This is a genomic window from Pseudomonas sp. lyk4-R2A-8, assembly GCF_030209095.1.
GTDB lineage: Bacteria > Pseudomonadota > Gammaproteobacteria > Pseudomonadales > Pseudomonadaceae > Aquipseudomonas > Aquipseudomonas quebecensis.
Map to the genome: position 1 here is coordinate 57,672 of NZ_JARVSS010000009.1, position 57,671 is coordinate 115,342.

49 protein-coding genes and 2 riboswitches (2 of these 51 cut by a window edge) are annotated in these 57,671 nt (G+C 62.0%); of the genes, 21 read left to right on the forward strand and 28 right to left on the reverse strand.

What is annotated here, in order from left to right; translation table 11 throughout:
• Positions 1-721: the 5' portion of a sigma-54 dependent transcriptional regulator gene (locus QRN10_RS09905; RefSeq protein ID WP_285428312.1), read on the reverse strand. The gene continues 602 nt to the left of window position 1, outside the view; the window shows 721 of its 1,323 coding nt (coding positions 1-721); its start codon is at positions 719-721; its stop codon lies beyond the left edge, outside the window.
• A 343-nt stretch (positions 722-1,064) separates the two neighbouring features.
• Here QRN10_RS09905 and QRN10_RS09910 point away from each other — a divergent pair, with 343 nt between their 5' ends.
• Positions 1,065-1,325 (forward strand): hypothetical protein, encoded by a 261-nt coding sequence (locus tag QRN10_RS09910; protein ID WP_253506986.1) that lies wholly within the window; start codon positions 1,065-1,067, stop codon positions 1,323-1,325.
• Between the two features lie 57 nt (positions 1,326-1,382).
• Here the strand turns inward: QRN10_RS09910 and QRN10_RS09915 are convergent, their stop codons facing one another.
• From QRN10_RS09915 to gnd, 3 genes are read right to left on the reverse strand one after another with little or no spacing between them, the layout of a single operon-like run.
• On the reverse strand, positions 1,383-2,216 hold the full coding sequence (locus QRN10_RS09915) for an HAD family hydrolase (protein ID WP_181077246.1): 834 nt from the start codon (positions 2,214-2,216) through the stop codon (positions 1,383-1,385).
• Positions 2,213-3,736, reverse strand: coding sequence for a glucose-6-phosphate dehydrogenase (zwf, locus tag QRN10_RS09920; protein ID WP_285428313.1), 1,524 nt, complete (start codon positions 3,734-3,736; stop codon positions 2,213-2,215). Before zwf ends, QRN10_RS09915 begins: the two co-directional genes overlap by 4 nt.
• Complete coding sequence (gene gnd / locus QRN10_RS09925; RefSeq protein WP_181077242.1) at positions 3,733-4,716, reverse strand: phosphogluconate dehydrogenase (NAD(+)-dependent, decarboxylating); 984 nt, start codon at positions 4,714-4,716, stop codon at positions 3,733-3,735. The genes zwf and gnd overlap by 4 nt, the downstream gene beginning before the upstream one ends.
• A 271-nt stretch (positions 4,717-4,987) precedes the next feature.
• On the opposite strand from gnd, the gene QRN10_RS09930 reads away from it, so the two are divergent.
• From QRN10_RS09930 to QRN10_RS09945, 4 genes are all read left to right on the forward strand, one after another.
• Positions 4,988-5,167: a DUF6026 family protein gene (locus QRN10_RS09930; protein ID WP_258197640.1), complete on the forward strand. Its 180-nt coding sequence runs from the start codon at positions 4,988-4,990 to the stop codon at positions 5,165-5,167.
• Positions 5,168-5,331: 164 nt separating this feature from the next.
• Positions 5,332-7,089: a phosphoethanolamine transferase CptA gene (locus QRN10_RS09935; RefSeq protein ID WP_285428315.1), complete on the forward strand. Its 1,758-nt coding sequence runs from the start codon at positions 5,332-5,334 to the stop codon at positions 7,087-7,089.
• 114 nt (positions 7,090-7,203) lie between these two features.
• Positions 7,204-9,432: a TonB-dependent siderophore receptor gene (locus tag QRN10_RS09940; RefSeq protein WP_266249022.1), complete on the forward strand. Its 2,229-nt coding sequence runs from the start codon at positions 7,204-7,206 to the stop codon at positions 9,430-9,432.
• A 141-nt stretch (positions 9,433-9,573) separates the two neighbouring features.
• The gene (locus QRN10_RS09945) at positions 9,574-9,795 is read left to right on the forward strand and encodes a hypothetical protein (protein ID WP_181077237.1); all 222 of its coding nucleotides are present in this window, start codon (positions 9,574-9,576) and stop codon (positions 9,793-9,795) included.
• 98 nt (positions 9,796-9,893) lie between these two features.
• Here the strand turns inward: QRN10_RS09945 and QRN10_RS09950 are convergent, their stop codons facing one another.
• From QRN10_RS09950 to QRN10_RS09995, 10 genes are all read right to left on the reverse strand, one after another.
• Entirely contained in the window at positions 9,894-10,388 is a 495-nt protein-coding gene (locus tag QRN10_RS09950; protein WP_266249020.1) for a GNAT family N-acetyltransferase, read from the reverse strand.
• Between the two features lie 173 nt (positions 10,389-10,561).
• Positions 10,562-11,665 (reverse strand): cell division protein ZapE, encoded by a 1,104-nt coding sequence (gene zapE / locus QRN10_RS09955; protein ID WP_285428316.1) that lies wholly within the window; start codon positions 11,663-11,665, stop codon positions 10,562-10,564.
• A gap of 15 nt (positions 11,666-11,680) precedes the next feature.
• A complete protein-coding gene (locus QRN10_RS09960; protein WP_285428317.1) occupies positions 11,681-12,016 on the reverse strand; it encodes a nuclear transport factor 2 family protein in 336 nt (111 codons plus the stop codon).
• 51 nt (positions 12,017-12,067) lie between these two features.
• Complete coding sequence (locus QRN10_RS09965) at positions 12,068-12,784, reverse strand: helix-turn-helix transcriptional regulator (RefSeq protein ID WP_181077233.1); 717 nt, start codon at positions 12,782-12,784, stop codon at positions 12,068-12,070.
• A gap of 152 nt (positions 12,785-12,936) precedes the next feature.
• On the reverse strand, positions 12,937-15,591 hold the full coding sequence (gene pepN / locus QRN10_RS09970) for an aminopeptidase N (protein ID WP_285428318.1): 2,655 nt from the start codon (positions 15,589-15,591) through the stop codon (positions 12,937-12,939).
• Positions 15,592-15,604: 13 nt separating this feature from the next.
• Positions 15,605-16,435, reverse strand: a complete 831-nt coding sequence (locus tag QRN10_RS09975) for a DUF2797 domain-containing protein (RefSeq protein ID WP_181077353.1) — start codon at positions 16,433-16,435, stop codon at positions 15,605-15,607.
• On the reverse strand, positions 16,432-16,692 hold the full coding sequence (locus tag QRN10_RS09980) for a YeaC family protein (protein WP_034097057.1): 261 nt from the start codon (positions 16,690-16,692) through the stop codon (positions 16,432-16,434). Before QRN10_RS09980 ends, QRN10_RS09975 begins: the two co-directional genes overlap by 4 nt.
• Before the next feature lie 13 nt (positions 16,693-16,705).
• A complete protein-coding gene (locus QRN10_RS09985; RefSeq protein WP_285428319.1) occupies positions 16,706-17,578 on the reverse strand; it encodes a rhomboid family intramembrane serine protease in 873 nt (290 codons plus the stop codon).
• Entirely contained in the window at positions 17,575-18,549 is a 975-nt protein-coding gene (locus QRN10_RS09990) for a metallophosphoesterase (RefSeq protein ID WP_409567511.1), read from the reverse strand. The genes QRN10_RS09985 and QRN10_RS09990 overlap by 4 nt, the downstream gene beginning before the upstream one ends.
• Positions 18,546-19,436 (reverse strand): NAD(+) kinase, encoded by an 891-nt coding sequence (locus tag QRN10_RS09995; RefSeq protein WP_003217892.1) that lies wholly within the window; start codon positions 19,434-19,436, stop codon positions 18,546-18,548. The genes QRN10_RS09990 and QRN10_RS09995 overlap by 4 nt, the downstream gene beginning before the upstream one ends.
• 146 nt (positions 19,437-19,582) lie before the next feature.
• Between QRN10_RS09995 and QRN10_RS10000 the strand changes: the two genes are divergently transcribed.
• On the forward strand, positions 19,583-20,530 hold the full coding sequence (locus tag QRN10_RS10000; RefSeq protein WP_266249015.1) for a DUF1853 family protein: 948 nt from the start codon (positions 19,583-19,585) through the stop codon (positions 20,528-20,530).
• Between the two features lie 126 nt (positions 20,531-20,656).
• On the opposite strand, the gene QRN10_RS10005 is transcribed toward QRN10_RS10000, so the two are convergent.
• From QRN10_RS10005 to cobW, 4 genes are read right to left on the reverse strand one after another with little or no spacing between them, the layout of a single operon-like run.
• Entirely contained in the window at positions 20,657-21,259 is a 603-nt protein-coding gene (locus QRN10_RS10005) for a vWA domain-containing protein (protein ID WP_253511829.1), read from the reverse strand.
• A 53-nt stretch (positions 21,260-21,312) separates the two neighbouring features.
• Positions 21,313-22,311, reverse strand: a complete 999-nt coding sequence (locus QRN10_RS10010) for a magnesium chelatase ATPase subunit I (protein WP_285428321.1) — start codon at positions 22,309-22,311, stop codon at positions 21,313-21,315.
• Positions 22,308-26,072 carry a cobaltochelatase subunit CobN gene (cobN, locus tag QRN10_RS10015; protein ID WP_285428322.1) on the reverse strand — a complete coding sequence of 1,255 codons (3,765 nt, stop codon included), beginning with the start codon at positions 26,070-26,072 and terminating at the stop codon, positions 22,308-22,310. The genes QRN10_RS10010 and cobN overlap by 4 nt, the downstream gene beginning before the upstream one ends.
• 3 nt (positions 26,073-26,075) lie before the next feature.
• Positions 26,076-27,137 carry a cobalamin biosynthesis protein CobW gene (gene cobW, locus QRN10_RS10020; protein ID WP_277526665.1) on the reverse strand — a complete coding sequence of 354 codons (1,062 nt, stop codon included), beginning with the start codon at positions 27,135-27,137 and terminating at the stop codon, positions 26,076-26,078.
• Positions 27,138-27,228: 91 nt separating this feature from the next.
• Positions 27,229-27,427, reverse strand: a riboswitch (cobalamin riboswitch).
• 42 nt (positions 27,428-27,469) lie between these two features.
• Positions 27,470-27,686: riboswitch (cobalamin riboswitch) on the forward strand.
• A gap of 98 nt (positions 27,687-27,784) precedes the next feature.
• Between cobW and QRN10_RS10025 the strand changes: the two genes are divergently transcribed.
• From QRN10_RS10025 to cobM, 4 genes are all read left to right on the forward strand, one after another.
• On the forward strand, positions 27,785-27,973 hold the full coding sequence (locus QRN10_RS10025) for a CbtB domain-containing protein (protein ID WP_181077224.1): 189 nt from the start codon (positions 27,785-27,787) through the stop codon (positions 27,971-27,973).
• Positions 27,974-27,984: 11 nt separating this feature from the next.
• Positions 27,985-28,677, forward strand: coding sequence for a CbtA family protein (locus tag QRN10_RS10030; RefSeq protein WP_285428323.1), 693 nt, complete (start codon positions 27,985-27,987; stop codon positions 28,675-28,677).
• Positions 28,674-29,066, forward strand: coding sequence for a cobalamin biosynthesis protein (locus QRN10_RS10035; RefSeq protein ID WP_253506950.1), 393 nt, complete (start codon positions 28,674-28,676; stop codon positions 29,064-29,066). Before QRN10_RS10030 ends, QRN10_RS10035 begins: the two co-directional genes overlap by 4 nt.
• Positions 29,067-29,136: 70 nt before the next feature.
• A complete protein-coding gene (gene cobM, locus QRN10_RS10040) occupies positions 29,137-29,883 on the forward strand; it encodes a precorrin-4 C(11)-methyltransferase (protein WP_181077218.1) in 747 nt (248 codons plus the stop codon).
• A 343-nt stretch (positions 29,884-30,226) separates the two neighbouring features.
• Here the strand turns inward: cobM and nfuA are convergent, their stop codons facing one another.
• Entirely contained in the window at positions 30,227-30,811 is a 585-nt protein-coding gene (gene nfuA / locus QRN10_RS10045) for a Fe-S biogenesis protein NfuA (RefSeq protein ID WP_034097045.1), read from the reverse strand.
• Between the two features lie 94 nt (positions 30,812-30,905).
• Entirely contained in the window at positions 30,906-33,200 is a 2,295-nt protein-coding gene (locus QRN10_RS10050) for a fatty acid cis/trans isomerase (protein WP_285428325.1), read from the reverse strand.
• A gap of 164 nt (positions 33,201-33,364) precedes the next feature.
• Here QRN10_RS10050 and metH point away from each other — a divergent pair, with 164 nt between their 5' ends.
• The 4 genes from metH (at position 33,365) to QRN10_RS10070 (ending at position 39,887) form a co-directional block, all read left to right on the forward strand.
• Complete coding sequence (metH, locus tag QRN10_RS10055) at positions 33,365-37,075, forward strand: methionine synthase (protein ID WP_285428326.1); 3,711 nt, start codon at positions 33,365-33,367, stop codon at positions 37,073-37,075.
• A gap of 71 nt (positions 37,076-37,146) precedes the next feature.
• On the forward strand, positions 37,147-37,356 hold the full coding sequence (locus QRN10_RS10060; protein ID WP_219855180.1) for a DUF2970 domain-containing protein: 210 nt from the start codon (positions 37,147-37,149) through the stop codon (positions 37,354-37,356).
• A gap of 394 nt (positions 37,357-37,750) precedes the next feature.
• Positions 37,751-39,409 carry a nitrite/sulfite reductase gene (locus tag QRN10_RS10065; protein ID WP_181077210.1) on the forward strand — a complete coding sequence of 553 codons (1,659 nt, stop codon included), beginning with the start codon at positions 37,751-37,753 and terminating at the stop codon, positions 39,407-39,409.
• Positions 39,393-39,887 (forward strand): DUF934 domain-containing protein, encoded by a 495-nt coding sequence (locus QRN10_RS10070; RefSeq protein ID WP_103734335.1) that lies wholly within the window; start codon positions 39,393-39,395, stop codon positions 39,885-39,887. Before QRN10_RS10065 ends, QRN10_RS10070 begins: the two co-directional genes overlap by 17 nt.
• Before the next feature lie 40 nt (positions 39,888-39,927).
• Here the strand turns inward: QRN10_RS10070 and QRN10_RS10075 are convergent, their stop codons facing one another.
• A complete protein-coding gene (locus tag QRN10_RS10075) occupies positions 39,928-40,332 on the reverse strand; it encodes a MerR family transcriptional regulator (protein ID WP_181077208.1) in 405 nt (134 codons plus the stop codon).
• 71 nt (positions 40,333-40,403) lie between these two features.
• Between QRN10_RS10075 and QRN10_RS10080 the strand changes: the two genes are divergently transcribed.
• Together QRN10_RS10080 and poxB are read left to right on the forward strand one after the other, a co-directional pair.
• Positions 40,404-41,636: an NADH:flavin oxidoreductase/NADH oxidase family protein gene (locus tag QRN10_RS10080; protein ID WP_181077206.1), complete on the forward strand. Its 1,233-nt coding sequence runs from the start codon at positions 40,404-40,406 to the stop codon at positions 41,634-41,636.
• A 77-nt stretch (positions 41,637-41,713) separates the two neighbouring features.
• Positions 41,714-43,438: a ubiquinone-dependent pyruvate dehydrogenase gene (gene poxB / locus QRN10_RS10085; RefSeq protein WP_285428327.1), complete on the forward strand. Its 1,725-nt coding sequence runs from the start codon at positions 41,714-41,716 to the stop codon at positions 43,436-43,438.
• Between the two features lie 54 nt (positions 43,439-43,492).
• Here poxB and QRN10_RS10090 read toward each other — a convergent pair whose 3' ends face one another.
• Positions 43,493-44,050, reverse strand: coding sequence for an NADPH-dependent FMN reductase (locus QRN10_RS10090; protein WP_181077202.1), 558 nt, complete (start codon positions 44,048-44,050; stop codon positions 43,493-43,495).
• Positions 44,051-44,276: 226 nt separating this feature from the next.
• Here QRN10_RS10090 and QRN10_RS10095 point away from each other — a divergent pair, with 226 nt between their 5' ends.
• Entirely contained in the window at positions 44,277-44,513 is a 237-nt protein-coding gene (locus QRN10_RS10095) for a hypothetical protein (protein WP_181077200.1), read from the forward strand.
• Between the two features lie 61 nt (positions 44,514-44,574).
• Here the strand turns inward: QRN10_RS10095 and QRN10_RS10100 are convergent, their stop codons facing one another.
• Complete coding sequence (locus QRN10_RS10100) at positions 44,575-44,919, reverse strand: hypothetical protein (protein WP_285428328.1); 345 nt, start codon at positions 44,917-44,919, stop codon at positions 44,575-44,577.
• Positions 44,920-45,099: 180 nt separating this feature from the next.
• On the opposite strand from QRN10_RS10100, the gene QRN10_RS10105 reads away from it, so the two are divergent.
• Both QRN10_RS10105 and QRN10_RS10110 read left to right on the forward strand, forming a co-directional pair.
• A complete protein-coding gene (locus QRN10_RS10105; protein ID WP_181077196.1) occupies positions 45,100-46,005 on the forward strand; it encodes a LysR substrate-binding domain-containing protein in 906 nt (301 codons plus the stop codon).
• A 138-nt stretch (positions 46,006-46,143) separates the two neighbouring features.
• A complete protein-coding gene (locus tag QRN10_RS10110) occupies positions 46,144-50,325 on the forward strand; it encodes a glycosyltransferase (RefSeq protein WP_285428329.1) in 4,182 nt (1,393 codons plus the stop codon).
• Positions 50,326-50,355: 30 nt separating this feature from the next.
• Here QRN10_RS10110 and QRN10_RS10115 read toward each other — a convergent pair whose 3' ends face one another.
• The 5 genes from QRN10_RS10115 to QRN10_RS10135 form a co-directional block, all read right to left on the reverse strand.
• Positions 50,356-50,925, reverse strand: coding sequence for a GNAT family N-acetyltransferase (locus tag QRN10_RS10115; RefSeq protein ID WP_181077351.1), 570 nt, complete (start codon positions 50,923-50,925; stop codon positions 50,356-50,358).
• A gap of 20 nt (positions 50,926-50,945) precedes the next feature.
• On the reverse strand, positions 50,946-53,201 hold the full coding sequence (locus tag QRN10_RS10120) for an Orn/Lys/Arg family decarboxylase (RefSeq protein ID WP_285428330.1): 2,256 nt from the start codon (positions 53,199-53,201) through the stop codon (positions 50,946-50,948).
• A 118-nt stretch (positions 53,202-53,319) separates the two neighbouring features.
• On the reverse strand, positions 53,320-54,060 hold the full coding sequence (gene dnaQ, locus QRN10_RS10125) for a DNA polymerase III subunit epsilon (protein ID WP_253511825.1): 741 nt from the start codon (positions 54,058-54,060) through the stop codon (positions 53,320-53,322).
• Between the two features lie 70 nt (positions 54,061-54,130).
• Positions 54,131-54,583: a ribonuclease HI gene (gene rnhA / locus QRN10_RS10130; RefSeq protein ID WP_034097030.1), complete on the reverse strand. Its 453-nt coding sequence runs from the start codon at positions 54,581-54,583 to the stop codon at positions 54,131-54,133.
• Positions 54,584-54,613: 30 nt separating this feature from the next.
• On the reverse strand, positions 54,614-55,372 hold the full coding sequence (locus tag QRN10_RS10135; protein WP_181077190.1) for a class I SAM-dependent methyltransferase: 759 nt from the start codon (positions 55,370-55,372) through the stop codon (positions 54,614-54,616).
• Positions 55,373-55,437: 65 nt separating this feature from the next.
• On the opposite strand from QRN10_RS10135, the gene gloB reads away from it, so the two are divergent.
• Both gloB and QRN10_RS10145 read left to right on the forward strand, forming a co-directional pair.
• Positions 55,438-56,205 carry a hydroxyacylglutathione hydrolase gene (gene gloB / locus QRN10_RS10140; RefSeq protein WP_285428331.1) on the forward strand — a complete coding sequence of 256 codons (768 nt, stop codon included), beginning with the start codon at positions 55,438-55,440 and terminating at the stop codon, positions 56,203-56,205.
• Between the two features lie 98 nt (positions 56,206-56,303).
• A protein-coding gene (locus QRN10_RS10145; protein WP_285428332.1) for a transglycosylase SLT domain-containing protein crosses the window boundary here: on the forward strand, positions 56,304-57,671 show its 5' portion. It continues 45 nt past the right edge of the window; 1,368 of the gene's 1,413 nt are visible here — the first part of the coding sequence; the start codon lies at positions 56,304-56,306; the stop codon falls past the right edge of the window.

Genomic DNA, 57,671 nt, shown 5'->3' on the forward strand with positions numbered 1-57,671 from the left:
AGTCGCCGATTTCATCGAGGAACAATGTGCCGCCGTTGGCCGCCTCGATACGCCCGATCTTGCGCTGGTGGGCGCCGGTGAACGCGCCTTTTTCGTGGCCGAACAGTTCGGATTGAATCAGGTGTTCCGCAATCGCACCGCAGTTGATCGCCACGAACGGCCTGGCATGACGCTGAGACTGGCGATGCAGGGTCTTGGCCACTAACTCTTTGCCGGTGCCGCTGTCGCCACGTATCAATACGGGCGACTCGGTGGGCGCGAGTTTGGATAACAGTTTGCGCAGCTCACGAATGGGTCGGCTGTCTCCGAGCAGTTCATGCCCCTCATCCACCGGCATATGACCTTTACCGCGCAGGCGCGCCATACCGAACGCGCGCCCCAGGGTGACCTGTACGCGGGAGACGTCGAAGGGCAAGGTATGGAAGTCGAAAAACCACTCGCAGACAAAATCGCCGACGTTCTGCAAACGCAGTACATCCTGGCTGAGCACGGCAATCCATTCAGTGCCGCTGCGGCCGATCAGCTCCTTGACCGCTTCAGGACGCTTCAGGTGTTCAGGCTGCAAGCGCAGCAAGCCGACATCGCAGGAGCGATCACCTACCCCTTCCAGCGCACAGCTGTCCACCTCCCACCCCTCCGTGCGCAAACCAGGCAGCAGCCCATGACAGTCATCGCACGGGTCGACCACGAGCAAACGGCGTTGAACGGCAGGCACACCCATGACTGATCCTTGGCGTCAAAAATCGTTAAAGTTATTTAGAAACAACAGTTTGTAACGACTGCTGCTAACCCTAGCAAGATCTTGACGCGAGCCTTGTATCGTTTTGCTATAAGTCGGGGCAAAAAGCCATCTTTTGGCTTCGACAAACAAAAAGTTGAAACCGGCGCACACAATCAATGCGCTTTTAAAACAGCCGCTTACATGACCTCAATCACAGAAAGTTGAAAATTGTTGCTCTAGCATGTGACCCGCACCCCGCCATCGTGCATCAGTACAAGTAACTCGCCGCCTGGCTCGCCCAACCGACGGCACTACCTGATCGGGCATTTAGAGAGAGACCCCAATGAACGCCCCGCTCCGCATCAACGAAGCTCTTTTGATCGCAGACCGTGCCTTCCAGCCCTTTCAGTGCGTGGCCTGGCACGATGGCAACGGCGCCCTCAGCCTAAGCGTCGTCGACCGCACTAATACCCACATCGGCCGCAAGCAACTTTCGTCGAGTGCCTATACCGATCCTGCACAATTGGAAAACCTGCTGTTGCAGGCTCGTGCCGAGTTGGATAAAAACGGCTACCGCTTGCAATCCTGGGCAATGCCAAAGTAATAACAGACACCCACTTGCGAGCATTGCAAACAATGCTCGCAAGTTGCGCCGTTGAAACTAAGGCCGTGGGTGCGTTTGCAGGATAAATCGCTCGAATGCTTCTGCGGCGCCCTCTTGGCTATTGCTGCCGGTTACCACATTGGCCTGGCGCTTGACGGTTTCTTCCGCCTGCCCCATGGCAATCGACAAACCGGCGACGTGAAACATCGCCGGGTCATTCCCGCCGTCGCCAATTGCCGCCGTCTGCTCCAGCGGCACACCCAGGTGTTCGGCCAAGGTTTTCAAGGCCTCGCCCTTGTTCGCCAGCATGGCCGTCACGTCCAGATACACCGGCTGTGAGCGCGATACCTGGGCCAGCCCCTCGACCTTGGGATGCAATCGCGCTTCCAGCTCCACCAATAACTGCGTATTGAGGCTGGCGGCAACGATCTTGTCGACACGGTCCAGGTACGGCTCAAAGCTTTCCACGACCTGCGGGCCATAGCCCAGCCCAGCGGTTTCGCGCGGTTCCATCGGGCCCGGCTCGCCACGGCGCAGCCAATCGCCATCGGCAAACATCCACACTTCCACGTCCGGCTCGGCCGAAAACAACGCCAGGGCGATCAGCGCCGCCTCCGCCGGCAAATGGTGAGCCACCAGGATGCTGCCGTCCGGGTGCACCAAGGTGCCGCCATTGAAACCCGCCACCGGAACGTCGATACCGAACGTCTCGATCAGGTGCCGCATGGCTTTTGGCGGGCGCCCGCTGGCCAGGCTGAACAGTACGCCGGCCTCGCGCAGCGCACGCACCGCATCGACTGTACGCTGGCTGAGACGATGGTCGGGATGCAGCAACGTGCCATCCACGTCGCTGAGGATAAAACGGATGGGATGGATCGCGGCATCACTCATCCGAGTGTGTGCCAGGTGCGGCCATCACGGGCCAGCAGCGTGTCGGCCGCCGCCGGGCCATCTTCGCCGGCCTTGTAGGTCTGGATACCATCGTCTTCCTTCCATGCGTCGAGGAACGGCTGCACCGCGCGCCAGCCGTTCTCGATATTGTCGGCACGCTGGAACAAGGTCTGATCGCCCGTCATGCAGTCGTAGATCAGGGTTTCGTACCCGGTCGACGGCTGCATTTCGAAGAAGTCCTTGTAGGCAAAGCCCAGCTGAATATTGGCCATGTCCAGGGTCGGCCCGGGCTTTTTCGCCAACAGGTCGAACCACATGCCTTCATTGGGCTGGATCTGGATTTTCAGGTAGGTGGGCTTGACTTCGTCCACCTCGGTGTCGCGAAACTGTGCGTAGGGCGCCGGCTTGAAGCAGATCACGATTTCGGTATCGCGCACGCTCATGCGCTTGCCGGTGCGCAGGTAGAACGGCACGCCGACCCAGCGCCAGTTGTCGATCATGACCTTGAGCGCCACGAACGTCTCGGTGCTGCTGTCTGGTGCGACATTGGCCTCTTCGCGATACCCCGGCAATGCCTTGCCGCCGATTTCGCCGGCGGTGTACTGCCCGCGTACGGAGTTGGCGCGCGCGTCTTCCAGCGACCAGGGGCGCACGGCACCGATAACTTTGGCCTTTTCCCCGCGCACCGCGTCGGCACCGAACGCCGCCGGCGGTTCCATCGCCACCATCGCCAACAGCTGGAACAGGTGGTTGGGCACCATGTCGCGCAAGGTGCCGGTTTTTTCGAAGAAGTTGCCCCGTGTCTCCACGCCGACGGTTTCGGCGGCGGTGATTTGCACGTGATCGATGTAGTGGTTGTTCCAGAACGCCTCGAACAGCACGTTGGAGAAACGGCTGATCAGAATGTTCTGCACCGTCTCCTTGCCCAGGTAATGATCGATGCGATAAATCTGCTTCTCGCTCATGACCTTGAGCAGGCTGGCGTTCAACGCTTCTGCGGTGGCGAGGTCGGACCCGAAGGGTTTTTCGATCACCACGCGCCGGAAACTGTCGTCGGTTTCACTCAACAGCCCGGCGCTGCCCAGACGCTGCACCACTTCACTGAAGAAACGCGGCGCGGTAGCCAGGTAGAACACCGCGTTGCCGGTACCGCTCTCGGCGATTTTCCTGCCGATATCGGCGTAGGTACTGTCGTCGAGAAAGTCGCCCTCAACGTAGCTGATACCCTTGGCCAACTGCGCCCACAGCTGCGGGTCGAGGGCATTGTCGACATTGCCCTTGACCTTGCTCGCCGCCTCGGTGCGGATGAAGTCTTCGAGTTTCTTGGCGAAGTCCACATCGCTGATGGCGTTGTGATCAACGCCGACGATGCGCAAGCCGTCACCCAGCAGGCCATCGCGACTGAGGTTGTACAGCGCCGGCATGAGCAGACGCTTGACCAGGTCGCCATGGGCGCCAAACAGAAACAAGGTGGTGGGTGGAGCGGGTTCGGCCTTCAGTTTTTTGCCGTTAGCCGTCATTTTTTGGAAGTCTCCACGTGACCACCGAAGCCGAAGCGCATCGCCGACAGCATCTTGTCACCGTAGGTGCTCTGCTGGCGCGAGCGGAAACGGGCGAACAGCGAGGTGGACAGCACCGGCACCGGCACCGCCTGTTCCATGGCGGCCTCGATGGTCCAGCGGCCTTCGCCACTGTCGGCCACGGAGCCGGAATAACCGTCGAGTTTCGGGTCGGTGGCCAGTGCATCGGCGGTCAGGTCCAGCAGCCACGAAGACACCACGCTGCCACGGCGCCAGACTTCGGCGATATCGGCAACATTCAGGTCGAAGCGCTGGTCCTGCGGCAGGTTTTCCGAGTTCTTGGTCTTGAGAATGTCGAAGCCCTCGGCGAACGCCTGCATCATCCCGTATTCGATACCGTTATGGATCATCTTGACGAAATGCCCGGAGCCGGCCGGGCCTGCATGGATGTAGCCGTGCTCGGCACGCGGATCAGCGGCGGCGGAACGGTCCCTGGTGCGCGGGATATTGCCCAGGCCCGGCGCCAGGCTGGCGAAAATCGGGTCGAGGCGCTGCACGGTTTCGGTGTCGCCACCGATCATCATGCAATAACCGCGTTCCAGGCCCCAGACACCGCCGGACGTGCCCACGTCAACATAGTGCAGGCCTTTTTCCGACAGCGCCTTGGCGCGACGTACGTCATCCTTATAGTTGGTGTTGCCGCCGTCGATGATCACGTCACCGTCTTCCAGCAGCTCACTGAGTTCATTGATGGTGTTTTCGGTGGGGTCGCCTGCCGGCAACATCACCCAGACAGCACGCGGTTTCTGCAACCCGGCCACCAGGGCCTTCAGGTCGGCAACGCCGGTGGCGCCCTCTTCGCTCAAGCCTTTGACAAAGGCTTCGTTACGGTCGTAAACAACGGTGGTATGCCCATTGAGCATCAGGCGCCGTGCAATATTCCCGCCCATGCGGCCTAGTCCGATAATCCCCAGTTGCATGTGCTGATGCTCCTAACTGCTAAAAAATGTGTGACATAGTTTATAGCGCAATGAGGCTAATGAGGGTTAGTCCAGAGCGGATCCCTGTAGTTTCATGCTAAAAAAGATGCCATCGTTTCACCATCACCCCGGTAAAAGTCACACGACCACCAAAAATAAAAAAGTTCCATTGATGTGAAAAAGAATTCAGAATTGCTTCCGACTGATGCCGAGAACCTCGACTCAAGCGTTCTGGCACACCGCGACACACCGGCTATTTGCGAGGTAAGCAATGAGCACTGTACAGATGACCCGTCCTCCACAGACCCTCTACGTCACTATTCGTCGCGATGAATTGCGCCAGTTGCAGGACGAGCGCGAGCAGTTGCAGCAGGAAGTCATGCGCCTGCGCTCCCACATCATTCAAGCCCAACTGGATCAGCAAGCCGGCGCACAGCCCGCACTCTGCTGAGACCGGTCATTGCTTTGTAAGATAAAGGCTACAAAAATCTCACAAAGTTTTCACACGTCGTTCCCGATACTCCCGCCCCCAAAGGCCACCGGATACCGAAAGTGGCCTGCGTTGTGCGTGCAGCCCTGTGCGTCGACTGGAAAATTCTTGGGTTGGAGCGCCGGATGGCAATGTTCAAACGCAGCACAAAGTCTGCGAAAGGTTTCGATTGGGCCGGTCTTGGCTGGCTGTTTGTGTTTTTCTGGTACTTCTCGGGTATTACCCAACTGCTGATACAACTCAGCGGCACCTCCGGTTTCAGCGGTTTTCGTCAAGCCTTCTTCATGAGTGCACTGTGGCTCGCGCCCGTGCTGGTGTTTCCACGCCAGACCCGGGTAATGGCCGCCGTGATCGGCGTGGTGCTGTGGGCCTGCTCCATGGCCAGCCTGGGATATTTCTTTGTCTACCAGCAGGAATTTTCCCAGAGCGTCATCTTCATCATGTTCGAGTCGAACATCTCCGAAGCCGGTGAATACCTGACCCAATACTTCGCCTGGTGGATCGTGCTGGCCTTTATCGCCCACACCGCCGTGGCGATCTTCCTCTGGAGCCGGATTCGCCCGGTCTACCTGCCCCGTGCCCAGGCGCTGGTGGCGGCGACCGCGATCCTGGTGGCCGTTATCGGCTACCCGCTGGTCAAGCAGATCGCTCGCAGCGAGACGCTGGCAGAGGGCATCGACCGCTTCGAGACCCGTATCGAGCCCGCCGTGCCCTGGCAGATGATCGTCGCCTACCGCCGCTACACCGAGCAGTTGGACAACATGCAGGGCATGCTCCACAGCGCCAGCCAGATCCCGCCCCTGACCAACCTCAAGGATGCCGGCGCCGGCCAGCCTTCGACCCTGGTACTGGTGATCGGCGAATCGACCAACCGCCAGCGCATGAGCCTTTACGGCTACCCGCGCGCTACTACGCCGGAACTGGACAAACTGCGCGACCAATTGGCCGTATTCGACAACGTCATCACCCCCCGCCCCTACACCATTGAGGCGCTGCAGCAGGTGCTGACCTTCGCCGACGAAGAGAACCCCGACCTGTACCTCAAGACCCCGTCGATCGTCAGCGTGATGAAACAGGCGGGTTACAAGACCTATTGGATCACCAACCAGCAGACCATGACCAAGCGCAACACCATGCTGACGACCTTTTCCGAACAGGCCGACGAGCAGGTGTACCTCAACAACAATCGCAACCAGAACGCCCGCCAGTATGACGGTGACGTCCTGGCGCCGTTTTCCAAGGCGCTGGCCGATCCGGCCGAACGCAAGTTCATTGTGGTGCACCTCCTGGGCACGCACATGAGCTACCAGTACCGCTACCCGCCGAGCTTCGACAAGTTCACCGACCGCCAAGGCGTGCCCGCCGGCGTCAGCGATGACCAGTTGCCGACCTACAACAGCTACGACAATGCGGTGCTTTACAACGACTTCGTGGTGTCCAGCCTGATCAAGGACTACGCCAAGACCGACCCCAATGGCTTCCTGCTGTACCTGTCGGACCACGGCGAAGACGTGTTCGACTCGGCGGGCCACAGCACGTTGGGCCGTAACGAGGGCAAGCCCACCGCGCCGATGTACACCATTCCATTCATGGCCTACGCGTCGCCGAAATGGCGCGAAAGCCATATCTGGGATTTTGCCGGCGACCTGCAGCGGCCCTATAGCAGCTCACAGCTGATCCACACCTGGGCCGACCTGGCCGGGTTGAGCGCCAACGAACTGGACCGCAGCAAGAGCCTGGTGAGCGACAGCTTCACCCCGCGCCCACTGCTGATTGGCGACCCGTATCAGCGCCAGCAGAAGCCGTTGATCGACTTCAGCCTGATCAAGCCGAAAAAGCCGGTGGCCACGGATGTAGTGCTGCAGGAAAAGACAGCACCGTAACAAAAAGATAACAATCATTCTCGTTTAGACCTAAAGTTCGACAGCTCCTTTCGTCTTTGAGCAATGACCTTTTCCTACCGAAGAGGCCGCAAAGACGACAAGGAGACTGCCGCGATGATCGCGCCCCTCACCCGTTCCATGTCCCTCACGCTCGGCCTCTTCAGCGTAACGCTGAGCCCCGGGTCGTTCGCCGAAACCGATGACAGCCACGCGCCACTGCAGCTGACCGCCACCCGCATCAGCGCCGACGGCCTGGGCGCCACCACCGAGCACACCGGGGCGTACACCACGGGCTCCATGAGCACCGCCACGCGCTTGAACCTGTCCGTCAAGGAAACCCCACAGTCGATCTCGGTGATCACCCGCCAGCAGATGGACGACTTCAACCTCAATACCCTGACCGATGTGCTGCGCCAGACCACCGGGATCAACGTGCAGCACAACGACTCCGATCGCGTGTCGTATTCTTCCCGTGGCTACGGCATCAACAATTTCCAGATCGACGGGATGCTCAATACGTTCGGCTTCATGAAGTCCGACGCCGACACCATCATCTACGACCGTATCGAAGTGGTGCGCGGTGCGACGGGCCTGACCACCGGAGCCGGCGATCCTTCGGCCACCGTGAACATGGTGCGCAAGCGCCCTACAGCCGATTGGCAGGCGAAAACCGGCGTCAGCGGTGCCAGTCATGACAATTACTACAGTTACCTGGACGTCGGCGGCCCGCTGGCATTCGACGGCCGGCTGCGCGGGCGCACGGTGCTGGCCTACCGCGACAGTCAGTCGTTCCGGGACAATTATGCGCTGCAGCGCTCGGTCGGCTACGGCGTTCTGGAGGGTGACCTGTCGGACGATACCGTATTGGCCGTGGGGTTTGATTACCAGGACAAACAGGTGCAAGGCACCTCCTGGGGCACCGTGCCCTACTGGAACAGCCGGGGCGACAAGGCCAGGCTGCCGCGCTCGACCAACATGGCGGCGCATTGGAGCTCCTGGCCACTGACCGACAAAACCACTTTCGCGACCCTGGATCATCGCCTGGCGGGTGACTGGCACCTGAAGGCTGCCTACACCCACCGACAAAGCGACACGGATGGCAAGGTCTACTACGGCGGCGCCGGTTTTCCCAACGACGACCGCAGCGGCATGACCGCCTGGGCCAGCCATATGCGCGGCACCTCGAGAATGGAAGCCGTTGACCTCAATCTGGCCGGCAGTTATGCGCTGCTGGGGCGCGAACATGCGCTGATGATGGGCTACGGCGAGGCGGCGCAACGGGACGTTTCGCCATTTATGCGCAGCAGCCTGGACGCGAGTTACTACACCATCGACGATTGGAAATACATGGGTGGCATTCCCAAGTTCAGCGACACCGTCACCGACCTCAAGGGCGAACACAGCAGCAAGAAGCAAAAAGCCGGCTACCTGGCCACACGCCTGAGCCTCACCGACCGCCTGCACGCTGTGCTGGGCAGCCGCTACGGCAGTTGGGAGCTGGAAAGCGCGTTGCCGACCTACGATGCCAACGATCAGCTGACGGCCAACGACAAGACACGCCAGACCCACAACGATATGTGGACGCCCTACGCCGGGCTGCTCTATGACCTCACGCCGCAGTACACGGTGTACGCGAGCTACACCGATATCTTCAAGCCCCAGAGCCTGCGCGATGCCAACAAGAAGTACCTGGAACCGGTGGTGGGCAGTAACTATGAAGTCGGCCTCAAGGGCAGCCTGCTCAACGAGCGCGTGAACCTGGCGGCTGCGTATTTCTGGAGCACCCAGGATAACGTTGCCGAACGCGACTATTCGGTGGCACCGAACCCGGTCACCGGCGAGGAGTACTACACGTCCGGCGGCAAGGGCAACAAAGTCAACGGCTTCGAACTGGAGGTGGCCGGTGAAATCATGCCGGACTGGAACCTTACAGCCGGGTACACCTACACCCACTCGGTGAACGGCGCGAGCAAACGCAACAATACCGGGCAGCCGCTGAACCTGCTGAAGCTCTCCAGCGCCTACCGGTTACCCGGCGCGTGGCGTCAACTCACCGTCGGTGGAGCAGTGAATTGGCAAAGCGATTTCTATGATTTCGGCAACCGGCCAACGGGCGAACGCGATGCCGACGGAAAGCTGATCACCACCCGCGCCAAAATGACCCAGCAGGCTTACACAGTGGTCAACCTGATGTCGCGCTACCAGGTCGACGACCATCTTTCGGCTTCGCTGAATATCAACAATCTATTTGATAAAAAATATTACGAGCGTGTCGGCTTCTATAACGGTGTTTATTGGGGAGATCCGCGCGCGGTCACGCTGGCATTGGATTGGACGCTTTAAACCAGGAAGCCTAAGTTAAGGGAAGATTAACTTCCGGCCCGCTCTACGTTAATTCCCACTTAATAAGTTACCGGCATAGTCGCCCCATGAATCTGATCATGACATGACCGGATACCGATTACTGTTAATGGGAAAACCACGATGAAATGCTCCACCCTGATATTTGCCGGCCTGATGACGCTGACCTCCGCCGCCGCCTTCGCAGAAGGCGGCTCCGAGCGTTCCAAGGCGTTCTATGACAACTTCACCTTCATTCAGCAGCAGGCTCACGGCGCTACCCAACAAACCGCGTCCGCCGATGGCAAAGACTTCAAAAAAGCAACGGTGGAACAATCCACCACCGAGCAACAACCCAAGAGTTGATTTAATCCTTAGTTAATCCGCAACACGCTCTGCCATTACGCTCCTTTGGCAACAGTGAACTTTGGCGCCATGCATTGGCGCCTTTTTTTTGCCGGAATTTAATTAAGCGATTTATTCCAGAACAGCATGCGGCCATGGGCCGGGTCGAACATGCCTGCCTCAAAGCCGAACTTGCGGTAAGCCGATTGCGCCACGTCGTTACCTTCAAGAACTTCCAGGGTGATTTTGCAGCACCCGCGCTGCCTGGCGATTTCCTCGACCTTCTGCAGCATTTTCTGACTCAATCCCAGCCCTCGAAAACCCTCCATCACCACCACGTCATGGACATTGACCAACGGCCGGCATGCGAAGGTGGAAAAACCTTCAAAACAATTGACCAGCCCCGCAGGCTCACCGCCGACAAACGCCAGCACACTGAACGCATGCGGCCGTTTGGCCAGCTCCGCCGGCAGCTGCTCCAACAGATCGCGTGGCAGGCTGTGCCCGCCACCCATGGGGCCTTCGGCGTAATGGTTAAGTACCAGGGCAATCGCCTCGGCATGCACGGCGTTGGTATAGCTGGCTTGCAGCACCAGGATGTCAGGGGTGTCCATTTCCGTCCTCGATAGCAACAACTAGGGAATCAGCTCCCTTTGAGGGCACGATTGTAAGCATGGAGTCGGCGGGAGATGAAGGAGATTAACTACAAATACCTGCGTGAAAGCGCGAAGGCTTCATGGGCACAAAGCCGTCGATGGCGGGTCGTTACGGACGGGGCCTACGGATATCAGCCGAAACGCCGCAGCTGCATTTCCTGTAAACGGCTCAGGGTGCGACGGAAGGGAAACTCCAGGTAGCCCTCGGTATACAGGCGCTCCAGCGGTACTCGGGCCTCGAGGTACAACGGCACCTTGCGGTCATAACACTCGTCCACCAAGGCGATAAAGCGGCGCACGCTGTCGTCGTGCATCGACAAAGCAGGCAGTTCGCGGTCACCGGCCAGAACGCGCTGGGCCGCGTCCTCGGTACCACGGGCAATCCGTCCCGGCCGTCGTTGCGCACTCAACTCAGGCACCTCGCCGAGCAGAATCGCCTCGAAGCGATCGCACAACAGCATAAAATCCATCGCCGCCAAGGGTTGCTCGCACAGGTCGACATAGCGGCACCAGAGCACATGTTCGCTGGCCTGTACGGTGGCGATACTGCGATGCCCCACATCGAGCGGCCCGCGAGTCAGCGCCTGCCCTTCGGCCAATCGTTCGAATACCTCGGCGAGTACCTCGGGCTGGTTGACCCAATAGCGCTGCTGGGCAACGCCGGGGTGCAAACGGTGATCCTCACTGCCGTCCACCGCCACCACCTGCATATGCCGCTTGAGCGCCGCAATGCCCGGCAGCAGGCGTTCACGATTGAAGCCATCGGCATACAACTGATCGGGTGGCTGGTTGGAGGTGCAGACCATGACCACGCCCTGCTCAAACATGACCTGAAACAACCGGCCGAGGATTATCGCGTCGCCGATGTCACTGACGAACAACTCATCGAAGCACAGCACCCGCACTTCGTGGCTCAACTCCCGCGCCAATGCCTGCAGCGGATCCGGCGTACCGCTCAACTGGAACAAACGCTGGTGCACCCACCCCATGAAATGATGAAAGTGCTGGCGGCGCGCGGGTACGCGCAGGCTTTGATGGAACTGGTCCATCAACCAGGTTTTACCACGCCCCACCGGCCCCCACAGGTAAACGCCGCTGAGGGATGAGCGGCCCTGATGCAGAGCCTGATGACACGCTTGCAGGGCCTCGACCGCGCGGCGCTGAGCGATGTCGGTAACAAAACCCTGTTGGTGGATGGCGTGCTGGTAGGCCGCGAGCGGCGAGTCGAAAGTCATGCCCGCCAGTATGACCTACACGGAAATGTCCAGGCGTGAAATCTTACCCTGCTCGTTCAGGCGAAAGGTGTAGCGCAGCTCCAGCGGGCTGCCTGGGAAATTACCCGACACCACGTTGCGCACCAGTATCTTGCCGGTGCGATGTTGCACATTGAGCACCTCGCCCCTTGGCTGATAGCGGCGCGCCGTGTCTTGCATCCAGTGCGCAATGGCAGCCGTGCCGACAAGGTGCCCGCCGTCATCGAACACATTGGCATCTTCGGCAAACCATTGGGCAACGGTCGAGGTGTCGCGGGTATTGGCGGCCTCAAGATAGGCGGCGATGGCCGGGGCCAACTCGGGAATGGACATGGCACAACTCCTTTTGGTCAATTTTGCAGGCCATGTTAAGCCGTGGTTGTGTCAGTTTTTGTCAGGAGTGAACTGGCCGCTCTCATTACTTTCCATCTGCTTGCGCCAGGCCCGCAGCCAGTCGCTGCGACGCCCTGGATAGCGTTCGCCACGGGCCTCGGCGCTGGCCACGCGGTCAGTGCGAAAGGTGCGATAGGCGCCGCGCAGTTCACACCACGCGACAATCACCCGTACCTCATTCAGAAAGCCCAGGGCCAGTGGCCAGATCAGGCGGTGGCTTTGGGTTTGGCTGGCGTCCGCATAATCAATGTGCAACTTGGCCTGGCCGCGTATCGCTTCGCGAAACACATTCAACGGCACACGGTTTTCCGGATAGCCGAAACCCGGCGGTCCCGGCAGTACGGTCGGGTTGCGTAAGGCTTCCTGGGCGGCCGGGTCCAGCACATCGGCGATCTTCGCCAGTGCGTTGGCGGCGGCGCGGCTGAGCACGTCGTCGCCGCGCTGATCCACATAACGCAACCCCAATACGATCGCCTCGGTTTCCTCGGCATTGAGCATCAGTGGCGGGAGGAACAGGCCGCTGCGCAACACATACCCTACCCCGGCTTCGCCGAAGATGGGGGCACCCAGCGCGGTCAACTCAGCGATGTCGCGGTACAACGTGCGCTCGGACACCTCCAGCTGCGCAGCCAGCACGGCAGCCGTCACCGGGCGCTTTCGGCCACGCAGGGCCTGCAATAAGGTCAATAAACGAGTGGTGCGCGACACGTTGATGACTCAGGCGGGGAAGGAAGCCGCAGCTTAGCATTTACTCCTGACAGAACATGTCAGGAGCAAATGGCTGCGGTTTTTCTGGGTCGGTGGGTGTTTTTGATAGGGCTGCTTCGCAGCCCGGCGCGAAGCGGCAACGCACCCCGCCCTTACGCCAGACTCTTGCTGACCACCTCGAACACATCGCTGGACAGACCGCCGGACGCAAGGATGCGCTCCAGTTCGGCCTTCATCAGCGCCTGGCGCGCGCTGTCGTATTTACGCCAGCGAGTCAGTGGCGCCAGTTGGCGCGAGGCGATCTGCGGGTTAAAGCCGTTCAACTGGATCACCAGGTCCGCCAGGAAGCGATAACCCGAACCGTCCGCCGCGTGGAAGTTGATCAGGTTCTGCCCGGCAAAGGCGCCGATCAGCGCCCGCACCTTGTTCGGGTTCTTGAGAGTGAACGCCGGGTGTTCCATCAACGCTTTGACCCGGGCCAGCCCGCCTGGCTGGGTGCTGCCCGCCTGCACGCTGAACCACTGGTCCATGACCAGCGGGTTGTCTTTGAAGTTCTCGGCGAACACCGCCAGCGCCTGGGCTTTTTCCGCCTCGAACGGAGAATTGACCAGCACTGCCAGCGCTGTCAGGCGTTCGGTCATGTTGTCACACGCCTCGAACTGCTCCAGGGTGGCCGCCAGCACTTCGGATTTGCCACTGAGCATCAGGTAGGACAACGCGATGTTCTGCAAGGCGCGTCGTGCAAAGTGCTCGGCCGACGCCACATAAGGCGTTTGCCGCGACAGTTCGCGATTGGCCTGGTAACGCAGCCACAGGGTTTCGAACACATGATCGGCCAGTTGCTTGCGTGCAAATTCGCGGGCCGCGTGAATGGCGTCCACATCGGCCACTTCACTGATTTCCGTGAGGTAGGCTTCGCTGGGCAACGAGAGCATTTCTGCGACCATGGCCTGGTCCAGGGTTTCGTCCATCAGCACCGTGCGCAGCGCGTCGATCAGACGCTGATCCAACTGCAGCGGCTGACCGGCCTGATGCTGCCCGATCAGTTCCTGCAATACCTGCACCGAGAGTTGCTGGCCGGCATCCCAACGGTTGAAGCCGTCGCTGTCGTGCTGCATCAGGAACATCAGCTGATCGCGGCTGTAGGGGAAGCTCAGCTTCACCGGTGCCGAGAAACCACGCAGCAGCGACGGCAATGGCTGCTCGGCGATATCGACGAAGGTGAAGGTCTGTTCGGCCTGCGTCACCGACAGCACGCGAGAGGTGCCGGCGGCGGCCTCACCTGCCAGGCGCAGCGGGAGATCGGCGCCGTTACCGTCCAGCAGGCCCAACGCCACCGGGATCACGAATGGCAGCTTTTCCATCTTGTCCGGAGTGGGTGGGCAGCTCTGGCGGAAGGTCAGGCTGTAGGTTTTGGCGGCGGCATCGTAGGACTCACTCACCGCCAGACGCGGCGTGCCGGCCTGGCTGTACCAGCGCTTGAACTGGCTGAGGTCCACGTTATTGGCGTCTTCCATGGCCTTGATGAAATCGTCGCAGGTCACGGCCTGGCCGTCATGACGTTCGAAGTACAGGTCGCTGCCCTTACGGAAACCTTCGGCGCCGAGCAAGGTGTGGATCATGCCGACCACTTCCGAGCCCTTTTCGTACACGGTCAAGGTGTAGAAGTTGGAGATCTCGATAAAGCTGTCCGGGCGCACCGCGTGAGCCATGGGGCCGGCGTCTTCGGCGAACTGATGGGTACGCAGGTAGGCCACGTCCTGGATACGCTTGACCGTCGCCGAGTTCATATCGGCGGAAAAGCCCGAGTCACGGAACACGGTAAAGCCTTCCTTGAGCGACAGCTGGAACCAGTCGCGGCAGGTCACGCGGTTGCCCGACCAGTTGTGAAAGTATTCGTGGGCGACAATCGCCTCGACCCGCTGGTGCGCGGCGTCGGTGGCGGTTTCGGCGCGGGCCAGCACGGCGCTGGAATTGAAGATATTGAGGCCTTTGTTCTCCATGGCGCCCATGTTGAAATCGTTGACCGCCACGATCATGAAGATGTCGAGGTCGTACTCGCGGCCGTAGGTTTCTTCGTCCCAGCGCATGGATTTTTTCAGGCTGGTCATGGCGTGTTGGCACTTGTCGATGTTTTCCGGCTCGACGTAGATGCGCAGCGCCACTTCCCGCCCGGTCATGGTGGTGAAGCTGTCTTCGACGCACCACAGGTCACCGGCCACCAGGGCGAAAAGGTACGCGGGCTTCTTGAACGGGTCTTCCCAGGTCGCCCAGTGGCGGCCGTCTTCACCAGGGCCGCTGGCGATCGGGTTGCCGTTGGAGAGCAGCACCGGGTAGCTGTGCTGCTCAGCGATGACCGTGGTGGTGAACCTGCTCATCACATCCGGGCGGTCAAGGTAGTAGGTGATCTTGCGAAAGCCCTCGGCTTCGCACTGGGTGCAGAACATACCGCCGGATTTGTACAGGCCTTCCAGCGCGGTGTTGGTTTCCGGGTGGATGCGCACGCTGGTGTCGACGGTGAACGTTTCACGGGTCGGCTGCAGGGTCAAGTGGCTGTCCGTCAGCTGATAGTCGGCCTCGGTCAGTTCCTTGTCACCCAGATTGACGCTCAGCAGCTCCAGTTGCTGGCCATCCAGCACCAGCGGCGGCAGGCCGGCGCCACGCTCGGGGTTGCGGCGCATCACCAGCTGCGCGTGGACCAGACTGTGGTCCTCGAACAACTCGAAGGTCAGGTGCGTCTCGTCGATCAGGTAGTCCGGCGCCTGATAGTCCTTCAGGTAAATCATCTTCGGTTGTTCGGTGCGCATGGTGGGCATCCTTCTACTGATGCACGGCGAGCTGGTAGGCCGTGTACTTGCGAATATTGATAACGCCGGTGTCGAAGATCAGGTATTGGCCTTTAATCCCCAACAGCGTGCCTTCGGCAATCGGGTTCTTGTCCAGGTTGAAGCTGACGATCTTGGCCGGGTACTGCTCGACCGGATAGCGAATTTCGATCGGTTCGACGTCGGCAATGGTTTGGATGGCCTGCAGGCCAAAGCGTTCCTGCAAACCCAGCAGGCCCTCGGCGCAGGTGGCGAATAGATCGTCACGCACTTGCTTGAGGTTCACGCTGGCGGCGTCGCCCTTGAGCAATGCCCGCCAATTGGTCTTATCGGCCACCTGACTGCGAAACAAGTCTTCGACAAAACCGGACTGCTGGCGCGTGGCCACGCGCATGATCGGTAACGCTTGGCTGGCGCCCTGATCCAGCCAACGCGTCGGCAACTGGGTGGCGCGAGTGATGCCGACCTTGATCCCGGAGGAATTGGCCAGGTACACCACGTGGTCGGTCATGCAGAACTGCTCGCCCCAGCCCGGATCGCGGCAGGTGCCGGCGTCGTAATGGCAGCGCTCGGGGCTCATGATGCACAGGTCGCACTGGGCCAGTTTGGTCATGCACGGGTAGCAATAGCCCTGGCTGAAACTGGTCTTGGTCCTGCGTCCGCAATGGCTGCAATGAATGGCACCGAGGTATTCCAGGCGCACGTGGGTGCCGATCAACGGGTTGACCGGCACCTCGGTATCGCCCAAGCGAAACGCATATTGAACGGTCGGTTCACCGAGTTTCGCCGACATTTTACTGACTGCACCGCGCCCAATTTCAATCAATGGATCGCGTCCGACTTGAACAGGATGTTCGGCACGGTGGTGGACTTCGACTGGCATTCCTGCGGCCCCATGTAACCGGTGCGCTGGTCTTCCGGCAGGTTCTGGATTTCCCAGGCGATCATCGCCTGCAACGACAGCTCGCGCTGCTCGGCGGTGAGCTTGCGGCCGTCGGACCACTTGCCGATCTCCACGGCGAGCTTGAGGCTCTGGTAGATGTCCGGGGTGATGTTTTCGATCATTTCAGCAAAAGAGGACATGAAGGCTCTTCCTTTAATTAAGAGGCGTTTTACGGCGGCTGTAGAGCCCGCCCAGCAAGCCGGTAAAGCAGCCGACCACAAGCCCGCCCACATGGGCCGCGTTGGCGATTTCACCGAAGCCGATCATCGATACCAGCCCCGACAGGCACAGCACCAGCCATATCAGCATCATCGCCAGCACCCCACGGGGCAGACGATAGGTCGGGTTGGGCGACAACAGCTGATAGATCCAGCAATGCCCCAGCAGGCCATACAACACGCCGGACAACCCGCCAAACAGGCCGGGCCCGCCGTAGTCGTATTGCGCGTAGTTGGAGACCAGGCTGAATAACAGGGTCAGGCCGAGCAGGTTGATACTGCCCTGGCGCGCTTCGATGCGCCGACCGAGTTCCCAGTACCACATGCCGTTCATGGCCAGGTGCAGGATGCCGAAGTGCAGCAGCATCGGCGTGACCAGCCGCCACCACTGCCCCGACGCCAGGCTGTCGGCGAGCGGGGTGAACTGGATATATTCGCCCAGCACCCGAAATGGCAGGAAGCTCAGCCAGCTCATCGCCTGCAGGTTGTCGCCCAGCAGGGTCAACGCCCCCACCACCAGGCTGGCCAGCAGCACCAGCGCGGTCACCGGACTGCGTCGCACTTGCTGGGCAAAGCCAGGGCGCGCCACGGGCGCCTGCTCCGGAATGTCCAATTGCCGGTCCGGGTCGCCCGCCGGGAAACGTTGATACAACACGCGCACATCGTCGCTGATGCTTTCCGGCACCCACAAGACCTGTTCGCCGGCCTCTTCGCTGACGCGATGGGGCACCTGCATGCGTTGCAGCAGCTTGACGAAACCGCCGAGGTCGACGCTCAGGGGCAAGCGCAATACCGCCACGCTGCTCATTTCATCACCTGCGGCCGCTCAACATCGACCCATACGAACTTGCTCGGATCCAGGCGTGTTTCCTGGTCCAGTCGATAGGCCACCAACTTGCCGTACAGCACTGCGCTGTAGTCCAGGCAGGCCAGGTTGGGGCGAATCGGCGCCGGCTTGCCGCTGCGCCAGTAGTGGCCGACAAACAGCAACGGCTCGTCGACGCCATAGCGCAGCAGGGAATTTTTTTCATGGGGCGACAACGGCGTGCGCGCCACCGGCTCGGGCAGCGCGTCGGGCTGGAACACGATGTCGCCGTAGGTCTTGGGATCGTCTTCCCAGAACTTGGTGCGAAAGAACGAACGCGTCAGGCCGTCGCCGCCGGTCAGCGTCAGACCGCCGGGCAGGCGCATATCGGTGCCGCGCAGCAGGCGGTCGAAGGCATTGCAGGCAAAGCTGCCGGGGACGGCGGCGGCCTGCAGGAAGTGCGGATCGATGCAGCCATCCGGGAACGTGGCACGCAAAGGTTCGATGAAACTCTGATCCCAGCAGGCATGCACCACGCGAAAACGCCCGGCATCGACGAACAACGGCATGTCGTAGAACCAGCCCAGGAAGTCCTGCCAGTCGGCCGGATGCTGCTCGAACTGGGTCAGGGTTTCCTGGATCAGCCGCGCGTGCCGTGGGGTGTGCTCGCGCACGAACTGCTTGCCACTGCCCGGCGGCGCCGGCGTGGTCCAGCCCAGGGCGTTGAACTCGTGGTTGCCCATGATGCACAGCGCCTGGCCGGCCTCGGCCATGTCGTGGACGATATGCAACGCTTCGCGGATGCGTGGGCCACGGTCGATGATATCGCCGAGGAATACCGCCATGCGCGACGGATGTCGCCAGGTGCCGGCCTGCTTGTGGTACCCCAACTGGTCGAGCAAGTGCTCAAGGGTATGAGCGCATCCGTGCACGTCTCCAATCAGGTCGTAGCTACGCGCGGGATCGAGCATCAGTCGCCTCCACCCCCCAAGCGGCTGCCCCAGCCCAACTTGGTACGGCACACTTCGTAGTAGTTGTGATCCAGCGGGTGGATCAGGCGCAACTTCTGTGCCTTTTTGCTCACGGTGATGGTGTCACCGGGGGCGCAGGTGAAATGGTTCTGCCCGTCGCAGGAGACTTGCGGGTAGATCTGCATGTCTTTGGACACCACGATTTTCAGCTCACTGTTGCCATCGACCACAATCGGTCGGCTGGACAACATATGGGGATACATCGGCACGATCACAATGGCATCGAGCTTGGGGTGCATGATCGGGCCGCCGGCGGACAGTGCATAGGCAGTGGAGCCGGTGGGCGTGGCGACAATCAGGCCATCGGCCTTCTGGCTGCACACGAACTGACCATCGATATACAGCTCGAACTCGATCATGCGCGTGGATTTACCAGGATGCAGCACCACATCATTCAGCGCGTCGCCCTGGCCGATGGCTTCCCCGTGGCGACGCACTTCGGCTTGCAGCAGGAAGCGGTTTTCCACCAGGTAGTGGCCGTCGAGTACCTTGGCCACTTCGACTTCCAGCTCATCGGGGCGGATATCGGTGAGAAACCCCAGGCTGCCCCGGTTGATCCCCAGCACCGGCACGTTATGTCGCGCCAGCGCCCGGGCCGCGCCGAGCAGGCTGCCGTCGCCGCCGACCACGATCACCATGTCACAGACTTCGCCGAGCATCTTGCGTGACGAAGTCTGCAGGCCGTGGCCGGGAAGGATTTCGGCGATGGTGTCTTCGAGGATCACATGCAGGTGGCGCTCGAGCAGAAACTTCTTAAGCCGGCGGACGGTGTCCAGCACCTGGGTACTGCCCAGGCGACCGATAATGCCGATATTGCGAAATTGCTCCATGGGGCTCCTGCGGGCGTTGGGGTGTGGCAAAAAAGAAACGATTATGGGCGAAAGGTCGCGCCAGGCAAAATCCTTTGTCGCCACGAAGCCTTGATGACAACGGTTCTCAGCCCCCTTCAACGCAGTGAAAAGGCTATGCTCGGACCATGACTGTGTTCCCCGATCTGCTCAACCTGCCCCGCCTGCTGCGCCACCCCGAGGTGCGCGACCTGGCGTGGGTGATCCTCGCCCCGCCGATGCTGGCGCGCGCGCCCTGGCCGCAGCGCCACCCGCTGGCGGGCAGTGACTGGGTGCAAGCGCCGGATCGGCTCGAACACTGGCTGCACAGCCTCGACCAGGACAGCGGCGCCCTGCGGCACTGGTTGAGCCTGTCACGCACCCGACGCCTGGGGCTGTACTACGAGCGTTTGTGGCAATTCGCCGTGCAGCATGCGCCGGGCGTGGAACTGCTGGCCGCCAACCTGCCGATCCGCCGCGCCGGGCATACCCTCGGCGAGCTGGACATGCTGCTGCGCGACCGCGACGGCGTGCATCACTTGGAACTGGCGATCAAACTCTACCTCGGCCCGCAGGATGGCAACGGCCAGGACAGTGCGCAGTGGCTGGGCCCCGGCTGTCACGACCGGCTGGACCGCAAACTGGCGCACCTGGCCCAGCACCAACTGCCGATTTCGGCACGCCCGGAAAGCCGTGAAGCCTTGGCGGCGCTGGGTATTCAGGCGTTCGATGCGCATTTGTGGCTGGGCGGGTATTTGCTCTATCCCTGGCCCGGCCTGGCCGAACCACCGGCTGGCGCTCACCCTCAGCACCTGCGCGGGCGTTGGTTGCATCAGCGCGATTGGCGGGATTTTGTCGCGGTCAGCGCGCCCGGACGCTGGCAACCCCTGCCCCGCCATGCTTGGCTGGCGCCGGCGCACTACCCGGCGGACGAGGTGTGGAGCGAGGAACAGATGCAGGCCTGGCTGGCCGACCTTGATCCGATGGCGCCCGCGCAGCTGCTGGTGCGCATGGTGCAGAACGGTGAAGGTTGGGAGGAAGCCGAGCGCTTGTTTCTGGTGGCGGACCTTTGGCCGAATGTGCCGGGGGCTGGTTGATGGAGGGGGTGGTGTAGGTGAGTGCCTCATCGGGGGCAAGCCCCCTCCCACATTTGACCGAGTACACCCTTTGGAATGCTGTCGAGTGTGGGAGGGGGCTCGCCCCCGATAGCGGCGACACCGGCACTACAACTTATCGATATGCCGATAATCCAACTGCAACCCAGCCGCCAACTCCCGGGCCCGCCCCAGCCTGATCGGCCCGCGCTCGATATCCACCAGCAACCCCGCACACGCCAATAACGGCAACCCGCCGATGTCCTTGAGCCGCCCATCCGTAATCACCAACACACGCTGCTGCTCAGCCGGATACTGCTTGCGTCGCGCCATCAACCAATGCTGCGCCTCGGTCAGCGCCGCCAGCAACGGCGTTCCACCGCCGGCGCCCAACTGATCCAGCCAGCCGGTCAGGCCTTTCGCAGCTTTCAACCCCTGAACCTGCCATTTCGGCACCTGACCACTGGCGGTCAACAACGCCATGCGCGCGCGTTGCCGGTAGGCGTCGTCAAACAGCTGGGCGAGCAAGCCCTTCGCGTCGGTTAACGCACGATGTCGCCGGGTAGACGCCGACGCATCGACAATCACCAGCCACAACTCATGGGCCGAACGGCTGCGCAGATGGTAGCGCAGGTCTTCACGGGAATGCGGCCGGCCGCCGAGTAAGGTTCCGGGCCAGTCGATCGCGCCCTGCCGCGCGCTGCGCGCCTTGCCCTGCCTGCCGTTGTCCAGTCGCCCTGCCTTGGGGCGGGCATCCGTCCCCGCGTCAGGTCGGGGACGGATGCCTAGGGCTTTTTTGGCCAGGCGGGCACGTCTCGGCGAGCGCCGGTGGGCAGCGCCGGTGCGGGCATATCGCCCCACTGACCTTGGGCGGGCGAGGTGTCCGAGGGTGTCCGCGACTGCCCCTGATTAGACGGGCTGGTCGGTGCGGACGGCGCCTGGCGACGGTGGCGCAAGGCAAATTCCGCGACGGCTTCGATATCTTCCTCGGCGATCTCTTCCGCGCCCCGCCACGCTGCGTGCGCCCGGGCGCCGCGCAGCCAGACCAGGTCAGCGCGCAAGCCGTCGACCCCCGCGACGAAGCAGCGCTCGGCAATCTGCGCCAGGGCGCGGTCATCCAGCTCGATACTGTCCAGCCGCGCGCGCGCCTGAGCGCAGCGCTCGCGCAACGCCGTCTGCTGTTCGGCCCACTCGGCGCAGAAGACGGCGGGGTCGTTGTCGAAATCCAGACGGCGCCGGATGATCTGCCCGCGCTCGGCAGGCAGGGTCTGCCCGCTCAACGCCACATTGAAGCCGAAGCGATCCAGCAGTTGAGGGCGCAACTCGCCCTCCTCCGGGTTCATGGTGCCGATCAGCACGAACCGCGCCGAATGGCGGTGGGAAATGCCGTCGCGCTCAATCACGTTGGTGCCGCTGGCGGCCACGTCCAGCAGCAGGTCAACCAAGTGATCGGGCAGCAAGTTGACTTCATCGACATACAGCACGCCGCCATCGGCCTTGGCCAGCACGCCCGGGGAAAACTGCGCACGGCCCTCGCCCAGCGCGGCGTCCAGGTCCAGGGTGCCCACCAGGCGCTCCTCGGTGGCCCCCAGCGGCAATGTCACGAATTGACCGCTGGCCAGCAGATCGGCCAGGCCACGGGCCAGGGTGGACTTGGCCATGCCACGCGGGCCTTCGATCAGTACGCCGCCGATCCTGGGGTCGATGGCCGCCAGGCACAGCGCCAGTTTCAGGTCATCGGCGCCGACCACGGCGGACAGTGGAAAATGGGGAATATCGGTCATTGGCTGTCTTCTTCTATATCCAGCAACAGGTTTTCCAAGGCTTCACGGTAGGCACCCGGCGCCTGCCACAGGCCGCGCTGCTGGGCTTCGAGCATGCGCTCGGTCATGTCGCGCAATGCGGCGGGGTTGTGCTGCTGCACGAACGCCCGGGTGTCGGGGTCGAGCAGGTAGGCATCGGCGAGCAAGGCGTATTGATGATCGTCGATCAGCGCGGTGGTGGCGTCGAAGGCGAACAGGTTGTCCACGGTGGCCGCCATCTCGAACGCGCCTTTATAGCCGTGGCGCTTCACCCCATCGATCCACTTGGGGTTGGCGGCGCGGGCGCGGATCACCCGGTTCAGCTCTTCCTTCAGGGTGCGGATCTTCGGCAGGTCCGGCTGGCTGTGGTCGCCATGGTAGCTGGCGGCTTTGTCGCCGCTCAGGGTTTCCACGGCGGCGAGCATGCCGCCCTGGAACTGGTAATAGTCATTGGAGTCGAGCAGGTCGTGTTCGCGATTGTCCTGGTTTTGCAGCACCGCCTGCACCTGGCTCAGGCGCTGGGCAAACTGCTCACGGGCCACGGTGCCCTCATCGGACCCGCCATACGCGTAGCCACCCCAGTTCAGGTAGACCTCGGCAAGGTCCGCGCGGCTTTGCCACAGGCGCCCGTCGATCGCGCCCTGCACACCGGCGCCGTAGGCCCCCGGCTTGGCGCCGAAGATCCGCCAGCCGGCCTGTTTCGCTGCCGCTTCGGCGTCCAGCCCGGATTGGCGCAACGCCTCGCGCTCGCTGCGCACCTTGGCGGCGAGTGGGTTCAGATCGTCCGGTTCGTCCAGGGCCGCAACGGCCTGCACCGCCGCGTCGAACAGGCGGATCAGGTTGGCGAAGGCATCGCGGAAGAACCCCGACACGCGCAAGGTCACGTCGACGCGCGGGCGGTCGAGCAGGCTGATCGGCAGGATCTCGAAGTCGTCGACCCGCTGGCTGCCGGTGGCCCAGACCGGGCGCACGCCCATCAGCGCCATGGCCTGGGCGATATCGTCACCGCCGGTGCGCATGGTCGCGGTGCCCCACACCGACAGACCGAGTTGGCGCAGGTGGTCGCCGTGATCCTGCAAATGCCGCTCCAGAATCAGGTTGGCCGACTGGAAGCCGATGCGCCAGGCCGTGGTGGTGGGCAAATTGCGCACGTCCACGCTGAAGAAATTGCGCCCGGTGGGCAACACATCCAGGCGCCCGCGACTCGGCGCGCCGCTGGGCCCGGCCGGCACGAAACGGCCGCTCAGCGCATCCAGCAAGCCGCGCATTTCCGCCGGGCCGCAGGCGTCCAGGCGTGGCGCGACGATGCTGCGCAAGTGCTCGATCACCGCGTTCACCTCTTCCCAGCCCGGTGCCTGCAGTACCTCCAGGGGCCCTTGCAGAGCCTGTTCGATCAGCCGCGCCGCATACAGCTCCAGGCGCTCGCGGGTATCGCCAGCGGTGCGCCACGGCTGCGCATCAATGCCTTGCAACAGCTCGGGACGCCGACCGGTCCACGGTTCGGCCAGGGCGCAGTCCAGTGGGTCGAAGCCCAGCGCGAATGCCTTGGCCAGTACGCGCAGCAGGCTCGATTGCGCGCCACGGCCATCGCCACGCGGGATGCGCAGCAAGGCGAGTAAGGTATCGATGCGCAGACGGCCCTGGGGCGATTCGCCAAAGATGTGCAAGCCGTCGCGGATCTGCGACTCCTTGAGGTCGCACAGGTAAGTGTCCAGGCGCGGCAGCCAAATCGCGGCATCGGCGTCGCCATCCAGTTGCAGTTCCTGGTCGATGCGGGTTTCGCGCACCAGCTTGAGAATGTCTTTCTGCAACTCGCGGGCGCGGCGCGGGTCGAGCAGTTGCGCGTCGTAATACTCGTCCGCCAGCAGCTCCAGGTCGCGCAGCGGGCCGTAGGTTTCGGCGCGGGTCAGCGGTGGCATCAGGTGGTCGATGATCACCGCCTGGGTACGACGCTTGGCCTGGGCGCCCTCGCCCGGATCGTTGACGATAAACGGGTAGATATTCGGCAGCGGGCCGAGCAGTGCATCCGGCCAGCAGTGTTCCGAAAGCCCCACACCCTTGCCCGGCAGCCACTCCAGGTTGCCGTGCTTACCGACATGGATCACGCCGTGGGCACCATAGGTGTGGCGCAACCAGAAATAGAACGCCAGGTAGCCATGGGGCGGCACCAGGTCCGGGTCGTGGTACACAGCGCTTGCGTCCACCTGGTAACCGCGCGCCGGCTGGATGCCGACAAAGGTCAGGCCCAGGCGCAGGCCCGCGATCATCAGGCGGCCATCGCGGCACATCGGGTCTTGCTGCGGCGCACCCCAGCGCTGCAACACGGCCTGGCGGTTGGCCTCGGGCAGGCGCAGGAACATCGCCTGGTACTCGTCCAGGCCCAGGCTCTGATGGCAAGGGCGCAGGTCCAGGCTGTCGAGGTCATTGGTGACGCCGCCGAGCAGCTCGTGAATCAGCGCGGTGCCGCTGTCGGGAAGCGCATCCTGCAGCGGATAGCCCTCGGCGTGCAGCGCCCGCAGGATATTCAGCGCCGCCGCCGGGGTGTCCAGCCCGACGCCGTTGCCGATGCGACCGTCGCGGGTCGGGTAGTTGGCCAGCACCAGGGCGATGCGTTTGTCCGCATTCGGCACCCGCGCCAGTTCGACCCAGCGCCGTGCCAGTTCGGCGACGAAATCCATGCGCTCGGGCGCGGCGCGGTAGCACACCACGTCGGACTGGCTGCGCTCGCTGCGCCAGGCCAGATCCTTGAAGCTGATCGGCCGGCTGATGATGCGCCCGTCCAGTTCCGGCAAGGCAATGTGCATGGCCAGGTCCCGCGGGCCCAGGCCTTGCTCGCTGGCCTCCCAGCCGGGCTGGTTGTCCTGGGCGCAGATGGCCTGGATCACTGGGATATTGCGGCGAAACGGGCGCAGATGCGGCGCTTCCGGGCTGGATTGGGCGAAACCGGTGGTATTGAGGATCACCGCCGCGCCGACTTCATCCAGCAAGTCCTCGACCACCGCCAGGCAGCCCGGCTCTTTCAAACTCGCCACCGCCATTGGCAACGGGTTCAGCCCCGCCGCCTGCAGGCGCTGGCAGAACACATCGATAAAGCCGGTATTGGCCGCCTGCAAATGCGAGCGATAGAACAGCACCGCCGCCACCGGCCACTCGGCGCGCCAATCCGCTTGCCAATCGCTCAACCGCGGGCTGGCGTGGCGCGGGTGATAAATCGCCGTGCGCGGCAAGGTGTGCGGCTCGGCCCAGGCATAGTCGCGGCCCAGGTAAGCACTGGCCAGGCAGCGATAGAAATCCAGCGCATTGCCCAACCCACCCTGGCGCAGGAACTGCCACAAGCGGTCGCGCTGTTCGGCGTTAACCGTGCTCAGGCCGCTGAGCTCCGGGTCCGGGCGATCATCCCCCGGCACCAGGATCAACCTCACGCCGCGCTCGGCCAGCTCCACCAGGCGCTCGACGCCGTAGCGCCAATAACCGATACCGCCGTGCAGCGAAATCAGAATCACCTTGGCGTGGCGCAGCACCTCGTCGACATACAGGTCCACCGAGGCATGGTTCTGCACCTGCATGGGGTTGGCCAGGCGCAGGCTCGGGTAATCGTCGGGCAGCTGCCGGGCCGCTTCGGCCAGCAGCGCCAGGCTGGAATCGCCGCTGCACAGGACCACCAGCTCGGCGGGCGTTTGGCCAAGGTCGGCGATATTGTCGTCCGCGACGAAACCACCGGGCTGAGTCCTGAGCAGGTGCATGGGTTAAACGCTGAGCGCGGCGCGCAGGTGCGCTTCAAGGCCCGCCGCGTCCAGGTCCTGACCGATCAGCACCAGGCGCGTGATGCGCGGTTCGTCGGCTGTCCAGGCGCGATCGAAATGCTTGTCGAAACGCGTACCCACGCCTTGGATCAACAGGCGCATCGGTTTGTTGGGAATGGCGGCAAAGCCTTTGACGCGCAGGATGCCGTGTTGCACCACCAGTTGCGTCAAGGCATCGAGCAGCAGCGCTTCGTCGGCCTGGGGCAGATCGATGGAGATGGAGTCGAACGCGTCGTGATCATGATCGTCTTCACCGTCGTGGTGGTGATCGTGATGGCTGTGACGGGCGTCGATGTGTTCCTCGGAGCCTGCGCCCAGACCGATCAGCACCTCCAAAGGCAGGCGACCGCTGCTGGCTTCGACAATCTTCACCGCCGGCGGCAGTTCTTCGGCGACTTCCAGGCGCACACGGGCCAGGTCATCGGGACTGATCAGGTCACATTTATTGAGGATCACCAGGTCGGCGCTGGCCAGTTGGTCGGCGAACAGTTCGTGCAGCGGCGATTCGTGGTCCAGGTTCGGGTCGAGCTTGCGCTGGGCGTCGACCTGATCCGGGAACGCGGCAAAAGTGCCGGCGGCCACGGCCGGGCTGTCGACCACGGTGATGACCGCATCCACCGTGCAGGCGCTGCGGATTTCCGGCCACTGGAAGGCTTGTACCAGGGGTTTTGGCAGGGCCAGGCCCGAGGTTTCGATCAGGATATGGTCGAGGTCGCCGCGACGGGCAACCAGTTCGCGCATCACCGGGAAGAATTCTTCCTGCACCGTGCAGCACAGGCAGCCGTTGGCCAGCTCGTACACGCGGCCGTTGGCTTCTTCTTCGGTGCAACCGATGGAGCACTGTTTGAGGATCTCGCCGTCGATGCCCAGCTCGCCGAACTCGTTGACGATCACCGCAATGCGACGGCCCTGGGCGTTGTCGAGCATATGGCGCAGCAAGGTCGTTTTGCCCGAGCCGAGAAAGCCGGTAACGATGGTGACGGGGAGTTTGGCCAGTGTTTTCATCGGATGCCCTTGGGGGCGGGCAGACGGGACGATGGCCCTGCGCAGGCGCGCAGCAGCAGATTTCGTCACCGGATCACCCCGCCCGGTTGAATTGAAAATCGGTGCCGAGGCAGGTCTCCTGGCTTGGGGCGTGCAGGTCTCGCGACCGGCGCCGACTGCGCCTTCCCGCCTGATGGCAGTGGCATGGCAGTCAACTGAACCCTTCACAGTTGCGGGGGCAGCCGCGGCTTTGACCGCGTTCCCTTCTTAGCTTCGGCCTGGGCCGAAGAACCTCGAGGGTGCAAGGCTACAGGGGCTGGTCGCATTTGACTACCGTCCGCCACCCATGCTCTCCTACACATCTTGTTTCGGGTGCCCTTCACAGGGTGAAACGGGAAACCGGTGATTCGCCAGGTTGATGCCTGCGTGAAAAGTCCGGTGCTGCCCCCGCAACGGTAAGCGAGCGAAGCGTCACGGCCACTGTGCTTGAGCATGGGAAGGCGACGCTTTAAGGGTTCCTGGCAGAGCCCCCTCGCAAGCCCGGAGACCGGCCCGAAAAAATCAGATAACAAACCCGCGGTGGGCGGGCGCTGTTTAAACCTTGCGAGCCCGGCTCGCGGGGTTTTCATGCGCACGTCTCCACCCCAGACACTTGAAAGGGACGCGCCATGTCGATCATCAGCAGCACCTCGCCCGCCGTCAGCGGCACCACTACCCTGAGCCAACGCCTGACCGCCGCCATCGGTGCGTCGATCCTTGGCGCATGCCTGGTGTATTTCGCCGGTTTCTCGCACATCGAGGCGGTGCACAACGCCGCCCACGATACCCGCCACAGCGCCGCGTTCCCGTGCCACTGAGGCCTGCCGAGATGATCAAGCGTATTGCGCAAACCGCGGGGTTCACCGGCCTGCTGGCCGCCTTGCTGCTGACCCTGCTGCAAAGCTTCTGGGTGGCACCGCTGATTTTGCAGGCCGAGACTTTCGAGCAGGCACCGGCAGCCCATGAACACGCCGCCGGCACCGCCGCGCACACCCACGACGCCGAAGCCTGGGAGCCGGAAGACGGCTGGCAGCGCGTGCTGTCGACCACCGCCGGCAACTTGGTGGTGGCCGTCGGTTTTGCCTTGATGCTGGCCGGTCTCTACACCCTGCGGGCCCCGACGCGCACCGCCCAGGGCCTGCTGTGGGGCCTGGCCGGTTACGCAACCTTCGTGCTGGCGCCGACCCTGGGCCTGCCGCCGGAACTGCCGGGCACCGCAGCGGCTGACCTGGCGCTGCGCCAGACCTGGTGGATCGGCACCGCCGCGTCCACCGCGGTCGGCATCGCCTTGCTGGTGTTCGGTCGCAATGTGCTGCTCAAAGTCCTGGGCGTGGCGATCCTGGCGGTGCCCCATGTGATTGGCGCGCCACAGCCGGCCGTGCATTCGATGCTGGCGCCGCAGGCGCTGGAAGCGCAGTTTAAGATCGCCTCGCATCTGACCAACATGGTGTTCTGGCTGGCCCTGGGCCTGATCAGCGCGTGGTGGTTCCGTCGCCATGGCGACAGTCATTACGCGGCATGACCCTCGTCGCCGGCCTGGGCTGCCAGCGAGGTTGCGAGGTGCACACTCTGTTGGCGTTGCTGGATGCGGCATTGGTCGAAGCAGGCGTCGAGCGCCGCCAGCTCGCCGCACTGGCGAGTATCGATCTGAAACAGGCCGAACCAGGGCTGCTGGCGTTGGCCGCAGCCTTGAACCTGCCCTTGTTGGACTTTAACGCCCGACATCTGGCGGCGTATGAAGGGCGCCTGAGCCACAAATCTATTGTGGCTTTTGCCCATACCGGCTGTTACGGCATTGCCGAAAGCGCCGCGCTGGCGGCGGCCGAACAGATCAGCGGCGCCCCTGCCAGGCTGCTGATCACCCGCCGCAAAAATGCCCACGCCACCGTGGCATTGGCCTGCACGGGTTAAAAACCCGATAATCGCCCTCCCCGATCATGAGTAATCTTCATGCTCGCCCGTTTTTTCACAGGAACGCTCCATGACCGTCTACTTTATCGGCGCCGGCCCCGGCGATCCGGAATTGATCACCGTCAAGGGCCAGCGATTGATCCGCAGTTGCCCGGTGATCATCTATGCCGGCTCGCTGGTGCCGGCCGCGGTGCTGGAGGGGCATCAGGCCTCACAGGTGGTCAACAGCGCTGAGCTGCACTTGGAACAGATCATCGAACTGATCAAGACCGCCCACGCCAAAGGCTTCGATGTGGCGCGGGTACATTCCGGCGACCCTAGCCTGTATGGGGCAATTGGCGAGCAGATTCGCTGCTTGCGTGAGCTGGGCATCCCGTTCCAGATCGTCCCCGGTGTCACCGCCGTTGCCGCTTGCGCGGCCTTGCTGGAAGCCGAACTGACCCTGCCGGATATCGCCCAGAGCGTGATTCTGACGCGCTATGCCGACAAGACCCGCATGCCTGCCGGCGAGGAGTTCGCCAGCCTGGCGCAACATGGCACCACCATGGCGATTCATCTGGGGGTCAACCATCTGGAAAAGATCGTCGCCGAACTGCTGCCGCATTACGGCGCGGATTGCCCGATCGCCGTGGTGCATCGCGCGACCTGGCCGGATCAGGATTGGGCGGTGGGCACGCTGGGGGATATCACCGAGAAAGTCGCCGCCAAAGGTTTTCGGCGCACGGCGTTGATTGTGGTGGGTCGGGTGCTGGCCAGTGACGGTTTCAGTGAATCCTCGTTGTATCGGGCGGGGCATGCACACCTTTATCGACCTTGATAAATAACTTTATCAATTTGATATAAGCTTTTGATTTAATTTATTTTTATAGGGGTTTATCAGTGGGCGGCCGGGTTGCTGATCCGGCGCTATCGGGGGCAAGCCCCCTCCCACAGTTGACCGCGTTCACTGGTCGCTGTGAGGTTGCTTCATGTGGGAGGGGGCTCGCCCCCGATAAGGCCCTTCAGTAAACGAATATCGACGCTGACTCACCAGAATCCCAGGCAAACCTTCGCACTACCTGATCCAACTTATGAGATATATAGCGTAACCACCTGAATTTAAACCATAAAAAAAAGGCGCTCACGGGGCGCCGTTTTTTTGTTTGCAGTGAACACCTTACTCAGTAGTAGGCGTTTTCTTTCTGCGTGTGGTCAGTCACGTCACGTACGCCCTTGAGCTCCGGAATGCGCTCAAGCAAGGTGCGCTCGATGCCTTCCTTCAAGGTCACGTCGGCCTGGCCGCAGCCCTGGCAGCCGCCGCCGAACTTCAACACGGCGATGCCATCCTCGACTACGTCGATCAGGCTGACCTGGCCGCCGTGGCTCGCCAGCCCTGGGTTGATTTCGGTTTGCAGGTAATAGTTGATGCGCTCGTTGACCGGGCTGTCGGCGTTGACGTTCGGCACCTTGGCGTTCGGCGCCTTGATGGTCAGTTGGCCGCCCATACGGTCGGTGGCGTAATCAACCACTGCATCGTCGAGAAACGCTTCGCTGAAGCTATCGATATACGCAGTGAAGCTTTTGAGCCCCAGGGCGGTGTCTTCAGGTTTCTCTTCGCCAGGCTTGCAGTAGGCAATGCAGGTCTCGGCGTATTGGGTGCCGGGCTGGGTGATAAAGACGCGGATGCCGATACCCGGGGTGTTCTGCTTGGACAGCAGGTCGGCCAGATAATCGTGGGCGGCGTCGGTAATGGTTATGGCAGTCATGGAAACTCCTCACAGGCTTGCCGGCAGTTTACGCCAAATCATTACAGAGTTACAAAGTCCTAGTGTTTTTGTCGGAAAAGCCCAACCGCACACGTCAGAGGTTTTGATAACGGTTCATGTCCAACACGCCCTCTTCCAATGGACTGGTCTCGTGCAGGTAGCGCGACAGGTCGTGGAAGTACTTCCAGAACTGCGGATGGCTGCGGCGCACGCCCCAGCGATCGACAATTTTCTCGAAGCTTTCGGCATCCTGGGCCTGCTCCATGCGGGAGACGAACTCCGGCACCTCCCCGGCGGGGAGATTGAATATGAAGTTCGGGTAGCTGCTCAGCACCCCAGGGTAGACCGTCAGCGTGTCCAGCCCTGGTTGATAGCGATACGCCTCGCCCAACAGGAACGCCACGTTACTGTGCGCACGGTTGCGCAACAGGCTGTAGACCTCACGTTTGCCGCCCGGTGTTTCGACGCGCAGCATCGTGGCTTCGGGCAATTGATTGATCACCTTGAGCCCTGCCGCCGGGCGTGAGGCGAGACGGCTGAGGGCCTGATCGACGTCCTGCAGCGCCGGGTCGATGCCTTCACGCGAGCAATAGGCACCGGTACACCGGTTGATCGGGTCGGGGCTGGCGTTCAAGTCACCGTAGCGGGCGAGCAGTTGTTGGGCGAAATCGCGCTTCGGATCTTTTTTATCCAGGTGCAGGCCGGTGGGTGTGTCGTCGTCGATCGCTTCGTAGTCCAGCCACAGCTTGAGCTTGCCGCTGTTCTGGTACCAATCGTCGAGGTAGTCCTCACGGGCGTCGGCCGGCATCAGACGCAGGAAGTTCTGCTCGGCGCCATTGCGGATCAGGTCGAAGTACAGACGGGTCTGGGCCTGGTGCGATACGTTGCCGAATACATCGAAATTGACTACCAGCTGGTAATAGGTGCGCTCCAGCAGCGGGTAATCGAACAGCCACATTGTCTGCGGCACCTCTCCAATCAGGCCTTTATTGACCGAGGCACTGTCGAAGTGACGAAAGATGCTCAACAACGCATTGTCATTGCCGGCCCACAGGGTTGACCAGCTTGGCGCCGGCAGGTCTGCGTAGCTGTCGCGGCGCAGCGCTTCGTATTGATTGCGCTTGTCGCGGTACTTGAGCCACAGGCTGAGCACACTGCCGACGTCATCGTTCTGCCCCGGCATGGCCAGCAACGGCGTGGCCTGGCCGCGATAACGTGCATCGGTGACGTACAGGTCATGGTCCGGGTCCTGGAACAACGCCCAGAAGTTGTCGCGGATCACGTCCGTGGCGATCTGCCCACGGCATACCGGCCCGCGAATAAACGTGCGCACGAAGTACTCGGCGTTATCCAGCATGAACTGGTAACGCGCCTTGGCCGGGATCGCCTCGAACGTTTCGAACGGGTTGGCGCGGCGACCGGGTCCGTAGCCCGGCATCGCACTGACTTGCCAATCGCTGCCGTAAAACAGCGCTTTGATTCGCGCCATTTTGGCTGCGCTGAGTGGGTAAGTGATGTGGGTCTTGTGCACGATCACGCCCTGCACCGGCCAGAGACGGTAGTAGATCCGCGTGCCCGGATCATCGTTGGGGCGACGGGTGTTGATCAGGTCAATCGGCTGGCCGCTGGGGGTACGCGAGCGCACCCATTGGAAAAAGTGCCCCGGCTCGCCACCGTCGAAATACAAATGGGCAATAAACAGGTGCTCGAACAACCAGCGCGCCACCAGGCTCTCGCGAGCGCCTGGGGCGTTAAGCAGGTTTTCCCATTGCAACACCTGCGCGGCTTCGCTGGCGCTTGGCGCCACGCCTTGCTCATCGATGCTGGCCCCGGACGCCAGCCAGCGTTGCAGTGTCTGGTATTGCGCGTCGGTCAGCCCGGTGACCGCCAGCGGCATGCCTTCGTTGGGATGCGCGCCGGCATAGGCGTCGAACTCCCCCGGCAAGGGGCACATGTTTTCGCGATTGAGGCCCAGCACTATGTCGTCCGGCAGTTTGCCGTTGGGCGTCAGCGGAGTACGGCGATGACCCAGTTCCAGCATGCGCGCCATCAAGGCAGCCTGGCTGCCCTGGGCATCCAGTACCGAGCTGAACCCCTCGCGTTGCCAGGCGGCTTTACCGAAGGCGTCGTAGAACAGACGCGTCGGTTTGGTTGCCTGGCTGCGTTCGCCATCGTAGACCGGTACTTTGCTCGCACCCCGTGCCGCGCCTTCGCCGCTGCCCAGGTTCAACTGGCAGGCGGAGTCGTAACACGCATGGCAGGCCACGCACTTCTCGGTGAAAATCGGCTGGATATCGCGGGTATAGGAGATCGCCGGTACGGGACCCTGCGCCTGGACAGTGCTGGCGAGCAAGGCCAGCACGGCCCCGACGAGTAAACGAAGTGACATGGATCGGTCCCGAATCAAGGGGTGCGCAGAAAAATTGGCGGTGATTCTACCGGGCCATGCAGCGGGGCAACATGAACGATATTCATGCAAATCCAGGCATGCTCAAAATCGGCACAGGTTTGCTATGATCCCTACCCTCCGTAATGCCTGACCAGAGTAGTCCCATGTCCGATCGTAGCGCGCGTCTGCAAGCCCTTCACCACGCCCTCAAGGAACGCATCCTGATCCTCGACGGTGGCATGGGCACGATGATTCAGAGCTATAAACTGGAAGAACACGACTACCGGGGCAAACGCTTTGCCGACTGGCCCAGCGACGTCAAGGGCAACAACGACCTGCTGGTGATCACCCGTCCGGACGTGATCGGCGGGATCGAAAAGGCTTATCTGGATGCCGGTGCCGACATCCTCGAAACCAACACCTTCAACGCCACGCGCATTTCCATGGCCGACTACGGCATGGAAGAACTGGCCTATGAACTGAACGTCGAAGGCGCACGCCTGGCGCGCAGGATTGCCGACGCCAAGACCGCCGAAAACCCGGCCAAGCCGCGTTTCGTCGCCGGCGTACTCGGCCCCACCAGCCGCACGTGCTCGCTGTCGCCCGACGTCAATAACCCCGGCTATCGCAACGTGACCTTCGATGAACTGGTGGAAAACTACACCGAGGCCACCAAGGGCCTGATCGAAGGCGGCGCCGACCTGATCCTGATCGAAACCATTTTCGACACCCTCAACGCCAAAGCCGCGATCTTCGCCGTGCAAGGCGTGTTCGAGGAGCTGAACCTTGAGCTGCCGATCATGATCTCCGGCACCATCACCGACGCCTCCGGCCGCACCCTGTCGGGGCAGACGACCGAAGCGTTCTGGAACTCGGTGGCCCATGCCAAGCCGATTTCCGTGGGCCTGAACTGCGCCCTTGGCGCCAGCGAACTGCGCCCGTACCTGGAAGAGCTGTCCAACAAGGCCAATACCCATGTGTCGGCGCACCCCAACGCCGGCCTGCCTAACGAATTCGGCGAATACGACGAGTTGCCCGCACAAACCGCCAAGGTCATCGAAGAATTCGCCCAGAGCGGCTTTCTCAATATCGTCGGCGGTTGCTGCGGCACCACGCCGGGGCATATCGAGGCCATCGCCAAGGCCGTGGCCGGTTACGCGCCGCGCGTGATCCCGGACATTCCCAAGGCCTGCCGCCTGTCCGGGCTGGAGCCGTTCACCATCGACCGCAGCTCGTTGTTCGTCAACGTCGGCGAACGCACCAACATCACCGGTTCCGCCAAGTTCGCCCGGCTGATCCGCGAGGACAACTACACCGAAGCCCTGGAAGTCGCCCTGCAGCAGGTGGAAGCCGGCGCCCAGGTGATCGACATCAACATGGACGAGGGCATGCTCGATTCGAAGAAGGCCATGGTGACCTTCCTCAATCTGATTGCCGGCGAGCCGGACATCTCCCGCGTACCGATCATGATCGACTCCTCCAAGTGGGAGGTGATCGAGGCCGGGCTCAAGTGCATCCAGGGCAAGGGCATCGTCAACTCCATCAGCATGAAGGAAGGCGTCGAGCAGTTCATTCACCACGCCAGGCTGTGCAAACGCTACGGCGCGGCGGTGGTGGTAATGGCGTTCGACGAAGCCGGCCAGGCCGACACCGAAGCGCGCAAGAAAGAAATCTGCAAACGCTCCTATGACATTCTGGTCAATGAAGTGGGTTTTCCGCCGGAAGACATCATCTTCGACCCGAACATCTTCGCGGTCGCCACCGGCATCGAGGAACACAACAACTACGCGGTCGACTTTATTAATGCCTGCGCATATATCCGCGATGAGCTGCCCTATGCGCTGACATCCGGCGGCGTGTCCAACGTATCGTTCTCGTTCCGTGGCAACAACCCGGTGCGCGAAGCGATCCATTCGGTGTTCCTGCTGCACGCGATCCGTGCGGGGCTGACCATGGGTATCGTCAACGCCGGCCAGTTGGAGATCTACGACCAGATCCCGGCCGAGCTGCGTGATGCCGTGGAAGACGTGGTGCTCAACCGCACGCCGGAGGGCACCGACGCCCTGCTCGCCATCGCCGACAAGTTCAAGGGCGACGGCAGCGTCAAGGAAGCCGAAACCGAAGAGTGGCGCGGCTGGGACGTCAACAAGCGTCTGGAGCATGCGCTGGTCAAGGGCATCACCACCCATATCGTCGAAGACACCGAGGAGTCGCGACAGTCATTCGCGCGCCCGATCGAAGTGATCGAAGGCCCGCTGATGTCGGGGATGAACATCGTTGGCGACCTGTTCGGCGCCGGCAAAATGTTCCTGCCCCAGGTGGTGAAATCCGCCCGCGTGATGAAACAGGCCGTGGCCCACTTGATCCCGTTCATCGAGCTGGAAAAAGGCGACAAGCCGGAAGCCAAAGGCAAGATCCTGATGGCTACGGTGAAGGGCGATGTGCACGATATCGGCAAGAACATCGTGGGCGTGGTGCTGGGGTGCAACGGTTATGACATCGTCGACCTCGGCGTGATGGTACCGGCGGAGAAAATCCTGCAGGTGGCCAAGGAGCAGAAGTGCGACATCATCGGGCTGTCCGGCCTGATCACGCCGTCCCTGGACGAGATGGTGCACGTGGCGCGCGAGATGCAGCGCCAGGACTTCCACCTGCCGCTGATGATTGGTGGCGCCACCACCTCCAAGGCGCATACGGCGGTGAAGATCGAGCCCAAATACAGCAACGATGCGGTGATCTACGTGACCGACGCCTCGCGCGCAGTGGGCGTGGCCACGCAACTGCTGTCCAAGGAATTGAAAGCCGGCTTTGTCGAGAAGACTCGCCAGGACTACATCGAAGTGCGCGAACGCACCTCCAACCGCAGCGCGCGCACCGAGCGCCTGAGCTACGCGGCGGCCATCGCCAAGAAGCCGCAGTTCGACTGGGCCGGCTACACCCCGGTAACGCCGACCTTCACTGGCGCCAAGGTGCTGGACAATATCGACCTGAGGGTGCTGGCCGAATACATCGACTGGACGCCGTTCTTTATTTCCTGGGACCTGGCCGGCAAATTCCCGCGCATTCTCACCGATGAGGTGGTGGGCGAAGCGGCGACCGCGCTGTACGCCGATGCCCAGGCCATGCTCGACAAGCTGATCGACGAAAAACTCATCAGCGCTCGTGCAGTGTTCGGTTTCTGGCCAGCCAACCAGGTCGACGAGGATGACCTGGAAGTCTACGGCGACGATGGCCAGACGCTTGCCAAGCTGCATCACCTGCGCCAGCAGATCATCAAGACCGATGGCAAGCCGAACTTCTCCCTGGCCGACTTCGTCGCGCCCAAGAGCAGTGGCGTCACCGACTACATCGGCGGTTTTATCACCACTGCCGGCATCGGCGCCGAAGAAGTGGCCAAGGCGTACCAGGACGCGGGCGACGACTACAACTCGATCATGGTCAAGGCCCTGGCCGACCGCCTGGCCGAAGCGTGCGCCGAGTGGCTGCACCAGCAGGTGCGCAAGGAACATTGGGGTTACGCCAAGGACGAACAGCTGGATAACGAAGCCCTGATCAAGGAGCAGTACAGCGGCATCCGCCCTGCCCCCGGCTACCCGGCGTGCCCGGATCACACCGAGAAGGCGCAACTGTTCCAACTGCTCGACCCCCAAGCCCGCGAAATGCAGGCCGGGCGCAGCGGCGTGTTCCTTACCGAGCACTACGCCATGTTCCCGGCGGCGGCGGTCAGCGGCTGGTACTTCGCCCACCCACAGGCGCAATACTTTGCCGTGGGCAAGATCGACAAGGATCAGGTCACCCGCTACGCCGCGCGCAAAGGCCAGGACCTGGCCGTGACCGAACGCTGGCTGGCGCCGAACCTGGGCTACGACAACTGATCCCTGGGCGTCGCGCCGGCACGTGACGGATTGTCTATGCTGTCCCTCATACACCGAGTGTGGAGGGACCTATGGACGAGCACAAACCGCCGACCTTCTGGCAGATGCTGCACAGCGTGGTGGCCGCCGCCTTCGGCGTGCAAAGCGGCAAGAATCGAGCCCGTGACTTCACCCACGGCAAGCCCAGCCATTTTGTGGTCCTGGGCATCCTGTTTACGCTGGTGTTTGCACTGACCCTGTTCGGCATCGTCAAGCTGGTGCTGCACGTGGCCGGCGTTTAACGCAGCAACGCGTCCACCCGGTTGCCGATCCGCTCGACACCGGCCTGTTACTGATGGCTGACCCAGAAAACGGCGGTGCCCACGACCAGGATAATCAGGAACAGGATGGCCCATGCATCCACGGTACTGTCGGGTTTACGGGCTTTTGTAGGATTGCTCATCGCATCGCCTCTTGTCGGTTTTATAGGTGATCGCACTAAGACTCGATGACAGTAAAGTCGATGATTGCCCGCATGACAAATAAGGGTATCGAGAGAATCCTTCGCATTAGACATTTTGGTTATTTGCATATACTCAAACATCACTTTTGCGCATAAACGCAAACTGGTATCGTGCGCCGGCTCCGTTGGGAGTGCGCGGCCGTGCGCGCAGATTTGCCGAGAACAGGACCTATATGTACGTATACGACGAATACGATCAGCGCATCATCGAGGACCGCGTCAAGCAGTTCCGTGATCAGACCCGACGCTATCTGGCAGGTGAACTGAGCGAAGAAGAGTTCCGCCCTCTGCGCCTGCAAAATGGCCTGTATGTTCAGCGCTTTGCGCCGATGCTGCGCGTGGCCGTGCCTTACGGCCAGCTGACGTCGCGCCAGACACGCATGATGGCCAGGATTGCCCGCGACTACGACAAAGGCTATGCCCACATCAGCACCCGTCAGAACGTGCAGTTCAACTGGCCGGCGCTTGAAGATGTGCCGGACATTCTGGCTGAACTGGCCACCGTGCAGATGCACGCGATCCAGACCAGCGGCAACTGCCTGCGCAACGTCACCACCGACCAATTCGCCGGGGTAGCCGCCGATGAGCTGATCGACCCGCGCCCCTGGTGTGAAATCATTCGCCAGTGGACCACCTTTCACCCCGAATTCGCCTACCTGCCGCGCAAGTTCAAGATCGCCGTCAATGGCTCGACCTCGGACCGTGCCGCTATCGAAGTTCACGATATCGGCCTGGAGCCGGTGTACAACGCCGCAGGCGAGCTGGGCTTCCGCGTCCTGGTCGGTGGCGGCCTGGGCCGTACCCCGGTGGTCGGCGCGTTTATTAACGAGTTCCTGCCGTGGCGGGATCTGTTGAGCTACCTCGACGCTATCCTGCGGGTCTACAACCGCTACGGCCGTCGCGACAACAAGTACAAAGCCCGGATCAAGATCCTGGTCAAGGCGCTGACCCCTGAGGTGTTCGCCCAGAAGGTCGAGGCCGAGATGGAACACCTGCGCGGTGGCCAGACCACCCTGACCGACGCCGAAGTGCACCGCGTCGCCAAGCATTTCGTCGACCCCGAGTACAAGGCCCTGAGCAATCAGGACGCCGAACTCGCCGCCCTCGACCAACAACACCCAGGCTTCGCCCGTTGGCGTACGCGCAACACCCTGGCGCATAAGAAGCCGGGCTATGTGGCCGTGACCCTGTCGCTCAAGCCCACCGGCGTCGCCCCGGGCGACATCACCGATAAACAGCTGGACGCGGTTGCCGACCTGGCCGAGCGCTACAGCTTCGGTCAGCTGCGCACGTCGCACGAACAGAACATCATCCTGGCGGACGTGGAGCAGAGCCAACTGTTCACCCTGTGGGGAGAGCTGCGCGAGAACGGTTTCGCCACGCCGAACATCGGCCTGTTGACCGACATCATCTGCTGCCCGGGCGGCGACTTCTGCTCCCTGGCCAACGCCAAGTCGATCCCGATCGCCGAATCGATCCAGCGCCGTTTCGACGACCTGGACTACCTGTTCGACATCGGTGAGCTGGACCTGAACATCTCCGGGTGCATGAACGCCTGCGGTCACCACCACGTCGGCCACATCGGCATTCTGGGCGTGGACAAAAAAGGCGAAGAATTCTACCAAGTGTCCCTGGGTGGCAGCGCCAGCCGCGATGCGAGCCTGGGCAAGATCCTCGGCCCGTCCTTCGCCCAGGAAGCCATGCCTGACGTGATCGGTAAACTGATCGATGTGTACATCGAACAGCGCACCGAAGATGAGCGCTTCATCGACACCTACCAGCGCATCGGCATCGACCTGTTCAAGGAGCGCGTCTATGCAGCGAATCATTAAGAACAACGAAGTCGTCGACGAAACTTGGCACCTGCTGCCCAAGGACGCGAGCTTCGACGGCATTTCCAACTGCGACGACCTGATCGTGCCGCTGGCGCTGTGGCGCGAACACGGCCATGCCCTCAAGGCCCGCGACGGCGGCCTGGGTGTGTGGCTGGACGCCGATGAAGAAGCCGAAGAAATCGGCGCGGACGTGGAGCACTTCCAGGTCATCGCCCTGAATTTCCCGGCCTTCACCGACGGGCGCAACTACTCCAACGCCCGACTGCTGCGTGATCGCTACGGTTACAAGGGCGAACTGCGGGCGATCGGCGACGTATTGCGCGACCAGTTGTTCTACCTGCACCGCTGCGGCTTCGATGCCTTCGCCTTGCGCGCCGACAAAGACCCGTACGAAGCGCTGGAAAGCCTGAAGGATTTCTCGGTGACCTACCAGGCCGCCACTGACGAGCCGCTTCCGCTGTTCCGTCGCCGCTGAGTTGGCGCACATGAAAAAGCCCTGGCATGCCAGGGCTTTTTTATCGGTTGAGTTTGATCGACGCCAGCACCTGCTTCTGCCCCATCGAGCACGGCACGCCTTCCGGCTGTGCCCGTACCGCCTCGATCACGCCCAGCAACTGCGCTTTGCTGTGCGCCAAATGCGCCTGCATTTCTTCGATCTGCTGCACCTTGCGCTGCAGCGCCTCAATCAACTCCTCGCGCTTGTGCTCCCCCGGAGCCGGCATGAGCGCCTTGAGTTCCTGCAAGGTAAACCCCGCCTGTTGCGCGCTCTGTATCAACTGCAAGGTCTGCAACGCTTCCGGTGCATAGCGCCGATAGCCATTGGCTTGACGCCCCACCTGGCTGATCAGTCCTTCGGCCTCGTAAAAACGAATGCGCGAGGCGGCCAGTCCACTCTGTTTTGCCAGCTCTCCGATATTCATTGCGATACCTGCTTGACATTAAAGTTAACTTTAAGCTTAGCCTGAGGCCTCCCCCGCTCAGGAGTCAACCCATGTCACCGTTCGAACCCTTGCAACTGCCCAATGGCCAGATCATCGCCAACCGCATTGCCAAAGCCGCGATGGAAGAAAACATGGCCGACCTCAACCAAGCGCCCTCCCACGCACTCAAGCAACTGTACAAGGCCTGGGCTGACGGCGAGCCGGGCCTGTTGCTGACCGGCAACGTAATGATCGACCGCCGCGCCATGACCGGCCCCGGCGGCGTCGCGCTGGAAAACGAAGAGCACCTGGACAGCTTCCGCGAATGGGCCGAGGTGGCACGGGCCAAGGGTGTGCATTTCTGGGTTCAACTCAGCCATCCAGGCCGCCAGACCATGGCCAACCTCGGCCAGCAAGCCCTGGCGCCGTCGGCCATCGCGCTGGACCTGGGCAGTTTCTCAAAGATGTTCGCCACCCCTCGGGCCATGACCGAGGACGATATCCAGGACGTGATCCAGCGCTTCGCCACCAGCGCGCGCCTGGCCGAAAAGGCCGGGTTCAGCGGCGTGCAGATCCACGGCGCGCATGGCTACTTGATCAGCCAGTTTCTCTCGCCATTGAGCAACCACCGCACCGACCGCTGGGGCGGCTCCCTGGAAAACCGCGCACGCCTGCTGCTGGAAGTGATCCACGCCGTGCGCGCCAGTGTCAGCCCGTCGTTCTGCGTAGCAGTCAAGCTCAACTCGGCGGACTTCCAGCGCGGCGGCTTCGATGCAGCGGACGCACGCGCCGTGGTCGAGATGCTCAACCCGCTGCCCATCGATCTGCTCGAATTGTCCGGCGGCAGCTATGAAGCACCCGCCATGCAGGGCGACGCGCGGGACGGGCGGACCCTGGCGCGCGAAGCGTACTTTCTGGAATTTGCCAAGGAGCTGGCAAGCATCGCCACCATGCCGTTGATGGTGACGGGCGGTATTCGTCGCCTGCCCATCGTGCAGCAAGTGCTGGACAGCGGCATCGCCATGGCCGGCATCGCCACCGCGCTGACCCTGGAACCGCAATTGCTCAAGCACTGGCGCGAAGGCCGCGACCCCAACCCGCAACTCAAACCGATCCAATGGCGGCGCAAGCCGCTTGCCGCCCTCGCCACCCTGGCCGTGGTACGCGACCAGATGCGCCGCCTGAGCCGTGGTCGCCTGCCCAGGCCCAAGGTTGCGCCGTGCATGGCGCTGGTGCGCGATCAGTGGTTTATCGCTCGGCGTACCCGCCAGTATCGTGCCAGCATGACGCAATCTTCACATTAAAGGCGGAGCATTCGCCGTGATCGAACTGTCCCCTATTGATCAGCAGCTTTTAACCTCACTGACGATTGGAGTTCTTCATGGCGAAAATCAACCTGGCCCAGCAATTGGCGAGCACCCTGGAACAGGCGGGCATCAAGCGCATCTGGGGTTTGACCGGTGACAGCCTCAACGGGCTGACCGACGCGCTGCGCAGCATGGACAGCATTGAGTGGATGCATGTGCGCCACGAAGAAGTGGCCGCCTTCGCCGCCGGTGCCGAAGCGGCCGCCACCGGTGAGCTGACCGTGTGCGCCGGCAGTTGCGGGCCGGGCAACCTGCACTTGATCAATGGCTTGTTCGACTGCCATCGCAACCATGTGCCGGTACTGGCAATTGCCGCGCAGATTCCGTCGTCCGAGATCGGCCTGAATTACTTCCAGGAAACCCATCCCCAGGAGTTGTTCAAGGAATGCAGCCACTTTATCGAACTGGTCAGCAACCCTGCGCAAATGCCCCAGGTGCTGCACCGCGCCATGCGCTCGGCGATTCTCAATCGCGGCGTGGCCGTGGTGGTGATTCCGGGTGATGTGTCGCTGCTGGAAGTCGAAGACAAGCTTAAACCCTGGCCCGCCCTGCACGCGCCGCGCACCTTACCGGCGGAGCAGGACCTGCAACGCTTGGTCGAGATCCTGCAAAGCAGCCAGAAAGTCACCCTGCTGTGCGGCAGCGGCTGCGCCGGTGCCCATAACCAAGTCGTCGCCCTGGCCGACACCCTCGGCGCGCCGGTGGTGCACGCGTTGCGCGGCAAAGAGCATGTGGAGTGGGACAATCCGTTCGACGTGGGCATGACGGGCCTGATCGGCTTCAGCTCCGGTTACCACGCCATGCTCGACTGCGACACGCTGATCATGCTCGGCACCGACTTCCCGTATCGCCAGTTCTACCCCACCGACGCCACAATCATTCAGATCGACCGCGACCCCCAGGCACTCGGCCGACGCGCCACCCTTGACCTGGGCATCGCCGCCGACGTCAGTGAAACCCTGGACGCTCTGCTGCCGCGCCTGACCCGCAAGACCGACCGCAGCTTTCTCGATACGTCGCTCAAGCACTATGAAAAAGCCCGCCAGGGCCTGGACGACCTCGCACAGCCGTCGAAAGCCAATCGGCCGATTCACCCGCAGTACGTCGCACGCCTGCTCAGCGAGCTGGCGGACGAGGATGCGATCTTCACCGCCGACGTCGGTTCGCCCACCGTGTGGGCCGCGCGCTACTTGAAGATGAATGGCAAGCGCCGCCTGATCGGCTCGTTCAACCATGGCTCCATGGCCAATGCGATGCCGCAGGCGATCGGCGCACAGGCAGCGTTCCCTGGGCGCCAGGTGATCTCGATGTCCGGCGACGGTGGCTTTGCCATGCTGATGGGGGATTTCATCTCACTGGCGCAATTGAACCTGCCGGTCAAAGTCATCGTGTTCGATAACGCGTCGCTGGGGTTTGTCGCCATGGAGATGAAGGCGGCCGGTTACCTGGAGGCCGGCACCGAACTGAAAAACCCGGATTTCGCCGCCATGTCCAATGCCATGGGCATTCTCGGCATTCGCGTGGAGCAATCCGAAGACCTGGAGCCGGCCTTGCGCCGCGCCCTGGCCCATGATGGCCCGGTGCTGGTGGATGTGGTCACCGCGACCCAGGAACTGGTGATGCCGCCAAGCATCAAGCTGGAGCAGGCCAAAGGGTTCAGCCTGTACATGCTCAAGGCGGTGATGAGTGGCCGTGGCGATGAGGTGATCGAGTTGGCGAGGACTAACTGGTTGCGCTGAGCCAATACTGTGGGAGAGGGCTTGCCCCTCCCACATTGGATAACGAGTACCGATTCAAGCGCTCTGTTTTTCCACCCATTTGGCGTAGGCATCAATGAATGCCTGCAAAAACGGCCTGGTTTTCTCCGACACCTTCCCCGCCTCATCGAACACACTGCCCGCGCCGCCCAGATAGGCTTCCGGCTGCTGCATGCACCATACATCGAGGAATACCAGGGACTGGCGCAGGTGGTGGTTGGCGCCGAAGCCGCCAATCGCACCCGGCGACACGCTGATGATCGCCCCCGGCTTGGCGCTCCAGGCACTTTTGCCATAAGGGCGCGAGCCAACGTCAATCGCGTTTTTCAATGGGGCCGGTACGGAACGGTTGTATTCCGGGGTCACGAACAGCACCGCGTCGGATGAACTCACCTGCTGACGGAAAGTGCTGTAGGCTGCCGGCGGTGATGCACCGTCGATGTCCTCGTTGTAGAGCGGCAGATCGCCGATTTCCACGATGTTCAACTTCAGGTTGGCGGGGGCCAGGTCGGCCAGTGCCAGCGCGACTTTGCGGTTGATGGAGTCTTTTCTCAAGCTGCCCACCAGGACGGCGATCGTGTAGACCTTGCTCATTGAAGTTTCCCGACGTTGGACTAAGGAAGTTGTAGTTATAAAGTCTTCGCCGCCTGTTCACCAGCAGCATCTGAAGTTGCCCACGGGTTTGCCTTGCGCCTTCCCGCGTAGGAAACGTCTCAAAACGCCCTACGAATAGTATTTTTTTTCGGTAGGCAAACTACCCCGCTCAATGACGGTCTACACAACCGAAAATCGAGTGTTTATCTCCAGAGGTTCTAAACAGATGGCAGCAGTACTTGTCGGACAATTCCATGCCAGAGACGCAGAAGGACGCGTGTATTCGGTGCATGAATTCCAGGAATCCACCCCGGCGCACGGCGACCTGGCTGGCTCGGCCCCTACCACCACCTACAAGCTGGCCATTGGCGATCGTGTAGAAAAACTGGAAGGCGATGAATTCAAACTGATCCAGTCGGGAACGATTCTGGTCCGCGAGTCGCAGTCCACGCCCGCCTCCTGATATCTCGCCCGTTTCTGCCTGCTCAGTCCCGGCCATTGATGGCGTTGACTGGGCTGGGCGATCAGGGCCGGCGAATCTCCGTCACTTCGGCGCCCGCCTCCCCTTCGACCTGCTTAAGGGTCACCATCAGCCGCCCTCGCTCCCCTTCGACCGTGTACGTCGAACGCTTGTAGCCCGGCGCGCCATTGGCCGGATACGCCTGTATCTGCCGCGCCAAGGCAATGCCCAGCACCGCCCCCACCTGTTCGCCCACCTGCTCCTGGTCCCGAATGAAGGTTTCAAGGGCGAGGTTTTCCGGCAGGGTTTCGTCGTGGTTATTGAAGAGATAGGCAGCCACGCACCCCACGGTCACCAACACCAGGAGCTGCTTGGCCGTTATCCCGAAAAAGCGCGAGGGAATTGGCATGTGAGACCCGACCTGTTTTTGTTGTAAGTGCCGTGGGCGGCTTTGGTCATCGATGTTCAGACGCGCCATTCTAGTGGGGCCATGGCCGAACGCCATAGGTGTGAGCAACCCGCGCAGTCTTTTTTGCGCATCGAGGTCGGTGCCATTGAAACCCCACCGCGCTGCACATAGACTCCGGCGATGCGTTTACGTCATATCGAAGTGATTCAGGCCATTTTGCAGACCGGACACCTCGGCACGGCCGCCGAGTGGTTGCAACTTCCCGTGGGCGACGTGGACGCGACGCTCAAGGATGCCGAGCAGCAACTGGGCTTCATGCTGTTCGCCAGTGTGCGCGGGCGTCTGCAGGCCACGCGCGAAACCCTGGAGCTGCAGGCGCAGATCGCGCCTGTCTACGAAGCACTCGAACCGCTGCAACGCCTGGCCGGCCGCCTCAAACATCACCATGCCCCGACACTGCGCGCGCTGTGCACCCCGCCTCTGGCCAACCACCTGCTGCCGCAGAGCATCGCCCTGCTGCGCCGTCGCTTTCAAGACACGCCGTGCAACCTGTCAAGCCAGCCGACCCGCGACATTGTCAGAAGCCTGCTGTTGCACGAAGCCGACGTAGGCCTGAGCCTGCACGACCCGGAACACCCGCAGATTCTCAGTACCGTGCTGGCCCAAGGCAAGCTGCAGCTGCTGGCGCCCCATGGCTGGCTCAAGCCGAAGCAGAAATACATCGCCCTGCAAGACCTGGCCGGCCAGTCCATGATCGGGTTGGAGGGTCATGACCCGCTGAGCCGCCTGCTGGATGCCAAGCTGCAGGCGTTACGCCCGTTACCGGTGGTGCAGACACGGGTGCAGACCTACCAGATGATGCGCAGCATGGTCGAGGCGGGAGAAGGGCTGGCGATTGTCGACCCGTTCACCGCCCTTGGCGTGCGCGAGTCCGGCCTGGACGCGTGCCCGGTGTCGCCGCCGATGCCCGTCATCCTTTACTCGCTGACCCTGAAAGACGCCGCACCCTCGCCGGCATTGAACGCTTTGCTGGAAATCATCACCCACAAAGCCCAGGCACTGCTGAGCGGTACGCCCGCAGCGTAATCCCCCGCCCGCCACCGCTGTTTTCGACACACCCCCTGACAGTCAGGCGGGAACCTGATCCCCGGCTTTTCGCACACAGTCGTTGACCTCGCCGCGCTTGCTTGCAGGCGACATTCGACTACCCAGGGACGGTTTCTCGTGAACGCCATTCAACCTGCCACTCCCCCTCTTTCTCAATTGGCCCTGCCCCACCCTGAGCATCGTCCAGGCCCCCGTCCGCAAGCGCTCGGGAGTGCGACGGACACGTCGCCTGCTGACGAACTGGACAATCCGGCCGCGCTGAAAAAAGCCTTTGCCGAACGCTGCAACTGGCAGGCACTGGCGACGGTGCTGCGCGGGCTGTTGAAGGAAGCCGTCGACACCGGCCAGGGAGATCGACACCGCGATGTCGAGCAGTTGCTGAGCGGCCGTACCCTGTCGGTGTGTGAAGACTCGGATTACTACCAACAGCACCCTCTGCCCCCCGCCCGCAGCGTCGTCGACCTTCGCACCTACCTCAACGGCAGCGGTTTACCCGTCCCGACCCGCATGGACGACCTGCTCGCGCTGTATCAGCTCGCGACCCGACACGCGCAGACCCATCCCCTGGGCAACTTCAGCGGCGCGCTGTCATGGCCGTTGCCCCTGAACACGCACGATCGGCAAACCATCATCGACCTGCTCGATGAACCCGGCTCAACCCTGCCCGGATTGCCATTGGCCGCGCGCAATAAAGGGGTGCTGGGTTATCTGCTGGCAGACAGCGACCTGGCGAACATTGACTTGAAGAAAACCAGCAACGCAACCGAGGCGCTGCTGGGCTCGGCGAGGGCGCAGGCGCTGGGCAAGGTCATTCAATCCAGGTTGGGTGGCATTGCGACGCCTGCCAGCGTCAACGATTACCTGCTGGCGGCCATCCAACTGAGCCTGGACCCCGAATCCCTCGGCACCCCGGCGCGCAACAGCGTCGCCGGTTTTGACCTTGGGCAACGCCAGCATTGGGGCAAACCCGCCGTCGAGGTGATCGAACGCTTGAGCCGGCACCTGGTGGTGCACGGGCGCACGACGGCGGCAGCGGCCGACCTGGCGGCCCGCGTATTGCTGGCCCGCGTCGCCCCACAGCACCTGGTCAAGGACATCCCGCCGAGCGTGACTTACGGCAGTATCCCCTGGACCCAACTGACAATCGCGGCGGCCAGGCTGGAAGCGCAGTCGCCAGGGCGCGTGCTCACGATGAGTTACAGCGAAGTGCTGGCCGCCGCCGAGTCCGTCGATGTCGATGCGGCGCTCATCCAACGCATTCAACGCGACGCGCTGAATGATTGGGCGGCGGTCAACGGCCTGTTGAATACCGACCCGCCGCCCACGGACGCGCAAATCCGACAACGCTTTATCACCAGGCAGGAGCATCTGCAGGCCACGGCCATCGCCCTTGCAACGCCTGTTCCAGAGCGCGAAGCGATGGCGCTGGAGCTGCTCAGGGCGCAGTTTCCCGGGGTCGCCGACAGCGTTTTCAAGGCCCAAAGCCTCGTCAAGGCCAGCTTGCGCGAAGGCCGGCCAGCTCGCTTCCCCGGCGAGCACTCGATGCTGGACATCGTGATGCAGGGCGACACGGTCGTGCACGACAAGGCAGAACACTGGGTCACCAACGACCCGCGGATTCCCATCCAGGCGTTCTGCGACAAGTCCGCCAGCGGCAAGCTGACCGTAGCCGATGCGTTCACCGAGGGTTACAGGCAGGCCATCGCCACCCTGGAAAAAGGCCACGCGGGCCTGACCCGATACCTGATCTCGACACTGCCGCCGCAGGATCGACAAAACCTCGAGTACGGCGCACTCGAGTTCTTTCATACCCACGAATACAAGATAGGCCTGGACTTCTCGACCAAGACCCTGAGCAAACGAGGGCATACCCTCGATGTAAAAACCACGCGCAATGGCCAGGTCAATGTGTATCGCATTGACACGCGCGCCGGCACGATTACCCAACATAATTACCTGGCGACAAGGTACTCGCCGCCCTACGCCGGGCTGGAAACCAGACACGCCAGCACTTTGTATAAAACCGTGGCCTTCAAGCCGTTCGAGGATGAACACACCGAACACGCCAGAGAGGCGATCGCCGCTTCGGACACGCCACAGGTATTTGACTCGGCGCGCACCGACTACATCGCCAAGGTGTTCGCACGTTCCCTGGACCTGCATAACGACGACCTGCTCCACCATGCCAGAGGCATGAACTCCTACGACCTGAGCGCCGCCGGCGATGACGCCGTCGGCGAATTCCTACTTAACCTGATCCCACTCAGGTCGGCCACGGTCAATTTCATGCACGGCCATGTTGCCGATGGCCTGCTTGACCTTGGCCTGGATGCGATCGGCCTGGTCACCCTGGGAATCGGCAAGGCCGGCCAAGCGGGCAAGGCGTTTGCCAAAGGTGTGACAAGCGTGGCCGGCGCGACAAAAGCGGCGCGCTTCCTGGGCACGGTCGCGGCCGAGGCGCTCAACCCGTTGAGTGGCACGGGCGACCTGCTCAGGCGTACGGGGGCGCTGGTGCGCAGCGGCGCCAGCGTCGGACGGCAGGCTATCCATGCACTCAGGGGTGCCAGCGGCAGCTACGACATGCTCAAGGCGGCCGGCACGCAGCATGGCCTGGCGGCCGTAGGCAGCTACCGGGCGGGCGATCTGCACCTGGAAGGCGCAGCGGTGTTCCGCAAGGGTCAGTGGCATGCCTACGACGCAGTCAAGGGGTTGCCCTATGGCGCGCCGCTGGAGCGCTTTCAACCCGCTGTCGCGGCGACTGGCGCAGACGTCAGAGTCCTTCAATCGCCGTCACTGTTGGACTACGAGGTCAGGGTCGAGCCCGCGGGGCTGCGGGTCAAGGGCCTGCAGGCCAACGTCTACGCCGGCCCCGGCAATAAAGAGTACGTAAAAATCGACGGCAGGCTCTATCAATCCAGGCTCGAGGACGGCCAGCGCGTGATCCTGCATCCCACCGCAGGCAGCGCCTCGATTGCCGTCCGGGATTTGGGCGGCGCGGGCTGGGAACCCTCGGTCACCGCCCAGCGTCTACTCGGCGGGCAGCCGGACACGTTGCCCAAATGGAAGCTTGACCAGAACACCTACATCGTCCCGATAGACGACATAAAAATACGCACCAATTCTGCCAATCCGTACACCCTCAACTACAACGGCATCAATCATATCGTCAGCTTCGACGGCCAGGTCGGCGCCTGGCGCGGAGGCGTCGATACGGACGGCAAAACACCCTTGTATTTCTGGCGAAGCGCAAAGAACAAGTGGCAACTGGGAACGCTCGCCAAAATGAAACAGGCCAGGCAGCTGGATGCCCATAGTTTCAGGTTTATCGACGCGCCGTCGCCGGCGGTATTGGAGGCGCCGAAAAACGTCAGAGCCATTCCCCGACAGATCCACTATTTCTGGGCCGGTGGCGATATACCTGCGGCAATGGTGAGCAACATGGCCAAAAACGCCGAGAAGATGCCTGGCTTCACCAGCCTTGTGCACGTCGATGCCGACACCCCGGCGCAGTTTCAGGCGATCAAGCGCCGGTTGGCTGCGGATGCGCCGGGGCTCAACGTGGTAAACCTGCAGGAAGAAGGCTTTTTTCAATCTCTGCAAAACACCGACATGTATGCGTATTTCCGTCGCGGCCAAGGCAAGAACCTCGCCGCCGCGTCCGACGTAGCGCGCTATCCGATGATGGATACCTACGGTGGAATCTACCTGGACACCGATGACCTGATCCAGGGTGCGGTGGGCCTACCGGGCCTGACTGCCGGAGACTCGGACGTGATGGTCAGCCGGCCGGTGACCCATAAGCTGAGCCACTACCGACCGTTCTTCAATACCAGCAACTTCGCCACCCAAGCGGACAACCCGGTCATCGCTGAAATGATCGCCGAGATGAATCGCCGCTTTACCCTGAACAAAACCTACTTCGAGACCAACCGCCCGACCACCACCCGGAACGCCAGCGGTACCGTCGACTACACCCCGGAGTTTCTGGCATATGAAGGCAGGATTTTTGAAACTGTCGGCCCCACGCTGTTTGACGACGTACTGAAGTCCCGACGTCCCGACATTTATGACATTGGTTTCGATGGCGTGAACAAGGAGACCCAGCAGATCAATGGCCGGCTTCAACCGGGCAAGGTGTTCGACCTGGAAAACCATATCCTTGAGTACTACGCGAGCAAAGGCATCAGCGCGCCTGAAGGGCTTCAACAGCGCATACAAGCGGCCAGGCAACACTACCTGACGTTCCGTGAGCAGCTGCAGATCAAGGTCGGTGGAGCGCATTCATGGATCGATTCGTGACTGCTCCGGGGCTTGAAGACGGGAGCGGGCTCAGCTCGCATCCCGTTCGGTCTTGAACAACCGGTACCAGAAAATCGCCACTTCGCGGGTCTGCGGATCGATGCCGCGATAGCGCAGGTGGTCGATTCCACCCATGACATAACCGCAGCGTTCATACAGGCGGCAGGCGCCGAGGTTGTTGTTCTGGGTTTCGAGCATCATGCCCGGCAGGCTTTTCTTGCGGCTCCAGAACTGCGCGACATCCAGCAGCGCCTTGGCCACCCCGTGTCGACGCGCATGCAAGGCCACCGCCAGCTCGTCGACATGGGCAAAGCCGTTCCAATTGGTGCTCACTACAATGTGCCCTACCGGCTCGTCGTCCAGATAGGCCATGAAAATTGCACTGTCGGGAGCATCGCGGAAACTGGCGAACTCTTCCGGGTCGATGCCGTAGCACTTGCGATACGGCAGGATGCGCTCCACCGACCATTGGTCCACGCGTTTGCCCATCTCCGGTATGCCGTAGGCGCTGACCTCGAAACTGAAGTCATTGCCCCACACATACGCATCAAAACCTGCGTCGGCGACCCGCACACTGAGCCCTGGGTACTTCGGGTTCATTACAGCTTGCATAACCATCCTTAACCCTTGATGCAATCGACGGTGTAACAACGACCACTGCCGTCGTCTTCGTGTTGTAACCCGTGAACATCCGCGACAAAACCTGGGAAGCTGCTATCGAATGTTCGAGCAAAAGCCAGGTAGTCGATGATAGAACGCGTCGACTCGGTGAAACGCTCGCCCGGCATGATCAACGGAATGCCCGGCGGATAAGGCACCAGCATCACGGCTGCAACGCGCCCTGGCAAGTTATCGATGGAAACGGCCTCGACTTCGCCCCGTACCAATTGGTCGTAGGCGTCGGCCGGTTTCATGGCGATTTCCGGCAACACCGTGTACATGCGCTTGAGGTGCCTGGCCGTGGCGTTGCTGCGGTAGCAACTGTGCAGTTGATTGCAGAGGTCGCGCAACCCCAGGCCCTGATAACGCACCGGCCCCTGGGCAAATACCGAGGGCAGGCAACTGGCCAGGCTGACATTGGCGTCGTAGTTGCGCTTGAACTCCAAAAGCTCGGTGAGCAAGGTACTCCATTTGCCTTTGGTGATGCCCATGGAAAACAGCACAAGAAAGGAATACAGGCCGGTCTTCTCCACCACCAGCCCACGCTCCCAAAGGAACTTGCTGACCACCGCGGCGGGAATCCCGCAGTCGCTCAACGCACCACCGGCCGAGAGGCCGGGCATGACCAGGGTGACTTTGATCGGGTCAAGCAGTACGTAGTCTTCGGCCACGTCGCCAAACCCATGCCAGTCATCCTGCGGGTGCAGCAGCCAATCCGCCGTGGCAACACGGTCGATGCCGGCCACCGACGGCGGCTGCCAGATGGAAAACCACCAGTCTTCTGCAGGCAGATGCTGGCGCAGGTTGGCCAGGGCGCGACGAAAGCTCAGGGCTTCGTCGAACATTTCCTGCAGCAGCGAGCGACCGGCAGGGCCTTCCATCATGGCCGAGGCGACGTCCAGCGAGGCGATAATGCTGTATTGCGGCGAGGTGGAGATATGCATCATGAACGCTTCATTGAAACGGTCACGGTCCAGTTGCCGGGCACCACCGTCCTGCACGTGGATCATCGATGCCTGGCTGAACGCCGCCAGCAGCTTGTGGGTTGAATGGGTACTGAACACCAGGGGGCTGTCTTTGGTGCGAGAGGTGCCCATGCCATAACGCCCGGCGAAAAACTCGTGAAACGCCGCATAGGCGTACCAGGCTTCGTCAAAATGCAGCACCTCGACGCTGCTGCCCAGTTGTTGTTTGATCAGCTCAGCGTTGTAGCACAGGCCGTCGTAGGTGGAATTGGTGACCACCGCCAGCTTCACCTTGGCGGGCCTGCCACGGGTCAACGGGCTGGCATCGATCTTGGCGCGGATCGACTCGGGGCTGAACTCGCTGAGTGGAATCGGGCCGATGATCCCCAGCTCATTGCGTTCCGGGCACAGGTACAACGGGATGGCGCCGGTCATGATGATCGAATGCAACACTGACTTGTGGCAGTTGCGATCCACCAGGACCAGGTCATCGCGACCGACCATGGAATGCCAGACGATCTTGTTGGCGGTGGAGGTGCCGTTGATCACAAAAAAGGTATGGTCGGCGCCAAAATTGCGCGCGGCGCGGGCCTCGGCTTCGGCCAGCGGGCCGGTATGGTCGAGCAGCGAGCCCAGTTCGGGTACCGAGACCGACAGGTCCGAGCGCAGGGTGTTTTCCCCGAAAAACTGATGGAACGCTTGCCCGACCGGGCTTTTACGATAAGCCACGCCGCCGCCATGACCAGGGGTGTGCCAGGAATAGTTGGAATCGGCGGTGTGTTGTACCAGGGCCTTGAAGAACGGCGGCAACAGGCCATCCAGGTACGTGCGCGCCGCGCGGGCCACCTGGCGGGCCAGAAACGGCACGGTGTCTTCGAACAGGTAAAGAATGCCGCGCAGTTGGTTGAGTTCGCTCATGGCATCGGCCGGGGCGTTCTCCAGGGTGACCTGCTCGCCCAGGGCGAAGATCGGCAGGTTCGGCGCGCGCAGCCGTGCCAGGCGGATCAGTTCCACCATATTTTGCAGCAGGTGAGTGTTTTCTCCGGCACCCTCGGCGGCGATCAGCATGCACGCCAGGCCGTGATGGGTAGACGCCACCAGTCGGCCTTCGGCGTAGTCCACGGCGGAGAAAATACTGAAGCCCTCCTGTTCCAACTCCTGGGCGATTCCCCTGACCCGGTCACCGGCAACGGTGTCGGCCTTGATGTCGCGGTGCACGATAAGGATGGGGAACTTCAGGTCTTTGTACATGAGGGCTTGTAGTCCTGAGGGCTATGCACTCAAGGGTAGAAGCTGGGAGCGGATGTGGCGAATGAAGATTTTGGCGACCAGGGCGATCAACAGTGGAAGGGAGCGAGCCCCTCCCGCATTACTGTTGGGTCAGCTGGGTCCACAACGCGGGCGCACCCGCCGACTTGGCAATCGCTTCCAGCCGTGCCGCATGCTCGGCCAGGTCCTGCTCGCTGGCGCGGATAATGGTCGTGGGTCTGCGGTCGGCCGGCAGGCGGCGAATTTCCGAAGCGCGATTGCCCGAGCCTTCGGCCGAGCCGGCGCCATCGGACGCATTACCGGCCAGGGACAGGCTGGTTTGCCCGCCGGTCATGGTCAGGTAAACGTCGGCGAGAATCTCGGAGTCAAGCAAGGCGCCGTGGAGTTCACGGCCGGAGTTGTCGACGCCATAGCGTTTGCACAAGGCATCGAGGCTGTTGCGCTGGCCCGGGTGACGCTCGCGCGCCATCATCAGGGTGTCGAGGATCGAGCAGTGCCTGGAGATATCAGCGCGGTCGGTCTGCCCCATCAGGGCGAATTCGTTGTTGATGAAGCCGACGTCGAACGCCGCGTTGTGGATGATCAGTTGGGCGCCGTTGATGAACTCGAAGAACTCATCGGCCACTTCGGCGAAACGCGGCTTGCCCTTGAGAAATTCGTCGGTAATACCGTGAACGGCAATCGCGCCTTCATCGCTGTCACGGTCCGGTTGCAGGTACACGTGGAAGTGACGGCCGGTGAGGCGGCGACCCATGAGTTCGACGCAGCCGATTTCAATGATCCGGTGACCATCGGTCACCGGCATGCCGGTGGTTTCGGTATCGAGTACAACGGATCGGATGGCCATCAGGGTTCAGCTCTCAACGGTGTGGTGTAGTTCAAAGCGCGCGATCTTAACACGTCGCCCGGCATCAGCCCTGCTTGTAGCCGCGCACTTCGTCGACGCCACGGTTGGCCAATTGATCGGCGCGTTCGTTGCCAGGGTGGCCGATGTGACCGCGCACCCACTTCCAGGTGATGTCATGGCGATTGCATTGCTCATCGAGCAATTGCCACAGGTCGGCGTTTTTAACCGGTTCCTTGGCTGCGGTTTTCCAGCCGCGCTTCTTCCAGTTGACCATCCACTCGTTGATGCCCTTCATCACGTATTGCGAGTCGGTCACCAGCAGTACGTTGCAACGGCGCTTGAGCTCTTCCAGGCCGCGTATTGCGCCCATCAGCTCCATGCGATTGTTGGTGGTGTTGGCTTCGCCGCCCCACAATTCCTTCTCGACGCCCTTGCACACCAGCAAGGCGCCCCAGCCGCCAGGGCCCGGGTTGCCTTTGCAGGCGCCATCGGTGAAGAGTTCTACGCTATCGGTCATCGGTTGCTCGGTCTGAAATCAAAAGAAGTTTTACGCTTGGCTTTGCTTGCGGTTGACCTTGGCCATCGGCATCGGCACCAGCTTGCCGATGGGTTCGCGGCGCGCCTGGCGTACCGGTCGCAACCCGACGGCGATCTTGCGCGCCACCAATAGATAGAAGCCGCCGCCCGACAGTTGCCAGGCACCCGCCCTGCGCTCCCAACCCGCCAGGCGCGTCTGCCACTTGGCCGAGGCAAGCGGCGGACGATAGCACCCGAAGCGGCGTTTCTCCAGCGCAAAGCCCAGCAGGTTCAGCCAGTCCCCCACTCGCGACGGCGCGATGCAGCGCGCCTGGCGCAGGCCGTCGTGGGCGAATACATGGCGCAGGCCCCAACTGCTCCAGGGGTTGATCCCGACAATCAGCAAATGGCCACCCGGGCGCACGCTGCTGGCCGCTTCACGCAGCAGACCATGGGGCGACAGGCAGAAATCCAGGCCGTGCTGCAGCACCACCACATCGGCAGCGTGCTCGCTCAACGGCCACGCCTGCTCCTCGCACACGATCTCCACCCCGGGCAACGGTGCGCCCAGGCGCACATTGCGCTGCACTTGCGGCGCGGCGGGCGGCGTCTGGGCCGACGGCCCGTAATGCACCAGGTAACCACCGAAGAACCGGCCCAGCTCGTCTTCGAGCATGCGCCGCTCTTCGTCCAGCAGAAATTGCCCGATCGGCCCGGACAACCATTCGCGGGCCGCACCGATCAAGGCCAGCCACTCGGGATCGGCCTGGGCGAACGCTTTATCAGTCATTGCATTCTCCAACTCGCCTGGACGTTCTAAGATGCACCAATGTGTTCAGCTTGGCGAATCGAAGAATGATACAGATCAGTGCCCTGCCCGCCTTCACCGATAACTACATCTGGTTGTTACAAGACCCGGATACCCAGCGTTGCGCCGTGGTCGATCCCGGCGATGCCGCGCCGGTGCTGGCCTGGCTCAGGCAAAACCCGGAATGGAGCCTCAGCGACATTCTCATCACGCATCACCACCACGACCATGTCGGCGGTGTCGAGCAGTTGAAAAGTGCAACGAACGCCAAGGTCTACGGGCCGGCGGACGAAACCATCCCAGGCCGGGACGTCGCCCTCAAGGACAATACCCGCATTACCGCGCTGGGCCTGGATTTCGATGTATACACCGTACCCGGCCACACGCTCGGCCATATCGCCTACTACCATCGGGGTATGCTGTTCTGCGGCGATACCCTGTTTGCCGCCGGCTGCGGCCGCCTGTTCGAAGGCACGCCCGAGCAGATGCACGCCTCGCTGCAACGCCTGGCCGCCCTGCCCGATGACACGCAGGTGTATTGCACCCACGAATACACCCAAAGCAATCTCACATTCGCCCAGGCGGTAGAGCCGCACAACGCCGACATTGCCGAACGGGTGGAAGAGGTCCGACAACGGCGCGCCCGCGGCGAGATGACGCTGCCGTCCAACCTGGCCCTGGAAAAGCGCACCAATCCGTTTCTGCGCACCGCTGAAACATCCGTTAAACAAAAAGCGGACGAACGGAACGGACGCGACAACCGCTCTGGGGCCGAGGTATTTGCCAGCCTGAGGGCATGGAAAGATAAGTTCTAAGTCGATGCAATCTGATACGCAATTTCTGAATGGTTGACCGCAACCCAAGTGCTTTCTAGAATCGCCCGACATTTTTGCCCGGAACTTACTTCCAGCCAATGTCGTCATCTATTCGTAAATCCAACCATTCAGACGCATTGACCCGCCTGGCTCAAGCTGTGGCGGTGGCTGTGTCCGCCACATTGGCGGGCTGCCAATCGACGAATTACGCCGCACAATCCACCGTGCAACCCAAACCCAACCTTGCCGCCAAGATCAAGCAAAAACCGATCTGGCTCTCCGAGAAACCCAGCCCCGAAGTGCCCCAGGACGTGTGGGAACGCATGCGCCGGGGCTTTCAATTGCAGGAAGGCCTGGGCGTCAACCCGCGCATCGAGCAACAGCGCCTGTGGTTCGCCAGCAACCCCTCCTTTCTCGAAAACGCCGGCGAACGCGGCAGCCTCTACATTCATTACATCGTCGAACGTCTTGAAGAACGCAACATGCCGCTGGAGCTGGCGCTGCTGCCGGTGATCGAAAGTGCCTACAACCCGATGGCCTACTCGCGCAGCGATGCGGTCGGCCTGTGGCAGTTCATCCCCTCCACCGGGCGCTACTTCAACCTGCGCCAGACCCGCGCCTACGATGGACGCCGGGACATCACCGCCTCCACCACCGCCGCCCTGGACTACCTGACCCGCCTGCACGACATGTTCAACGGCGACTGGCTGCTGGCCCTGGCCGCCTACAACGCCGGCGAAGGCACCGTCAGCCGGGCCATCGAGCGCAACGAGAAGCTCGGCCTGCCCACGGACTACTGGAACCTGCCCCTGCCCCAGGAAACCAAGGACTACGTGCCCAAGTTCCTGGCACTGTCCCAAGTGGTACTGGCGCCCGAAGCGTATGGCGTCAACCTGAACCCGATTGCCAACACACCGTATTTCGAAGTGGTGGAAGTCAAGCAGAGCATGGACCTGTCCCGGGTCGCCGCCCTGGCTGAAATCGACGAAGACGAACTGTTCCAGCTCAATCCGGCACTCAAGCAACGCACCACCCTCGACGGCCCGCAGCATCTGTTGGTGCCAAGTTCCAAGGCACAACTGCTCACCAGCACCCTGTCGACGATGAAGCCTGAAGAATTGCTGGCGATGCGCCCGAAAAAGCAGGTATTCGACGAAGTTGAAACCGCACGTGTGGCCGGGCGTACCCGCAGCTACAAGGTGCGCAGCGGCGACAACCTGACACTGATCGCCAAGGCCAACAAGGTCGACGTGCATGACCTGCAGCGCTGGAACCAGCTCAACGGCCAGGCGCTCAAAGTCGGCCAGACCCTGGTGATGCAGGACACTCGCAAGGCGGTGGCCAAGGCCGACAGCAAAAAGCCGGTGCAGTACAAGGTCAAGAAAGGCGACTCTCTGTACATCGTCGCCAAGCGCTTCAACGTCGAGATGCAACATCTCAAGCGCTGGAACCCACGCACCGGCCAG

What these genes read in the sequence shown, in the direction of transcription:
- QRN10_RS10060 (WP_219855180.1), top strand. Translation starts at nt 37,147, where the DNA reads ATGGACGAGCACAAACCGCCGACCTTCTGGCAGATGCTGCACAGCGTG.
- QRN10_RS10120 (WP_285428330.1), bottom strand. Translation starts at nt 53,201, where the DNA reads ATGTACAAAGACCTGAAGTTCCCCATCCTTATCGTGCACCGCGACATC.
- cobW (WP_277526665.1), bottom strand. Translation starts at nt 27,137, where the DNA reads ATGAAAACACTGGCCAAACTCCCCGTCACCATCGTTACCGGCTTTCTC.
- QRN10_RS10115 (WP_181077351.1), bottom strand. Translation starts at nt 50,925, where the DNA reads ATGAACCCGAAGTACCCAGGGCTCAGTGTGCGGGTCGCCGACGCAGGT.
- QRN10_RS09935 (WP_285428315.1), top strand. Translation starts at nt 5,332, where the DNA reads ATGGCAATGTTCAAACGCAGCACAAAGTCTGCGAAAGGTTTCGATTGG.
- QRN10_RS10105 (WP_181077196.1), top strand. Translation starts at nt 45,100, where the DNA reads ATGCGTTTACGTCATATCGAAGTGATTCAGGCCATTTTGCAGACCGGA.
- metH (WP_285428326.1), top strand. Translation starts at nt 33,365, where the DNA reads ATGTCCGATCGTAGCGCGCGTCTGCAAGCCCTTCACCACGCCCTCAAG.
- nfuA (WP_034097045.1), bottom strand. Translation starts at nt 30,811, where the DNA reads ATGACTGCCATAACCATTACCGACGCCGCCCACGATTATCTGGCCGAC.
- QRN10_RS09995 (WP_003217892.1), bottom strand. Translation starts at nt 19,436, where the DNA reads ATGGAGCAATTTCGCAATATCGGCATTATCGGTCGCCTGGGCAGTACC.
- QRN10_RS09980 (WP_034097057.1), bottom strand. Translation starts at nt 16,692, where the DNA reads ATGTCCTCTTTTGCTGAAATGATCGAAAACATCACCCCGGACATCTAC.
- cobN (WP_285428322.1), bottom strand. Translation starts at nt 26,072, where the DNA reads ATGCACCTGCTCAGGACTCAGCCCGGTGGTTTCGTCGCGGACGACAAT.
- QRN10_RS10030 (WP_285428323.1), top strand. Translation starts at nt 27,985, where the DNA reads ATGATCAAGCGTATTGCGCAAACCGCGGGGTTCACCGGCCTGCTGGCC.
- QRN10_RS10035 (WP_253506950.1), top strand. Translation starts at nt 28,674, where the DNA reads ATGACCCTCGTCGCCGGCCTGGGCTGCCAGCGAGGTTGCGAGGTGCAC.
- QRN10_RS10050 (WP_285428325.1), bottom strand. Translation starts at nt 33,200, where the DNA reads ATGTCACTTCGTTTACTCGTCGGGGCCGTGCTGGCCTTGCTCGCCAGC.
- QRN10_RS09915 (WP_181077246.1), bottom strand. Translation starts at nt 2,216, where the DNA reads ATGAGTGATGCCGCGATCCATCCCATCCGTTTTATCCTCAGCGACGTG.
- QRN10_RS09985 (WP_285428319.1), bottom strand. Translation starts at nt 17,578, where the DNA reads ATGAGCAGCGTGGCGGTATTGCGCTTGCCCCTGAGCGTCGACCTCGGC.
- QRN10_RS09910 (WP_253506986.1), top strand. Translation starts at nt 1,065, where the DNA reads ATGAACGCCCCGCTCCGCATCAACGAAGCTCTTTTGATCGCAGACCGT.
- QRN10_RS10025 (WP_181077224.1), top strand. Translation starts at nt 27,785, where the DNA reads ATGTCGATCATCAGCAGCACCTCGCCCGCCGTCAGCGGCACCACTACC.
- pepN (WP_285428318.1), bottom strand. Translation starts at nt 15,591, where the DNA reads ATGCGCACCGAACAACCGAAGATGATTTACCTGAAGGACTATCAGGCG.
- gnd (WP_181077242.1), bottom strand. Translation starts at nt 4,716, where the DNA reads ATGCAACTGGGGATTATCGGACTAGGCCGCATGGGCGGGAATATTGCA.
- gloB (WP_285428331.1), top strand. Translation starts at nt 55,438, where the DNA reads ATGATACAGATCAGTGCCCTGCCCGCCTTCACCGATAACTACATCTGG.
- QRN10_RS10095 (WP_181077200.1), top strand. Translation starts at nt 44,277, where the DNA reads ATGGCAGCAGTACTTGTCGGACAATTCCATGCCAGAGACGCAGAAGGA.
- QRN10_RS10075 (WP_181077208.1), bottom strand. Translation starts at nt 40,332, where the DNA reads ATGAATATCGGAGAGCTGGCAAAACAGAGTGGACTGGCCGCCTCGCGC.
- QRN10_RS09930 (WP_258197640.1), top strand. Translation starts at nt 4,988, where the DNA reads ATGAGCACTGTACAGATGACCCGTCCTCCACAGACCCTCTACGTCACT.
- QRN10_RS10090 (WP_181077202.1), bottom strand. Translation starts at nt 44,050, where the DNA reads ATGAGCAAGGTCTACACGATCGCCGTCCTGGTGGGCAGCTTGAGAAAA.
- QRN10_RS10070 (WP_103734335.1), top strand. Translation starts at nt 39,393, where the DNA reads ATGCAGCGAATCATTAAGAACAACGAAGTCGTCGACGAAACTTGGCAC.
- QRN10_RS09940 (WP_266249022.1), top strand. Translation starts at nt 7,204, where the DNA reads ATGATCGCGCCCCTCACCCGTTCCATGTCCCTCACGCTCGGCCTCTTC.
- poxB (WP_285428327.1), top strand. Translation starts at nt 41,714, where the DNA reads ATGGCGAAAATCAACCTGGCCCAGCAATTGGCGAGCACCCTGGAACAG.
- QRN10_RS09960 (WP_285428317.1), bottom strand. Translation starts at nt 12,016, where the DNA reads ATGTCCATTCCCGAGTTGGCCCCGGCCATCGCCGCCTATCTTGAGGCC.
- zwf (WP_285428313.1), bottom strand. Translation starts at nt 3,736, where the DNA reads ATGACGGCTAACGGCAAAAAACTGAAGGCCGAACCCGCTCCACCCACC.
- cobM (WP_181077218.1), top strand. Translation starts at nt 29,137, where the DNA reads ATGACCGTCTACTTTATCGGCGCCGGCCCCGGCGATCCGGAATTGATC.
- rnhA (WP_034097030.1), bottom strand. Translation starts at nt 54,583, where the DNA reads ATGACCGATAGCGTAGAACTCTTCACCGATGGCGCCTGCAAAGGCAAC.
- zapE (WP_285428316.1), bottom strand. Translation starts at nt 11,665, where the DNA reads ATGACTTTCGACTCGCCGCTCGCGGCCTACCAGCACGCCATCCACCAA.
- QRN10_RS10100 (WP_285428328.1), bottom strand. Translation starts at nt 44,919, where the DNA reads ATGCCAATTCCCTCGCGCTTTTTCGGGATAACGGCCAAGCAGCTCCTG.
- QRN10_RS10065 (WP_181077210.1), top strand. Translation starts at nt 37,751, where the DNA reads ATGTACGTATACGACGAATACGATCAGCGCATCATCGAGGACCGCGTC.
- QRN10_RS09945 (WP_181077237.1), top strand. Translation starts at nt 9,574, where the DNA reads ATGAAATGCTCCACCCTGATATTTGCCGGCCTGATGACGCTGACCTCC.
- QRN10_RS10135 (WP_181077190.1), bottom strand. Translation starts at nt 55,372, where the DNA reads ATGACTGATAAAGCGTTCGCCCAGGCCGATCCCGAGTGGCTGGCCTTG.
- QRN10_RS09950 (WP_266249020.1), bottom strand. Translation starts at nt 10,388, where the DNA reads ATGGACACCCCTGACATCCTGGTGCTGCAAGCCAGCTATACCAACGCC.
- QRN10_RS10000 (WP_266249015.1), top strand. Translation starts at nt 19,583, where the DNA reads ATGACTGTGTTCCCCGATCTGCTCAACCTGCCCCGCCTGCTGCGCCAC.
- QRN10_RS10080 (WP_181077206.1), top strand. Translation starts at nt 40,404, where the DNA reads ATGTCACCGTTCGAACCCTTGCAACTGCCCAATGGCCAGATCATCGCC.
- QRN10_RS10010 (WP_285428321.1), bottom strand. Translation starts at nt 22,311, where the DNA reads ATGACCGATATTCCCCATTTTCCACTGTCCGCCGTGGTCGGCGCCGAT.